Origin of the sequence: Paenibacillus sp. VMFN-D1 (genome assembly GCF_003386155.1) — a bacterium.
Classification (GTDB): domain Bacteria; phylum Bacillota; class Bacilli; order Paenibacillales; family Paenibacillaceae; genus Paenibacillus_AQ; species Paenibacillus_AQ favisporus.
The window spans coordinates 57,672-115,342 of record NZ_QRDU01000006.1 but is presented as its reverse complement, the minus strand read 5'-3'; the positions used below and the strand labels follow the sequence as shown (position 1 = coordinate 115,342).

At 54.5% G+C, this 57,671-nt stretch carries 46 protein-coding genes and 1 riboswitch (2 of these 47 cut by a window edge); of the genes, 14 read left to right on the top strand and 32 right to left on the bottom strand.

Annotated elements, in window-relative coordinates:
• A protein-coding gene (locus C7820_RS29165; RefSeq protein WP_116234042.1) for an NAD-dependent epimerase/dehydratase family protein crosses the window boundary here: on the bottom strand, positions 1 to 187 show its 5' end (the start). Its footprint begins 755 nt before the window's first position; 187 of the gene's 942 nt are visible here — the first part of the coding sequence; it begins with the start codon at positions 185 to 187; the stop codon falls past the left edge of the window.
• A 170-nt stretch (positions 188 to 357) separates the two neighbouring features.
• Between C7820_RS29165 and C7820_RS29160 the strand changes: the two genes are divergently transcribed.
• Positions 358 to 1,191, top strand: a complete 834-nt coding sequence (locus C7820_RS29160) for a helix-turn-helix transcriptional regulator (RefSeq protein WP_116234041.1) — start codon at positions 358 to 360, stop codon at positions 1,189 to 1,191.
• Between the two features lie 52 nt (positions 1,192 to 1,243).
• Here the strand turns inward: C7820_RS29160 and C7820_RS29155 are convergent, their stop codons facing one another.
• The 3 genes from C7820_RS29155 to C7820_RS29145 form a co-directional block, all read right to left on the bottom strand.
• Positions 1,244 to 3,586, bottom strand: a complete 2,343-nt coding sequence (locus C7820_RS29155; protein ID WP_181909232.1) for an S-layer homology domain-containing protein — start codon at positions 3,584 to 3,586, stop codon at positions 1,244 to 1,246.
• A gap of 234 nt (positions 3,587 to 3,820) precedes the next feature.
• Positions 3,821 to 5,164 (bottom strand): hemolysin family protein, encoded by a 1,344-nt coding sequence (locus tag C7820_RS29150; RefSeq protein WP_116234039.1) that lies wholly within the window; start codon positions 5,162 to 5,164, stop codon positions 3,821 to 3,823.
• Positions 5,165 to 5,795: 631 nt separating this feature from the next.
• Complete coding sequence (locus tag C7820_RS29145; protein ID WP_220376685.1) at positions 5,796 to 8,048, bottom strand: ATP-binding cassette domain-containing protein; 2,253 nt, start codon at positions 8,046 to 8,048, stop codon at positions 5,796 to 5,798.
• Positions 8,049 to 8,138: 90 nt separating this feature from the next.
• Here C7820_RS29145 and C7820_RS29140 point away from each other — a divergent pair, with 90 nt between their 5' ends.
• Positions 8,139 to 9,080: a helix-turn-helix transcriptional regulator gene (locus C7820_RS29140; protein WP_116234038.1), complete on the top strand. Its 942-nt coding sequence runs from the start codon at positions 8,139 to 8,141 to the stop codon at positions 9,078 to 9,080.
• Between the two features lie 155 nt (positions 9,081 to 9,235).
• Here the strand turns inward: C7820_RS29140 and C7820_RS29135 are convergent, their stop codons facing one another.
• The 4 genes from C7820_RS29135 to C7820_RS29120 all read right to left on the bottom strand — a co-directional run bounded on the left by C7820_RS29135 (position 9,236) and on the right by C7820_RS29120 (position 13,769).
• On the bottom strand, positions 9,236 to 9,685 hold the full coding sequence (locus C7820_RS29135; protein WP_116234037.1) for a VOC family protein: 450 nt from the start codon (positions 9,683 to 9,685) through the stop codon (positions 9,236 to 9,238).
• Positions 9,686 to 9,989: 304 nt separating this feature from the next.
• Positions 9,990 to 11,528, bottom strand: coding sequence for a gluconokinase (gene gntK, locus C7820_RS29130; protein ID WP_116234036.1), 1,539 nt, complete (start codon positions 11,526 to 11,528; stop codon positions 9,990 to 9,992).
• 35 nt (positions 11,529 to 11,563) lie between these two features.
• The gene (locus C7820_RS29125; RefSeq protein WP_116234035.1) at positions 11,564 to 12,925 is read right to left on the bottom strand and encodes a GntP family permease; all 1,362 of its coding nucleotides are present in this window, start codon (positions 12,923 to 12,925) and stop codon (positions 11,564 to 11,566) included.
• Between the two features lie 166 nt (positions 12,926 to 13,091).
• A complete protein-coding gene (locus C7820_RS29120; RefSeq protein WP_076173742.1) occupies positions 13,092 to 13,769 on the bottom strand; it encodes a GntR family transcriptional regulator in 678 nt (225 codons plus the stop codon).
• A 417-nt stretch (positions 13,770 to 14,186) separates the two neighbouring features.
• Here C7820_RS29120 and C7820_RS29110 point away from each other — a divergent pair, with 417 nt between their 5' ends.
• Positions 14,187 to 15,176, top strand: coding sequence for a hypothetical protein (locus C7820_RS29110; RefSeq protein WP_116234033.1), 990 nt, complete (start codon positions 14,187 to 14,189; stop codon positions 15,174 to 15,176).
• A 1-nt stretch (position 15,177) separates the two neighbouring features.
• Here C7820_RS29110 and C7820_RS29105 read toward each other — a convergent pair whose 3' ends face one another.
• The 10 genes from C7820_RS29105 to C7820_RS29060 form a co-directional block, all read right to left on the bottom strand.
• Positions 15,178 to 15,978: an ABC transporter ATP-binding protein gene (locus C7820_RS29105; RefSeq protein WP_116234032.1), complete on the bottom strand. Its 801-nt coding sequence runs from the start codon at positions 15,976 to 15,978 to the stop codon at positions 15,178 to 15,180.
• Positions 15,965 to 16,975, bottom strand: a complete 1,011-nt coding sequence (locus tag C7820_RS29100) for an ABC transporter ATP-binding protein (RefSeq protein ID WP_116234031.1) — start codon at positions 16,973 to 16,975, stop codon at positions 15,965 to 15,967. The genes C7820_RS29105 and C7820_RS29100 overlap by 14 nt, the downstream gene beginning before the upstream one ends.
• A gap of 4 nt (positions 16,976 to 16,979) precedes the next feature.
• Positions 16,980 to 17,816: an ABC transporter permease gene (locus tag C7820_RS29095; protein ID WP_089548533.1), complete on the bottom strand. Its 837-nt coding sequence runs from the start codon at positions 17,814 to 17,816 to the stop codon at positions 16,980 to 16,982.
• A 1-nt stretch (position 17,817) separates the two neighbouring features.
• A complete protein-coding gene (locus C7820_RS29090; protein WP_076173597.1) occupies positions 17,818 to 18,828 on the bottom strand; it encodes an ABC transporter permease in 1,011 nt (336 codons plus the stop codon).
• 111 nt (positions 18,829 to 18,939) lie between these two features.
• Positions 18,940 to 20,805 carry an ABC transporter substrate-binding protein gene (locus tag C7820_RS29085; RefSeq protein WP_116234030.1) on the bottom strand — a complete coding sequence of 622 codons (1,866 nt, stop codon included), beginning with the start codon at positions 20,803 to 20,805 and terminating at the stop codon, positions 18,940 to 18,942.
• A gap of 449 nt (positions 20,806 to 21,254) precedes the next feature.
• Positions 21,255 to 22,211 carry a DMT family transporter gene (locus C7820_RS29080; protein WP_116234029.1) on the bottom strand — a complete coding sequence of 319 codons (957 nt, stop codon included), beginning with the start codon at positions 22,209 to 22,211 and terminating at the stop codon, positions 21,255 to 21,257.
• Between the two features lie 127 nt (positions 22,212 to 22,338).
• Positions 22,339 to 22,500: riboswitch (FMN riboswitch) on the bottom strand.
• A 227-nt stretch (positions 22,501 to 22,727) separates the two neighbouring features.
• Positions 22,728 to 23,837 carry an S-layer homology domain-containing protein gene (locus tag C7820_RS29075; RefSeq protein WP_116234028.1) on the bottom strand — a complete coding sequence of 370 codons (1,110 nt, stop codon included), beginning with the start codon at positions 23,835 to 23,837 and terminating at the stop codon, positions 22,728 to 22,730.
• Between the two features lie 212 nt (positions 23,838 to 24,049).
• Positions 24,050 to 27,697 (bottom strand): DUF6359 domain-containing protein, encoded by a 3,648-nt coding sequence (locus C7820_RS29070; protein WP_116234027.1) that lies wholly within the window; start codon positions 27,695 to 27,697, stop codon positions 24,050 to 24,052.
• A 276-nt stretch (positions 27,698 to 27,973) separates the two neighbouring features.
• The gene (locus C7820_RS29065) at positions 27,974 to 28,522 is read right to left on the bottom strand and encodes a P-loop nucleotide/nucleoside kinase family protein (RefSeq protein WP_116234026.1); all 549 of its coding nucleotides are present in this window, start codon (positions 28,520 to 28,522) and stop codon (positions 27,974 to 27,976) included.
• A gap of 69 nt (positions 28,523 to 28,591) precedes the next feature.
• Complete coding sequence (locus tag C7820_RS29060) at positions 28,592 to 30,622, bottom strand: bifunctional 2',3'-cyclic-nucleotide 2'-phosphodiesterase/3'-nucleotidase (protein WP_258875563.1); 2,031 nt, start codon at positions 30,620 to 30,622, stop codon at positions 28,592 to 28,594.
• A gap of 307 nt (positions 30,623 to 30,929) precedes the next feature.
• Between C7820_RS29060 and C7820_RS29055 the strand changes: the two genes are divergently transcribed.
• The 6 genes from C7820_RS29055 to C7820_RS29030 all read left to right on the top strand — a co-directional run bounded on the left by C7820_RS29055 (position 30,930) and on the right by C7820_RS29030 (position 36,872).
• Positions 30,930 to 31,907, top strand: coding sequence for a phosphate/phosphite/phosphonate ABC transporter substrate-binding protein (locus tag C7820_RS29055; RefSeq protein WP_116234025.1), 978 nt, complete (start codon positions 30,930 to 30,932; stop codon positions 31,905 to 31,907).
• A gap of 115 nt (positions 31,908 to 32,022) precedes the next feature.
• Positions 32,023 to 32,793 carry a phosphonate ABC transporter ATP-binding protein gene (phnC, locus tag C7820_RS29050; protein WP_116234024.1) on the top strand — a complete coding sequence of 257 codons (771 nt, stop codon included), beginning with the start codon at positions 32,023 to 32,025 and terminating at the stop codon, positions 32,791 to 32,793.
• On the top strand, positions 32,790 to 33,605 hold the full coding sequence (phnE, locus tag C7820_RS29045) for a phosphonate ABC transporter, permease protein PhnE (protein WP_116234023.1): 816 nt from the start codon (positions 32,790 to 32,792) through the stop codon (positions 33,603 to 33,605). The genes phnC and phnE (C7820_RS29045) overlap by 4 nt, the downstream gene beginning before the upstream one ends.
• Positions 33,602 to 34,429 carry a phosphonate ABC transporter, permease protein PhnE gene (gene phnE / locus C7820_RS29040; protein ID WP_116234022.1) on the top strand — a complete coding sequence of 276 codons (828 nt, stop codon included), beginning with the start codon at positions 33,602 to 33,604 and terminating at the stop codon, positions 34,427 to 34,429. The genes phnE (C7820_RS29045) and phnE (C7820_RS29040) overlap by 4 nt, the downstream gene beginning before the upstream one ends.
• Positions 34,430 to 34,654: 225 nt before the next feature.
• Positions 34,655 to 36,388, top strand: coding sequence for a hypothetical protein (locus C7820_RS29035; protein WP_116234021.1), 1,734 nt, complete (start codon positions 34,655 to 34,657; stop codon positions 36,386 to 36,388).
• 214 nt (positions 36,389 to 36,602) lie between these two features.
• Positions 36,603 to 36,872: a hypothetical protein gene (locus C7820_RS29030; protein ID WP_089548543.1), complete on the top strand. Its 270-nt coding sequence runs from the start codon at positions 36,603 to 36,605 to the stop codon at positions 36,870 to 36,872.
• 144 nt (positions 36,873 to 37,016) lie between these two features.
• On the opposite strand, the gene speD is transcribed toward C7820_RS29030, so the two are convergent.
• From speD to C7820_RS29005, 5 genes are all read right to left on the bottom strand, one after another.
• Positions 37,017 to 37,823 carry an adenosylmethionine decarboxylase gene (speD, locus tag C7820_RS29025; RefSeq protein WP_116234020.1) on the bottom strand — a complete coding sequence of 269 codons (807 nt, stop codon included), beginning with the start codon at positions 37,821 to 37,823 and terminating at the stop codon, positions 37,017 to 37,019.
• A 173-nt stretch (positions 37,824 to 37,996) separates the two neighbouring features.
• On the bottom strand, positions 37,997 to 38,764 hold the full coding sequence (locus C7820_RS29020; RefSeq protein ID WP_116234019.1) for an ABC transporter permease: 768 nt from the start codon (positions 38,762 to 38,764) through the stop codon (positions 37,997 to 37,999).
• Positions 38,765 to 39,526 (bottom strand): ABC transporter ATP-binding protein, encoded by a 762-nt coding sequence (locus C7820_RS29015; RefSeq protein ID WP_116234018.1) that lies wholly within the window; start codon positions 39,524 to 39,526, stop codon positions 38,765 to 38,767.
• A 15-nt stretch (positions 39,527 to 39,541) separates the two neighbouring features.
• Entirely contained in the window at positions 39,542 to 40,405 is an 864-nt protein-coding gene (locus tag C7820_RS29010; RefSeq protein WP_116234017.1) for a pentapeptide repeat-containing protein, read from the bottom strand.
• A gap of 14 nt (positions 40,406 to 40,419) precedes the next feature.
• Positions 40,420 to 40,749 (bottom strand): PadR family transcriptional regulator, encoded by a 330-nt coding sequence (locus C7820_RS29005; protein ID WP_116234016.1) that lies wholly within the window; start codon positions 40,747 to 40,749, stop codon positions 40,420 to 40,422.
• Between the two features lie 440 nt (positions 40,750 to 41,189).
• Here C7820_RS29005 and C7820_RS29000 point away from each other — a divergent pair, with 440 nt between their 5' ends.
• The gene (locus tag C7820_RS29000) at positions 41,190 to 42,923 is read left to right on the top strand and encodes a PQQ-dependent sugar dehydrogenase (protein ID WP_116234015.1); all 1,734 of its coding nucleotides are present in this window, start codon (positions 41,190 to 41,192) and stop codon (positions 42,921 to 42,923) included.
• 9 nt (positions 42,924 to 42,932) lie between these two features.
• On the opposite strand, the gene C7820_RS28995 is transcribed toward C7820_RS29000, so the two are convergent.
• The 4 genes from C7820_RS28995 to C7820_RS28980 all read right to left on the bottom strand — a co-directional run bounded on the left by C7820_RS28995 (position 42,933) and on the right by C7820_RS28980 (position 48,121).
• On the bottom strand, positions 42,933 to 43,325 hold the full coding sequence (locus C7820_RS28995) for a YmaF family protein (protein WP_116234014.1): 393 nt from the start codon (positions 43,323 to 43,325) through the stop codon (positions 42,933 to 42,935).
• Positions 43,326 to 43,653: 328 nt separating this feature from the next.
• Complete coding sequence (gene hflX, locus C7820_RS28990) at positions 43,654 to 44,925, bottom strand: GTPase HflX (RefSeq protein WP_116234013.1); 1,272 nt, start codon at positions 44,923 to 44,925, stop codon at positions 43,654 to 43,656.
• 505 nt (positions 44,926 to 45,430) lie between these two features.
• Positions 45,431 to 47,029: a sensor domain-containing diguanylate cyclase gene (locus C7820_RS28985; protein ID WP_181909231.1), complete on the bottom strand. Its 1,599-nt coding sequence runs from the start codon at positions 47,027 to 47,029 to the stop codon at positions 45,431 to 45,433.
• A 300-nt stretch (positions 47,030 to 47,329) separates the two neighbouring features.
• Complete coding sequence (locus C7820_RS28980) at positions 47,330 to 48,121, bottom strand: TatD family hydrolase (protein ID WP_116234011.1); 792 nt, start codon at positions 48,119 to 48,121, stop codon at positions 47,330 to 47,332.
• A gap of 182 nt (positions 48,122 to 48,303) precedes the next feature.
• Between C7820_RS28980 and C7820_RS28975 the strand changes: the two genes are divergently transcribed.
• On the top strand, positions 48,304 to 48,987 hold the full coding sequence (locus tag C7820_RS28975; RefSeq protein ID WP_116234010.1) for a DUF6273 domain-containing protein: 684 nt from the start codon (positions 48,304 to 48,306) through the stop codon (positions 48,985 to 48,987).
• A gap of 23 nt (positions 48,988 to 49,010) precedes the next feature.
• The gene (locus tag C7820_RS28970) at positions 49,011 to 49,919 is read left to right on the top strand and encodes an RCC1 domain-containing protein (protein ID WP_116234009.1); all 909 of its coding nucleotides are present in this window, start codon (positions 49,011 to 49,013) and stop codon (positions 49,917 to 49,919) included.
• 155 nt (positions 49,920 to 50,074) lie between these two features.
• Here C7820_RS28970 and C7820_RS33605 read toward each other — a convergent pair whose 3' ends face one another.
• The 3 genes from C7820_RS33605 to C7820_RS28960 all read right to left on the bottom strand — a co-directional run bounded on the left by C7820_RS33605 (position 50,075) and on the right by C7820_RS28960 (position 54,420).
• Positions 50,075 to 50,245, bottom strand: a complete 171-nt coding sequence (locus C7820_RS33605; RefSeq protein ID WP_163881768.1) for a hypothetical protein — start codon at positions 50,243 to 50,245, stop codon at positions 50,075 to 50,077.
• Entirely contained in the window at positions 50,242 to 51,258 is a 1,017-nt protein-coding gene (locus C7820_RS28965) for a TIR domain-containing protein (protein ID WP_181909230.1), read from the bottom strand. Before C7820_RS28965 ends, C7820_RS33605 begins: the two co-directional genes overlap by 4 nt.
• Before the next feature lie 300 nt (positions 51,259 to 51,558).
• The gene (locus tag C7820_RS28960; RefSeq protein ID WP_116234007.1) at positions 51,559 to 54,420 is read right to left on the bottom strand and encodes a family 78 glycoside hydrolase catalytic domain; all 2,862 of its coding nucleotides are present in this window, start codon (positions 54,418 to 54,420) and stop codon (positions 51,559 to 51,561) included.
• 45 nt (positions 54,421 to 54,465) lie between these two features.
• Between C7820_RS28960 and C7820_RS28955 the strand changes: the two genes are divergently transcribed.
• On the top strand, positions 54,466 to 55,086 hold the full coding sequence (locus C7820_RS28955; RefSeq protein ID WP_181909229.1) for a GNAT family N-acetyltransferase: 621 nt from the start codon (positions 54,466 to 54,468) through the stop codon (positions 55,084 to 55,086).
• A 92-nt stretch (positions 55,087 to 55,178) separates the two neighbouring features.
• Here the strand turns inward: C7820_RS28955 and C7820_RS28950 are convergent, their stop codons facing one another.
• Entirely contained in the window at positions 55,179 to 55,772 is a 594-nt protein-coding gene (locus C7820_RS28950) for a nitroreductase family protein (RefSeq protein ID WP_105444983.1), read from the bottom strand.
• A gap of 237 nt (positions 55,773 to 56,009) precedes the next feature.
• Between C7820_RS28950 and C7820_RS28945 the strand changes: the two genes are divergently transcribed.
• Positions 56,010 to 57,455: an esterase-like activity of phytase family protein gene (locus C7820_RS28945; protein ID WP_116234005.1), complete on the top strand. Its 1,446-nt coding sequence runs from the start codon at positions 56,010 to 56,012 to the stop codon at positions 57,453 to 57,455.
• 105 nt (positions 57,456 to 57,560) lie between these two features.
• Here C7820_RS28945 and C7820_RS28940 read toward each other — a convergent pair whose 3' ends face one another.
• A protein-coding gene (locus tag C7820_RS28940) for a PAS domain S-box protein (protein WP_116234004.1) crosses the window boundary here: on the bottom strand, positions 57,561 to 57,671 show its 3' portion. Its footprint extends 1,815 nt past the window's final position; only the last 111 of its 1,926 coding nucleotides appear in the window; the start codon falls outside the window, past its right edge; it ends in the stop codon at positions 57,561 to 57,563.

The window sequence follows — 57,671 nt, the reverse complement described above, 5'->3', positions numbered from 1 at the left end:
CCAGCAGGGATTCTGGTTGAAGCACGTCCACCGTCTCGATAAACAGCCTTTTGTTCAAATAGGGGACAAGAAAAGACGGCAGACGATCCTCACGATAACGGGTAATGATAATGTCTTCGCCGAGATCAAGGAGCGCACGGGCGGCATGGAGGCCGATGAAACCCATCCCTCCGGTAATCATGATCATATGCTTGATTCCTCCTTACAGTCGTAAAACCGCCGGGCTCTATCCCGGATCGATACATCCAGCTAGGCATCCGGAAGGTCGTTCTCCAACATTATGAATCATTCAAAAAAGCACTGCCCTCCTGTGCGTAACGTACCATTGGCAGTGTCAGGATAAGGAGGTTTTGCTGCATGAATGAAGCATCGGGAGGGTTCACATTGGGCGCGTTTTTGCGCGCACGCCGGGAGCAGCTGCATCCATCGGATGTGGGTTTACCCTCACTGGGCAGGCGCCGGACCCCGGGACTCCGCCGCGAAGAAGTGGCTCAGCTCGCGCATATCGGTATATCATGGTATACCGCTCTCGAGCAGGGCAGGCAGACCAATCCGTCCAACCAGGTGCTGGACAGCCTGGCCCGGGCATTGAAGCTGAATGAATATGAGCGGCAGTATCTGTATCGACTTGTCAAAGCGCAGGATTCCGCGGGAACGAATAAAGCACCGCTCCTGCCAGCCGGGCTGGAGAGAACAGTCCGGTCCCTAGACCCGAATCCGGCGCTGGTCATAGACCGAAAATGGGATCTGCTCGTATGGAACCACGCCGCCGAGCTCGTATTCGATCTGCCCGTGTTCACGGACCATACCGCCAGGCCAAACTGGCTGATACGGTTCCTGACTGAATCCACCCTGCGCATGAGCGAAGCGGAGCGGGATGAGAAGGTGCAGGTCATGATTGCAAGATTCCGGGCGGATTGTGCCCGCTACCCGGGAGATCCCGATGTGCAGGCGCTTATCCAGGAGCTGCTGGAAACGAGTGAACCGTTCCGGTTCTACTGGGGCCGCCAGGACATCAGCCAGGCAGCGGATTGTTACAAACGGTGGGAGGTTGCCGGGATCGGCCTGCTGGAATTCGAGTATATCAACCTCCAGCCTTCGGGGAATCCGGATTTGCAGCTGATGGTGTATACGGCAAGTCCGGCCGCGTATGAGCGGCTGGGGGAGATGGTACGGGGAATAAGCAAATGAATATGGGCTATAAAAAGAGCACCCAAATGAGTTTGGGTGCTCTTAACTTTAATTAAGGTATAACCGGTGGGACAGAATCCTCCTGCCATTGGAATGTACGCGTTTCAACCTCGGAGTAGAAATTTCCTTGTTTGGCAACGACGTAGAACGTATATTCCCCGCTTTCCAAAGGAATCGAATCTATATTAATATTGTCCATACCACCGCTGGATATCTTTTTCCCGGAACCAAGTGTCGGTTGATCTAATCCTCCACGTAAAAGCACATCATCAATGCTTAAGTCTTTTGATTTATCTAATGTATAGAATATTTCCGTTTCCTTTATGGTGGGAATCTCCTCACCCGGGGACAAAACGGAATCATCTGGATAAATAACGACGGCATTAATTTTTGCACTGTTGTCTCCAACGTCTCTTTCAACATTTAGGAAATGGATATCTACTTTAAACCTCGTCTCCATCTCCGCCGTCTTCACTTCGGATAAAAGCCCCTCTCCATTCTCCGACACAACAAATACTTTGTACTTGGTCTTAGGGGAAAGGTTGCTCAGCGAAATGGTTGTTTTCGTGTTCACAGAGGTTGATGTTACATCCACGGTTCCACTAATCGATGCAGGGTGGGCTGCCTTATAGTTCTTTACCTCTTCAGCCGTCAGCTCAGCAGTCGCATCCGCCGACGGAATGACTGCGTAGTACAGCTTCTTGGCATTCTTCGTCATCGGCTGGACATTTACTGATTCGGAAGTCAAACCCGCAAGCCCAATCTCCTCCACTACTGCTGCGGGATTCTCCTCTACCGGCGGTTCAGGGTCGGGCGAAGGCGTGCTGGCCGGAGGCGAATATACCGGCGCAGGCTCTACGACAGGCTTCGGCTTCAGCGTAAGCGTGGATTGGAACGTACCTCCCGTACTGGCGGCGCTTAGCGTTGCCTTCACCTGAATTTCTGACGAAGTATCTGCGACGAGCCGGGCATAGGTTTGAGCCGAATTACCTGAAGATACCGATATGCCGCCAAACTTCAACTGACTTTTATCTGAAATGACGCTAATATATTTTGTTAGAGTTTCTAGGTCACGGATTTGGTCGCCATACTGATTGTATGCCGTAAAGTTCCAATACGCCTGCTCCCCGCTCATGAGCGAGTCGGTTGCTTTGCCCGAGGCGTCCGTAATCCCTTTCGATTCCAGCTTTGCTACGATCACCGGATCTCCGATGGAAAAGATGCGGGTCACTGCCACCCCTCCATTCGGTTCCATGATGGAAACGGTAAACCGGTCACCTCTTCTCATGGCTGAGTTGTTCATGTGGACCAGTACGGCGGGCTCCCCTTTGACGGTCGTCAAAACTTCGGAGGAAGAAATGTCAAAATCGTCGGCGGTCAGATTCATAGATTCACCAAATTGGTTTAACGGAGCAAAATGAACAGGAATCTCTTTGACCCAGGCAACCGTATCGCTGGGATCGGTAAATTTGATGCTGGTAAGCTTCTCCGTATGGGTAGATGTTGAACCCTGCGTATACTTCTCATCGATCGGCCCAGTTCCGGTCAATGTGATGTCATATGAGTCCTCTTCCAGCTTGCGGTCCAAGATGAGGGTCGCTTTTGTCCCGCTCCATTCCACCGCCTTAACGGTTACTTCGCCATACTTTTTACTGACGACTTTAAAGGACAGCTCTTCATTTGATCTGTAACGGCTGAGATTTACCTGAAGGCGGCTCGCCCCCGTCTGCTCAACGCCGTAGACTCGAAACGGTTGATTATTGCCATAGTGATATGTTCCGCTATTGGACAAACCGTCAATCAGGTCATCGCGGCTTGCAGAACCTTTAAAGTCGTTTACAGATCCATCCAGCAATTTAAGCTGAAGAGCCAAGGCTACATAATTTGCAGCCCAATCGGATACCGTATCACTCGAAACACCAGGCGTTGATTTGGCTTCCCCTTCTTTCCCCAATCCCCGGATCAGAAAAGCGGCCAGTTGCTCCTTCGTCACATTCCCTGCCGGATTATACATTCCGTCGGCGTTCCCCGTGGTAATCCCCGCCTGCTTGAGAGCTTCGATGTAAGGCAGTGCGTATCCGTTTCCCGGATCATCGGCCTTAACGTCCTTAAACGAGGATTTTGTTATGCTGGAATCGACCTTTAGATTCAAAATAAGCGCCAGCACCTTAGCGAACTGGGCCCGTGTAAGTGTGTCATTAAGTCCAAAACGGTCCTCGGAGACCCCCTGAAAAACGCCTGCCTGGATCAAGGTTTCCAGTTTTGCTTTGGTCGTGATGTCCACTCCCTGCAGATCGGTGAAATCATCAACGGTTTTGGCCAGTGCACCTGTCGGCAGAGCGGCAGCCATAAACACGCCAAGTGCCGTCACTACGGTTAAAGCTTTGCGTACCATGTTCGTTCCCCCAATTTTAATTGAAACGGTCATTTGAAAAATCAATTTTATTCGTTCGCGATACACGCGCCAAATTCCTTACATCCCACCCTCCTTACCATAAATATTCCGCAGAGCACGTGATACAACCACAAGAAAAGGGCCCACGGCTGTCCCGAAAGGCCCTCTTACGTTTGTCTTCGTCACTCCCAAGCTCACCACTCACCACTGTATAGAGCTCCTAAACTCAAACCGTTAGTCCTCCCCTGCTTCCGGCAGCTCCGGCTCGGGTTCGTGCTTAACGACCTCGATCTCCCGGATCATCGGCCCTTCCATGCGCCGAATGGCAAATTCGCAGTCGTCCTGCCGGATGACATCCCCCTCGGCAAGATCGAACTTTTGCGACAGCAGCCAGCCGCCGATCGTGTACACTTCATCCCCCGCCGGGATATTGGTCCCCAGCTTTTTGTTCACGTCATGGATGAGCGCTTGCGGCTGAAAACGGTAGCGGTTATCCTCCAGCTTCGTGATCAGCAGAGATCCCGCTGGCTGCGGGCCGCCGGAACCCGAAGGAATATCTCCCACAATCTCCTCCAGAATATCCTCCATCGTGACCAGACCCGACGTTCCCCCGTACTCGTCCATCAGCACCGCCATATTGATGCCCGCCTTCTGCATCTGAGCCAGCAGATCTCTCGCCTGAACGGTTTCTATCACCTGCAGAACCGGACGGATAAAAGGCGTGATCTTCTCGTCTTCGCCGGTTACGCGCCGGACGACTTGGTGCAGCATTTCTTTGACGTGGATAATCCCGGTTACGCGGTCCTTATCGCCATCTACCGCAACCGGCAGGTAATTGAACGTTTTGCTCTCGATGACATTCAGTACATCCCGTACCGTCGCATCGTGGGAGACGTAACGGATGGAAGTCCGCGGCACCATGATTTCCCGTGCGTCCCGTTCATCGAAATCAAAGACGTTGTTGAGATAGCGGTACTCGGTCGGCGTAATTTCGCCGCTGCGATACCCTTCGGTGAGCGCAAAACGGAGCTCAGCTTCGCTTAACGCGGCGTCTTCCTCCGATATGGGCTTAACCCCGAAGATGCCGGTAATGACGCGCGAGGAACGGCTCAATATCCAGTTGAAGGGATACGTGATTTTGTAAAAAATAATCAGCGGACGGGCGAAAAACAATGCCATCGGTTCAGCGATCTGGATCGCAAAGCTTTTCGGCACGAGTTCCCCGATCACGACTTCAAAGTAGGTCAGGATCAAAAAGGCGATAATGAACGACACGATGCTCTCCACCGACTCGGGTGTATGCATGAGCTCAAACAGCGGATGGATCATTCGCTCCACGGTGGATTCCCCCAGCCAGCCGAGAGCCATCGAGGTCAACGTCGTTCCGAGCTGGCAGGCGGACAGAAACTCGTCCAGGCGGGAAATGATATGTTTGACCGCGCGGGCATTTTTATTGCCTTCGGTCACCAATTGGTTAATGCGGGACACTCTGACCCGGATCACCGAATATTCGGAGGCGACGAAGAACGCGGTTAATGCGATGAGCAGAACAACGAATATGATTTTCACAATTTCCACAGCATTTCCTTACCCTGCGCCTTGGGCGGCGGTGAGCGGCCAGGATAAGGAGCACCTCCTTTATGTTTAACGGATGAATAATCTCTTGGAATGTATATACCCAATTTTGAGGGGAAACGCATGGACTTAGGATGGACGAGGCGGGGATGAATATACCTGGACTTCGACTTTTGGCGCGTGGGAGGAACGGGCATTGGGCTTCAGCCGCTGTTGAATTCGGTTGGGGTTGACCTGTGATGTGGAGATGCCTGGACTTCGACTTTTGGCGCGTGGGAGGAACGGGCATTGGGCTTCAGCCGCTGTTGAATTCGTGTTGTTTGGGATTTTATTAGGTGGTCACAACACGAATTCAAAGGCGGCACGTAAACTTTACGCCTCAATCCCCTTTTCCTCCGGGTGCAACTGTTACAGAAGAAACAGACCTAAAGAAAAAAGGACTATCAGCGTGCTTAGAAGAAGCCTGATCCTGTTCTATCGAAAGTTTCTTTTACATGAGGAAGCCTCTATCTCTGTGCTCATACTTCTTCAACAAAAAAAATCCCGACAATTCGTAGAATCGTCGGGATCCCCTTACACCGTAAATTTTCTCCGGTACATTTGAAACAAACGTCCTTTGAACCAATCATCCTCGCTAAAGCCCTAAATACCTTCCAGTGATCGAGGCGCTGCAATCGATGTTATCCTTCGGTATGCCTTCAAACATCACTTGGCCGCCTTCTTCTCCGGCCCCAGGGCCGAGGTCGATCATCCAGTCAGCCTGACGGATCACCTGCAAATTGTGCTCGATCACGATCAAGGTGCTGCCCCGCTCCACGAGGCGGTTCATGAGGCCGATCAGGAGCTCGACATCAGACATATGCAGTCCGGTGGTCGGCTCGTCCAGGACATACAGGGTCCCTTCTCCCTCCAGCTCCGCGGCCAGCTTGGCCCGCTGCAGTTCACCCCCTGATAACGTACTCAGAGGTTGTCCTAACGTCAAATAACCGAGGCCTACTTCCTTTAGTCGTTTGAGCGGCGTCTCAATTTCTTCTTCATGAAACACGTTGAGCGCATCCTCCACGGTCATGGCCAGAACGTCGCTGATGCTTTTCCCGCGGAACCGATAGGACAGTACCTGTTCTGTATAACGCTTTCCTTCGCAAGCTTCGCAGATGCTGGAGACCGTATCCATAAAGGCGAGATCGGTAGATATGATCCCCAAGCCCTTACAGTGGGGACAAGCCCCTTCGGAATTGAAGCTGAACAGCGAAGCGTTAACGCGGTTTTCCTTGGCGAACAAAGTTCGGATCGTGTCGAAGATGTCCGTATAGGTGGCCAAATTGGACCGGTTGGAGGCGTGGATCGCGCCTTGGTCAATGAAAATCGCCTCGGGGTAGTACCTCGGAAGAACCTGACGGATCAGCGTGCTTTTTCCGGATCCCGCTACTCCGGTAACAACGGTCATCACACCGGCCGGAATTCGAACGCTAACATCTTTGAGATTATTCATCGTCGCATGCTCGATGGCGAGCCAACCGCCAGGCTTCCTGACCTCCCTTTTGAAGTCGAGGTTACGGTTTAAGTACCCGGCAGTTAAGGTCGGGGATGACAGCAGCTCATGATAGCTCCCCTGAAATACGACCTCTCCACCGTAGGTTCCGGCACGCGGCCCCATTTCAACAATATAGTCAGCAATCTGGATCACATCCGGATCATGCTCGACAATTAGAACGGTGTTGCCTTTATCCCGCAGCTGCATAAGCAATCGGTTGATGGTGTTGACATCATGCGGATGGAGTCCAATGCTGGGCTCGTCAAAAATATACAGCAAATCGGATAAGCTGCTGCCGAGCTGACGCACCATCTTGATCCGCTGCGATTCACCGCCCGACAGGCTGGGCGTTTCGCGATTCATGCTTAAATAGCCAAGGCCTACCGCCAGCAAATTGCCAAGGCGCTTGACGATTTCGTCCGTCACCGTCTGTACTTCAGGCTCGCGGATGGAACGTATAAACCTGATAAGCTCGCTAACCTGCATAGCCGCACAGTCGGCAATGCTTTTTCCGTTAATTTTGCAGGACAACACGCGTGGGTTCAGGCGGCCGCCGCGGCATGAAGTGCACAGCTTCTCGCTTACGATGCGGTCGATCGCCTCCTGATATCTTTTCGCATCTCTCGAATCCTTATATAGATAAGTACGTTTAATGCGCGGAATGACCCCTTCATATAGAGACGTCGGCGGCCACCCCTCCGTTGGATTTGGCGGCTTGAACCCGCTTTTATGGAGCAGCGTATCCATCTCCTCATCCGTATAATCCTTCAGCTTTTTGTCGTTATCGAACAGGCCGGTACAGACATACCTTTTCCACCTGACGTCGCCGGGCATGAAGGTCGGGAACAGAATAGCCCCCTCGTTAAGCGATTTTTCCCTATCGATCAACCGGTCGACGTTGATGTCTTTCACTTTCCCTAAGCCTTCACAGTCCGGGCACATGCCCTGGGGGTTGTTAAAGGAAAACACGTCGGAATATCCAACGAAAGGAGTGCCGATCCGGGAAAACAACAGCCGCAGCAGCGCATAAATATCCGTGACGGTGCCGACGGTAGATCTCGCATTCCCGCCGATCCTTTTTTGATTCATGACGATCACCGCCGGCAAATGCTCAATGGCATCCACCTCCGGTTGCCCATAATGAGGGAGCCGGTTGCGGATGAAGCTGGAGTACGATTCGTTGAATTGCCGCTGTGACTCCGCTGCGATCGTATCGAAAACAAGCGCCGATTTGCCGGAGCCGGATACGCCTACAAATACCGTAATCTGCTTTTTGGGGATCGTCACATGAACTCCCTTCAGATTTTTTTCTCTTCCGCCGACGACGCGAATGTCATCTTCTTCTTTGATCATGTGGATTCCTCCTCTTGCGATTTGTATAAAATAGTATATGCTAAAACCATGCCATAAACTGTCATGGTTAAATGAAGAGGAGGAGCTTTTGTGAGCAAAGCCAAATTACTGTTTGATTTAATCCTGTATGTCAATGCCAAACGCAGTTTTACCGCACAGGATGTCGCGAATGAATTTGGCATTTCTGTCCGAACGGCGCACCGCTATCTTACGGATATTGCCGATATGGGCGTCCCGCTTTATACGGAACCAGGAAGAAGCGGTGGTTACCGGGTACTCCCCAACCGGACACTGCCGCCGATCATGTTTAATGAGGAAGAAGCGTTTGCTATCTTTTTTGCTTTTCAGGCATTGAAGTACTATCAATCGCTTCCTTTTGATATTCATATCGATTCCGTCTCCCGCAAGCTGTACGCAAGCCTGCCTGACGATACGAAAAGAAAAATAGACGGCCTGGATTCGGTAATCACCTTCTGGAATCAAAAAAGGACCGTCCCGTCTCCATTTCTAAAGGAAATCATCGAGGCTGCCGCCGCGCACCGGCTGCTTAAAATCGAATATGCGTCGAAGCTGAAAAATACAGTGAGGGAAGTGGCTCCGATCGGCATATACGCCAGCGAGGGCTTCTGGTACATGCCAGCGTTCGATCAGGCTCATGGCGAAATCCGGCTGTTCCGTACAGACCGGATCGTGTCCATGGAGCAAACGGAGCAAGCGTTTGAGCCACAGATGGAACTGTCGGACTGGCTCAATCGCAGCACGGCACTGACGCCGGAGTCGCCCGTCCGTTTATATGTAGAGCTGACCCGTGAAGGCTTGAGACAGTGCCGCAGCCAGCCATGGCTGGAGCCTTATATCGTGGAGGTTAGCCCGGATGAAGGTTACATTGAAAGTGTCATCGATCCGCGCGAGCTGGAATTCGTGACCGGCTACTTTTTTCAACTGGGTACTGCCGTTAAAGTCATCGAGCCGCGCGAGCTTGTAGACGGGATTCGTGAGCAGGCGCGGGAGATTCTCCGCCAGTATGCATGAGGCGATTTCACGCCTCAGAACAGGCTTTGTCAAGGTAAGCTGATACGGACCGAACCAAAAAAACTCCCCATACGGAGAGTTTCTTAATAAAGCATTGGTTTGTCCACTATTGCTGCTGCTAAACACCGCCCTGTCCATTGACACCTGGCTAGCAGTTATTTATACATCTCCCGAATCCGCTTGGCCTGCTCCTCGGGGGTCAAATCTTCAACATGGGTGGCAATCCACCAGATGTTTCCGAAGGGATCCTTAACCCCGCCGTACCTCTCACCGGCATGCTTCATATCGGCCGGAACCATCACCGATACGGCTCCATTCCGAATGGCCCGCTCATAGACACTGTCACAGTCGGCAACATACACGTACAGCGAAGCTGGAAAAGCACCAAAATCTGCATTGGGCTCACCGGCCATAATAACGGAATCCCCGAGTGCAATCTCAGCATGCATCACAGATCCATCCGGTCTGTCGAGTTTATACTTTAGTTTTCCATTGAACACCGATTCTATGAACTCAACCAAACGCTGCACCTGTTCCACCATTAAATAGGGATTTACTGTTTTCATTCCTTCGGGTTGATGATTCGTTGTATTCATCGACGCCATGAATGAAGTCCCTCCTTAGTTATAAAGTCGCTGTGGCCATTCCGGTAATATAACTGCGATTGCTTCAGGTCAGAGACAAGCCTGACTTGAATCGTTTTCCCCAACAGCTTCTTCGGTTCTGTCTGCATACCCATCGTTTGTTGGTCCATGGTTACACATCCCCTTGTGATCATTGTAAAGGCGGTATCATAATGGAAAATACCCCCATATCCAGATTAGCGAATATATGTTCTGATGTAAACTATATTTATTCAAAAAAAAGCCTGCACAGCAGTTTCAAACGCTGTACAGGCATTCTTTTGGATTAGAATAGGCTGCGCTGAAAATCGGCGATCGCCTTATATTCCTCTTCCAGGTTGCGTGAAATTTTAATAAAGATCGGCAGCAGCTGATGGTAAATCTGTGCGTTCTCCTTCACCGGCGTATGCTGATGCGTTGATCCGACCATGCCGGAGACGACGCTCAGCGAATCGACTTTGCCCATGGCATACAAGCCGAGCACAACGGCGCCCAGGCAGGAGCTCTCGAAGCTCTCCGGCACGACAACTTCCTGATCGAAGATGTCGGCCATCATTTGGCGCCACAGCGGGGAACGGGAAAATCCGCCGGTCGCGTGGATTTTGGCCGGACGCCCGATGCGTTCCTCCATCGCAAGCAGTACGGTATATAAGTTGAAAATGACGCCTTCAAGGACGGCGCGGATCATATGCTCCTTGCGGTGGTGCATCGTCAGGCCGAAGAACGATCCGCGGGCGTCGGGATTCCAGAGCGGTGCGCGCTCCCCGGTCAAATAAGGGTGGAACAGCAGACCGTCGGATCCCGGATTCACTTGTTCCGCAATCCGCGTCAGCAAGTCGTACGAATCGATACCGAGACGCTTGGCAGTCTCGATCTCGGATGCGGCAAGCTCGTCGTGTACCCATTGGAACAGCATGCCGCCATTGTTGACGGGACCGCCGATCACCCAAAGCTTCTCCGTCAGGGCGTAGCAGAAAATGCGGCCCTTCGGATCGGTCGCCGGATGATCGACCACGGTGCGGATCGCTCCGCTGGTACCGATGGTGGCGGCAACGACACCAGGCTCGATCGCATTCACGCCCAGATTGGACAGCACGCCGTCGCTCGCGCCCACGATAAACGGCGTGGATGGATCGAGCCCCATCTCGGCGGCAAACGTCTTATCCAGCCCATCCATGCGGTAAGTAGTCGGAACAAGCTCGGACAGCTGGCTTGGCGTAATGCCGGCAACCTGCAGCGCCTCCTCATCCCAATCCAGCTTGTTCAGGTTCATAAGACCCGTGCAGGAGGCTATCGAATGGTCGACGACGTACCGGTTGAACAACTTGGCGAATACGTACTCCTTAATGGAGATAAACTTGGACGTCTTTTCGAAAATGTCCGGATTGTCATGACGCAGCCACATCAATTTGGTCAGCGGGGACATCGGATGGATCGGCGTACCTGTGCGCAGATAAATTTCATGTCCGTTCATGTCGTTCTTCAACACTTCGGACCATTTCGCGCTGCGGTTATCCGCCCATGTAATGCAGTTCATCAGCGGCTTCCCGTCCTGGCCGACCGGAATGACGCTGTGCATGGCCGAGCTGAACGAGACGAACATCACCTGCTCCGGGCGGATTCCGCTTGTATCCATCACCTGCTTGACCGAATGGATCACGGCTGTAAATATCAGATCCGGATCCTGCTCGGCGATGGACGATGTCGGTGTCAGCAGCGGATAGCCTTCACTTCCCTTGGCCACAACCTTTCCGTTTTCTTCGAACAGAACGGCCTTGGTGCTCGTCGTTCCAATATCGATTCCGATCATCATATTACTGCTCATGTTTCAACCTTCTTTCTTCTTCACTAGACATATCCTTATACTACCAGACTGAGCACCAGGATGATAATCAATGCTACGACCGACAACAGCGTTTCCATGACGGTCCAGGATTTCAGCGTCTGCGGGACGGACATGTTAAAGAATTCCTTGACCATCCAGAAGCCGGCGTCGTTGACATGCGACAGGACGAGCGAGCCTGCTCCGGTCGCCAGCACGACGAGCTCGACATTGGCTGCCGGGTTCAAGGCAAGCACCGGTGCGACGATCCCCGCAGTCGTGGTCATGGCCACGGTGGCGGAACCGGTTGCAACACGGATGAGTGCGGCCACGAACCATGCAAACAAAATAATGTTGATGTGGGCCGAAGTTGCGATTTGGGCAATAGCGTCACCTACGCCACTGTTAATGAGCACCTGCTTGAACGCCCCGCCGCCGCCGATGATCAGAATGATCGTGGCTGTCGGTGCCAGACATTCGCTCGTAAACTTGGATATTTGTTCTTTCGTAAATCCTCTGGCGAAGCCTAGGGAGAAGAAAGAAAACACGACCGAAATCAGAAGCGCAATAATTTCGTTACCGATAAATTCGCAGAACAGCGTAAAGCCGCTCGAAGCATTCGGGTCAACGATCGAGGCGATCGAACCGATCAGCATCAGGATGACCGGCATCAGAATCGTCAGCAGCGTAATGCCGAAGCCTGGAAGCTTGCGCGTGCTGCTGCTGGAGAACTGCTCCGCCAGCTCAGCAGGCGGCTCGACCTGGATGCGTCTGCCGATCCATTTACCAAAGAGCGGTCCGGCCACGATCGCTGTCGGAATGCCGACAATCAGGGAGTACAAAATCGTTTTCCCCAAATTCGCCTGATAGGCATCAATCGCGATCATCGGTGCCGGGTGAGGCGGCACAAGTCCGTGTACGGTGGACAGACCGGCCAGAATCGGAATACCGATTTGCAGCAGTGACATTTTCGTTTTACGGGCGACCGTAAAAATAATCGGGATCAGCAGAATGACGCCGACCTCAAAAAATACCGGGATCCCTACAATAAAGCCGACGATCATCATCGCCCAGTGAACGCGTTTCTCCCCGAACCGGTTCACGAGGGTTGTGGCGATCTGCTCGGCGCCGCCGGATTCGGCCATCATTTTGCCCAGCATCGTGCCGAGACCGATGACGATCGCAATTGTTCCGAGCGTGCCGCCAAGCCCCTTGGTCACGGAATCGATAATATCCATCGATTTCATACCGGTCAGGAATCCGAGCAGCAGGGCGGACAACAGCAAGGTCACAAACGGATTCCACTTGAATTTGGCAATAAACACAATAAGAAATGCAATGGCGATCAGTGTCCACACAATGAGCGTCCAATTATGGCTCATACCGAATATACTGGACATGGGTTGTCCTCCTTTTGTTCGTACATGATGTTTTTCACATATGATACCCATTATTCCAAGCTTTGATTTTAAATACTTGCATACTTGTCGACAACATGAGGCGGAAGCTGCCCGCAAGCAGCCCCTTTTGGTTCATACAAAGGAATGAAAGGCCGGACGAAGCGCTTTAAAAATCCGTCAGGCTGCGGTGCAGCGTCTGGCGCGAATCGGCGAAATACTCCTGTACAAGCTTCTGGATTTCGTCCTCGTCGCCGGAGGCCAGACCGTCCATAATTTTCTGATGCTTGCCGATCACGGACCCGAGCTTCGCTTCCCCTTTGGAAAAGATCTCTTCCGTCGTAATCAGCATGACGGTCATCACGATCGGCCGGATGCTGTTCCATAAATGCAAAATGCGCTTATGGTCCGCTGCCGCAATAATCGCCTCGTGAAAGGACAAGTCCTGATACGAAAATTCGACGGCGTCCTGATGCTTTACCGCAAGCTCCATCCGGTCAACGATCCGGCGCAGCGTAACCAGCAGCTGATCCCGGTCCATCTTGGCCAGCCGCTGCTGAACGAAGCTCTCGATCAGGAAGCGGACATCGTACAATTCAACAATATCGGTCAGGCTCAGTCCCACGACGACGGCACCCATCCGTTCGAGCCGGATCAGCCCTTCGCTCGAGAGCGATTTCAAGGCTTCTCTGACGGGGGAACGGCTTGTCCCGAAATCGGCGGCCACCCGGTTCTCTGAAATAATTTCACCCGGCTTGATCCGGCCGCTGATAATCTGCAGCCTCAGCTCGGATGCAATCGACTCTCCCAAGGAAACACCCTGCAGCCAGGATGAAGGATAACGCAGCATGAGACAACTCTCCTAAATCAATGTATGTACAATGACGTACGCTACCGATTCTATCATACAACCGACCGCCGCATCCATGGTGAGGGACCAGCTCTCCGGAAGCCTGCCTCAGCCGCAGAACTCAACGCTCAACCGTTTGACCGGCAGCCGTGTGCCGCAATCCGATTTTTTCCTTTTTTCAAAAGAACCATGCAACAACGAAGAACCGGAATGCGTCTTTTACCACGAAGACCTATGGTTCTTCGAAAAAGAAACGCTTCCAGTTTGATTGTGCTTTGCTCTAACCTGCCTCTGCCTCCAAGTATACTTGTATACAACTTGTAATCGTCTTTATTTTAAAACAATCCATGCGATCTGTAAACCGCGTGGATGAAACATCCAGCACACCAAGCTTCGGAAAGGGAGTGATTGAATTTGAAAAAAATCGCCGGCATCCTGCTGCTGTCCATCTGTATCGCCACGGGCTGCGAAAGACACAAGCCTTCGGCGGATACCACACCACCGGCTGACCCAATGCCTTCCGGAACCGTGAATTCCACGGAAGGAATCAACGATAAACCTCCCGCCACGGCAGCTGATCCCCCTTCTTCCACCCCTGATGCCGGGAGCCCGCACCCTTCCAGCGGCCACGACGGCGAAGCCGAAACAGAAACTCCAGGGCAGCTGCAGTCTTCCCAGCTGATGTTCGGCTATTTGGACGCCGCCGGCAGCCGGATTCTTGCAGCCGACCCGGAAGGCAAGCAGCAAACACCGCGGGAGCAGTTTATACAAGCGGTCATCGCGCCGGGCGAGCTGGCCGACATCCGCTTCACGAAGCATCAGGCCCGGTCGGATCAGGATAGCGGAAGGCAGATCCGATACAATTTCGACCATGATGAAGGCGATTTGTTCCGCCTCTCTTCCCCGGTAACTCCAGCGGATCCGGACACAGGCGTCGTTCTCGCACAAAAAGACGCTTTTGCCGGGCATGAATTTCTGCAGGTGGAGCATGCGGAGGGAAGCCTGCCCAAAGAGGCAGCGGCCCGGATCAAGCAAGCCAAAGGCTGGAACATCCACAGCCAGGGGCTTATCGGACAAATCGCCCCTGACGTGCAGCTTGGTATCGTCCAGTACGACAAGGACGGCGGCAAGCCGCTGGCCAGCCTCGTGCTGATCACCCCGGATACGCTGCTGTTTCGCGATTTTGAAGGAACGGATGACCCGGGCTCCACCTGGCGCGTCGACGACGGCGGGCAGATGGACCCGCAGCTGTTCCACGTCTTATTTGTCACCCGTTCCGGGCCTGGGTATACACTTGGATATGAATGGTGGGGCTCGGAAGGATCGAACCTGGCGGTGCTGCAGCAGGACGGCGGCGCATTTCGCGTCGTGCAGGAAGGCGGCCGCTACACGGCGCCGATGTAACCTAGCCCAAGTCCCAGGCCGTATGGATTTTCGGCACGTCGCTGATGAGCTGCCTCGTGTAGGCATGCTGCGGGTTCAGAATAATGTCCTCGGCCGGTCCCCTCTCGACGATTTGGCCCTTCTCCATGATGTAGATCGTGTCGCTCACGTAATAGGCGAGCCCAACGTCGTGCGTGATGAAAATAATCGTCATCTCATTCTCATCCCTCAGCTTCAGCAGCATGTCGAGAATGGTGGACCGGGAGCAGGCGTCGACCATTGAGGTGGGCTCATCCGCGATCAGCACCTTCGGGTGAAGCATAAAAATCCGGGCGATCATGAGCCGCTGCATCTGCCCGCCGGACAGCTCAAACGGATACTTGTTGTACAGCTCCTCGAACTTCAGGTTGACGAAGGAGCAGGCCTCTTTCATTTTATTGAACTGTTCATCCTTGGTGAGCTTCAGCCCCTGCAGCCGGATGCAGCTGAGCAGCAGCTTCTCTACCCGCTGGAACAGGTTAAAGGACGAGAACGGATCCTGAAAAATCGCCTGTATGTCTTTCCAGTACTTTTTCCGGTCAGCATGGCGGCGCAGCACTCTCGGGTGTCCTTTGTAATCAATGCTGCCCCCCGACTCCTTTAAGAGACCCATGATGATTTTGGCAAGGGTGGTTTTGCCGCTGCCGCTCTCGCCGACGATGGAAATAATTTCGCCTTTATGAAAATCGAAGTCTACCTTATCGACCGCCGTCGTTTTGGCCGCCCCGTACCCGAATACTTTCGTAATGCCTCTGCCGCGGATCAACAGGTCACGACTGCTCATTCGCATACCACTCCTTCAGCGTTCCTGTGTCAAAATGGCACCGGTACTGGCGGCCGTCCACTTCCTGCACCGCCACATTGCTTTCCCTGCAAATATCCTGGGCGTAAGAGCACCGCTCGGCAAACCGGCAGCCGGCCGGCACATGCTTCAAATTCGGCGGCGTGCCCGGAATAGCCGCCAGCTTGTGCCCCTTCATCCCCTCCTCCGGAACGATGATCGAGCCCATCAGCTTCTTCGTATACGGATGAAGCGGATCAAAGATCATCTGATCGGCCGTGCCGCGCTCCACGATTTCTCCCGCGTACATGACCATAATGTCGTCGGTGACGTGGTACAAGAGCGGCAGCTCATGCGTGATGAATACCAGCGAGCGGATGAACTGCTTGTCGAGCAGGTCCTTCATCAGCTTGATGACCGCCTTCTGCGACGTCACGTCCAGCGCGGACGTCGGTTCGTCGGCGATCAGCACCTTCGGATTCAGAATGGTGGAAATCGCAATGACCGTCCGCTGTTTCATGCCCCCGGAGAGCTCATTCGGATACGAGCGCAGCACCTTCGGCGACAGGTTCAGCGTTTCAAAGCGCTCGACGGCCATGTCCCACACCTGCTTCTTGGTGAGCTCCGGCCGGTGCTCCTTCATGATATCCTCAATAAAGCGGATGATCCGCAGCGTCGGATTGAGGGCATTCATCGCCGCCTGGGGAATATACGCGATTTCCCGCCCGGAAATTTGCGTGCGCAGCTGCTCCTTGCTCAGCTTCATAATGTCGCGGCCGTGGATTTGGATCGAACCGCTGCCGTAATGGAGCGGCGGAAAATAAAATCCCATCAGGCTCAGCGCCAGCGTCGACTTGCCGCAGCCGGATTCGCCGGCGATGCCGAGCGTCTTCCCTTCTTCCAGCACGAAATCGACGCCGTCGACGGCAAACACTTTTTCCTTAAGCCGGGTTTTATAATAGGTTTTCAGTCCGCTAACTTCCAGAATGTTTGTAGTCATCGGCCTAGCTCCTTATTTTCGGATTAAAAATTTCGTCCATGCCCGTGTTCATCATATACAGCGAGAATGTGATCAGCGCGATGGACAGCGCCGCGGGGATAAACGCCCACCATGCCCCCGCCACCGGTGCCTCGAAGACGAGCGCCCAGTTCATGATAATGCCGAGGGAGATCGTGTTGTACGGCCCGAGCCCCAGCATCGAAATGGAGGCCTCCGACAGAATGCCGGACGCGGTCTGCAGCACAAACGCCATGACGACATAGGACGCGATGTAGGGCAAAATTTCAAAAACGATGATCCGGGGCGTGCTGTGTCCGGAAATTTTGGCGATATGGACATGATCCCGGTTGCGGAGCGAGCTGGTCTGTGCCCGGACGGCCCGGGCCGTCCACGGCCAGCTGGTGATGCCGATAATGATCGCCGTCACGAGCGAGCTGCGCGAATTGATGCTGACCGAGATGAGGATCAGAATAATAAACGACGGAATGACGATAAAAATGTTCGTGATCGACGTCAGCAAGTTATCCACGATGCCGCCGATGTAGCCGGAAGCAAGGCCGATAATGAGTCCGATGGCCGTCGCGAACACGCCTGCGATAAGACCGACCCGGATCGAGGTCTGGATGCCGTACATCAGCTCCAGGAACAGATCCCGCCCGAAATTGTCCGAACCGAGCCACAGCTGCGAACTCGGCGGCTGAAACGCCAGGGCGATCATCTCCAGCGGATCCTTTTTGTTGATCATCGGGAAGATGAGCACCAGCGCCAGCATAACGATGAATATTCCCGCCCCCAGCATGAATTTGGGGGACTTGATGAGAATGTTGAAGGAGTTTTTCATATTACTGGTCCTCCATTTGCGAGGCTTTGATCCGCGGATCGATAAAACCGTAAATGATATCAATCGTAAAGTTAGCCAGCAGAACAGAGAGCGCGATCAGCAGCGTACAGCCGGAAATGAGCGGGTAATCGAGCTGACGGATGGCCGTAAACAGCCAGGTGCCGATGCCCGGGTAGCTGAACACGATTTCGCAGATGAGCGAACCGCCCACCATCGTGCCGATGGACAAGGCCAATCCGGTAATTTGGGGAAGCATGGCGTTCCGGAACACGTATCTGGAGATGCGCGAATCGCGGATCCCGAGCAGCTTGCTGTACAGCACATAGTCGGCATTCAGCTCGTAAATGGACATCTCCCGCATCCCGATCGCCTGGCCGCCGATGGTGACAAGCACGATCGAGAGGAACGGCAGCGTATGATGGCGGATGACCGAGCCGATAAATTCGAAGCTGAGCTGCGGAATCATTTGAAAATCATACCCGCCGGACAGCGGGAACCACCCCAGCGTCAGGGCGAATACGTACAGCATGATGATGGCCAGCGTAAAAAAGGGGATCGAGTTCACGAACAAGGCTACCGGAAAAATCACCTTGTCGAACACCCCTTTTTTATATGCGGCCACGGCTCCGAGCACGTTGCCCAGAATCCAGCCTACCAGAATCGCCGGCAGCTGCAGGCCGATCGTCCACGGCACCGCTGAAGCGAGGATGTCCGTCACCTTTTTCGGATACAGGCCGAACGAGGTGCCAAGGTTGCCGGTAAACAGGTTTTGGACATAGATCAGAAACTGCTGCCAGAGCGGCTTGTCAACACCAAACTCCTGAATGAACGTCTCATAGACCCGTTTGATCGTATCGCTGTCCGTCATCCCTTTGGTCATCTGTGAGACGATCATGGCGACGGGGTTCCCCTCGATCATGCGCGGAAGAAAAAAATTCAGGGAAACGGCAATGACAAGCGTCACCAGGTACCAGAACAGCTTTTTTACGAAATATTTGGCATAGGCATTCAAGAAGGTCCCTCCCTTGATCTTTGGATCGGCGGTGGATGCGTCTTGGAAAAGAGGGCCCGCATGGCGCTCCGGCAGTGCCGGGAGCCTCCCATGCAGGCCGCTTCCTTGGGCTTAGTTGTGGATCTGGTACAGCGCCCGGATGCCCGCCCCGTCCATGGCGATTTGCGGAGGAATGTTGCTTCCGTCTCCGTCGACGGGGAAGCCTTTCCATACCGATTCATTGACCGTATGGAACACCCACGGACGGTACATGAGCGGAATGGACGGAATGTCGGTCAGCCAGATTTTCGTCAAATCCGTGTACAAGGTTTTGAGTTCAGCCTGATCGGTGACGCTCGGAATTTTGTCGATAATTTGGTCGGCTTTATCGTTTTTGTAACGGCCCCAGTTCCAGAACGCCATTTCGCCGAGCGGAGCCACTTCCTTGGAGTACATGATGTCATGCGCTCTGCTCCACGGCTGGCTCGGATTGACGCCGCCCGCAGGCGTGTTCATGATGATGTCGAACTTGCCGGTTTGCAGGTCGTTCGTCCATACCGGCGCTTCCGGGAACTTCGTGCGAATTTCGATGCCGATCGCTTTCGCGCTCTGGGCCACGATCTCCAGCGCCGCATTCCAGTCGGACCAGCCGTACGGGCATTCCACTTCAAATGGCCCGAGGCGGGTGCCGTTCAGCACGCGGATACCGTCCTTGCCCTTTTTGGCGCCGATGCTGTCGAGCAGCTCGTTGGCCGCCTTGACGTCGGTCGTCCACTGCAGCGATTTGATCGCTGCTTGATCGACGTATTTGGACTCCGCGTCGGTGTTCAGCGTCAGGGACGGCTGCATCGCGGCCGAGTAGCCGCTCATCGCGAGGTCGGAAATTTTCTTGTAGTCGATGCTCATCGCGATCGCGCGGCGGACGTCCGGGTTATCCAGCCCTTTTTTCGAGAAATTAAAGAAGATCGACGGCATGGAGCCCGGTACATAATAAGGTGCGTCTTTCAGATAGGTCTTGATCGGAGCGCCGTTCTTCCACATGTTCCATACCTGCGGGATGAACTGCTGGGATACATCCACCTGTCCGCTCTTGAAGGCCAAATCACCGGCGGCGTTATCCTTGTAGATGACGTGCGTAATATACTTCGGAGCAGGCAGCTTGCCGAAGAGCGACTTGCCCCAGTAATTGTCGTCGCGCACGATCGTGATTTTCTGGTCGTTGTAGAAGTAGATTTTGTAAGGGCCGGTGGCTACCGGATTGGCGTTGACTTCCTTGCGGATCGTCGCCAGATCGTTGTTCGACTTCTTCTCGATTTCTTCCCAGATATGCTTGGGCATCATCGGGATCAGCTCGATGCTGTCAAGCACCGTCAAGCGGTTCGGGTTGTCTTTGTTCAGCATGATCTTGACTGCATTCGGGCCGTCCGCTGTGACATCCGCAATGTACGCCCAGTAGTTGCTCCAGTTGATGTCGTATTTTTTGCCGAGCTGGTAGGTGTACACGACGTCATCGGACGTAAACGGCTTGCCGTCGCTCCATTTGGCGTCCTTATTCAGCTCGATATGCAATGTCATGTCGTCGGTCCACTCGTATTTGGTGCCGAGCAGCGGCTCCAGCTTGCCGTCCAGCTGATTGATCATAAACAGCGTCTCGTAGACCAGCTCTCTCGAGTTACCATAGTTGATCGGGAAGGCCGGATTGCCGCTCAGCAGGTTGAAGTTGGACGGCGGCCCCCATTGAATTCCGTTAACGTAAAGGGTTTCATTTCTCGGCGTTTCTTTGGCGTCTCCGCTCGTTGCCGGCTGGTTCGCCGCGGGCTCGGTCGTCGCGGGCTCCGTGGCTTTTTCTCCCTGATCGGCCGGCTTGGTTTCCCCTTGCGCCGGCGGCGTTGTCGTTCCCGTTGCGGAAGGCGGCTGCACGGTCTGGCAGCCCGCGATCATCACGGTCGCCGCCACGAAAAGGGCCATGAGCGGCTTGGAAGCTAATTTCAGCTTCATGTAAACTCCCCCATTTCCTCCAATTCACATCTACATAAATTGAGCTAAGACAGGGACAGCACTTCGCCTTTAGCTCATTTTATAAAGATGCAAGCGTGATGCAGATTTCACGTCTTCAGATCGGAAGGTTCGTGCCCCATGGATCCGAAGAAATCAAACCTCTTCATTCCGAGGAAACCGCATACCCCTTCACGAAAAAGTACGGAGCAGGCTGACGGACTCATACGGCTAAAACGTGTTCTGCAAGCGCTTTCCGTAAAATGTATGAGGGATCGCTTGGAAATGATGACTGATTTATTTTTTAAATGTGCTGAAAAAAAGTTACTGAAATCCTTCGCACGTTTGCCCTTCCCTTCCAAATAAAAAACGGCCCCTGCCACCAGCAGGAACCGCTTTTCCAAACTATATCAAATTGCGTCTTCAAATCCTGGACTGGCTGCTTGTAAGCTTTAAGCCGCGCTCTTGCGGGAAATCGCGAACAGCGCCGCCCAGATCAGGATAAATCCAAGTGCCTGCGTCAGCGTCACAGCCTGATGAAATACGATCCAGTTGATCAGCACGCTCACCATCGGGAAGCTCAGTTCCGCCAGCGTCGCCACCGATGCTTTCGTCGTCGTCAGCCCTTTATAGTACACCATCAAGCTGAACAGCCCCGGCAAAAGCGCCTGCCCCAGCATGTTGATCGACACCGCAGCCAGCGTTCCCCCGTCGGTATGCACCTGCCAAGGATCTCCCTGATTGATGGTAATCCCGATCAGCAAAGGCAGCGCCAGGATGAAACGCAGCGAAGTCACCGTCTCATACTCCATTTTTCCGACCATCAGACGACCCATGACTGTGGAACCGCCCCACAGTGCCGCGGCACCCAGCGAGAACAAGCTGCCGACCTTGACGAAATCATTCACATGCCCGAACGGAAACGTGAAGCCGAAGGTCAGCAAATACGTTCCGGCCAGCGCCACGATGAACAGCCAGGTGAAATGCTTCGGAAGCTTCTCACGCAGCAGCAGTTTGGCCATAAGAATGGCGAAGATCGGCTGCAGCTTCTGCAGCAGAACGACCGCGTTCAAGTTCCCGGAAGACAGACCCTGCGTAAACAGTATGGTTGCAATCGCCGAGCCGCCCCACGACAGGAAGAGCAGCGCGCCGATATGGCGCAGTTTCAGGCCTTTCAACTCGCTCCGATGTTTCCACAGCATTGGTGCGACGAACAGCACCAGCAAAATATGCTCGATGAGCACGATCTGCGTTGCCGTCATATGTTCTTTGAGCAAAATGATCCGGAACAGCGGATCCGCTCCCCACAATGCTGCACCCAGCACGACCAGCCAAAAGCCGGATTTGCTGCGTTCGGCCTTCCCGCTTGCCGCGGGCCGGACCTTGATATTACTGCTTACATTTTCCATACTCCAGTTCCCCTATCCCTGAATACGGAGTCAACATTGGAAAACCCCCGAGATCGACATCAATCGACACATCGGGGGTTGATCAAATAAGCTTGCGGAAATGTCAAAATTTCACACACGCCTATTCTTTGATCTTCTCCCATCCGGACTTTACCGTCGGCCCTGGATTTGCACCAGGTCAGTCGCCGCCTTACTGCTAAAGCTGCGAGTCGCGGGCTTGACGCCGTCTTCACCACAAGAAGAGACGCTCACCGCCGGTCAGGAATTTCACCTTACCCCGAAGATCCATATTCATTTATTTTTATTTTTTTCATGCAACTTACATTGTTTTCATCATTATAGCATAAATGTATCCAAAAGTGTTTCAGTTTTTTAATAGCTTTTTATTTCCATGGATTAAAAATTTGGATATGGGGCTGGAGATGGACAATTTTCGGGATATCCGCAGCCATTTAAAATGACAGACGGCAGGCATTGATGAGCCTGCAGCAAGCACTAACGGACTCGCGGCAGCACTTATCGCTGCTCAAGCACCGACAGGATCACGGCCACCGCTTCAGCCCGCGTTGCGTGAGCGTTCGGGGCGAACAGGCTGCCTGCTCTTCCATGCATGATTCCTTTCTCCACCGCTGATGCGATATACGGCTTGGCCCAGGCCGGAATTTGACCGCGGTCGGCAAAATTCAAACTTCCCGCACCGCCCGGTGTTCCGGTACCGAGCGCCCTGACGGTCATCGCCGCCATTTCGGCCCGGATAATGAGCCGGCTCGGCCCAAACGTTCCGTCGGCATAACCGTTCATGATGCCGTGCGACACCGCATCCTGGACCGAAGACAGCGCCCAGGCCGGAATCTTCTTCGCATCGGAAAAAGTCAGCGCCTGCGAGCCGGCCGCCTGCCCCATGGAGACCGCACGCATCATCATGCTGGCGAACTCCGCCCGGGTCACTTCCTTGCCCGGCTGAAACGTGCCGTCGGGATATCCGCTGACCCATCCCTGCTGGACCGCATTCAGAATCGGCTGCTCCGCCCAGTGGCCGCGAATATCCCGGAAAGTGCCCGGCGTTCCTTCCGCTTTGCCCGGCTGCACCGTGATTTCCGGCTTGACGGACATCTCGGATGAGCGGAGAGCGGAATCCACCAATTTGGCACTTTCCACGGCCACCCGGGACGATGCCGCCTGCAGCGCCGTAAACTCAATGACGGCGAGCTGAAGCTTGCCGTTATCTCCGGCTGTTTTTCCTACTTTGGTGTGGGCCAGGCGGATTTCGTTGTTTTTGACAATCGGTTCGACCGAAAAGCCGGATGTCCCCGTGGAAGCGGTGCGGTAAGCCAGCTTCGCCGGGTCAAAGCTGAGCGTCAGCTCATACGCATACAAGTCCTTCAGCTGCTCGCCGGTCACCGTGACCGTCACCTTGGAGCCATTGGAGGTTACTTCCAGTGACAAGTAAGGTGCTTCCGCAGCGGCGGTGGTTGCCGCAGCAGCCGAGGAGGCGGTGACAACCGGGGAGCTGCCAGCGGTTCGTACTTCTGAAACCGCAGCGTTTGCGGGGGTTCCTGATCCGATGAGTCCGACACAAATGGCTACGGCCCATGCGGCATAGCGGGTAGATTGTTTTCGTGGCATACGTCCAGCCCTCTTTCCATGAATTGAAAATCGCAGGAGCAGCCTGCACCGCTCCTGCGATTATATCCTTTTCTAAGCAATTTCTAATGTTCCATACGACCATATCCATTGGATGATATCCATCCCGATACGGCCACAATCCCCGCATGAATCATGCGGGACATGGTACTGCGTATGAGCCGGGCTTGAGGACCATCCGGTTCTCTATCCCATTACTTCGCGTACCAGCTGCCGATAATCATCTGCGCTACCGCAGCCAGCGAACGGATCGAAATTTCGCCTTCGCTGAACAGGTCCGCCGGAGCAACGCGGCTCCAGTTCGGGTCCGTCGACTGGATGCCGTAGTACTTGGCGAGGATGGACAAATCCTGCACCGTAATCTGCACCGCACCAGGCACTAGCGTGATCAGCTTTTTCTGGAAGGTGGTTACGGCGCTGCCGAGTGCAGCCGCAGCCGAATCCACCTGGTTTTGCGTCGCGGCAGTGTCCAAGTGGACCACATTCGCGGTTGTAATGGCCGCCTTCAGCTGGACTTTGGCCAATGCCGGATATTGGCCGACCTTATCCCCTGTGACGGCCCGGTCGTAGATGCTCTGCGCGGAGGCAATCGCCGAAGTGAGCGCCGACTTGTCGACCGGAACCGAAGGAACCGGGATGACGGCGTTCTTGAACGTGCTGACCGCCGCTTTCAGAGCGGTCAGCGCATCGTCGATCGCCTTCTGCGTTGCAGCGGCATCGTCCGCCACGCGTTTCGCGTCGCTGATCGCCGACAGCAGCGCGGTCTTCGCCGATGCCGGGTATTGCCCCGGCTCGGTGCCTGTGACGGCCTGATCCGCCAGCTTCTGCGCATCGCCGATGGCGGCAAGCAGCGCCGCCCGGTCAGCCGTGGCGATCTGGATCTGCAGCGCAGCGGAGTCCGTGTTCACCGGGCTCGAATTGCCGTCCGCCGAAATGTCAAAGGCGGACACCGACACGGCTGCGCTTCCGGAGACGCCGGCTTTCAGCGTGCCGCGGAGCTTCAGCAGCTCCCCGTCTTCCGAGACGGCGTTCTCCTGGCCGGTGCTGGCCATGATGATGCGGATCTCGCCTGATTCCGGCTTCACCCCGGTGGCCAGCACGCCAAAGCCGGTGCGCGAAGAGCTTACCGCGCCTTCGGCCAGTGCCAGCGTACCGTCCGTATTCGCCACGGTCGCAAATTCCAGCTTGGCCGGATCGTACTTGACGATCAGGTCCAGTGCCGTAAAGGCAAACGAGGGCTTGGTCATGCCTACGCCCAAGTCAACCTGCGCTCCCGCAGAAGCCGCTGCCGGACCGGACAACACGGCGGAGTTCGGCGCCTGCGTCTCTGCCGCTTCCACCGTGATGCTGACCTGGAGCGTATCGCTGCCGCCCTTTCCGTCCTGAACTTGGAAGGAAGCCGTGTAGCTGCCTTCCGCTGCCGGGGTCCATGTGAACTTGCCGGAAGTCGCTTCAAATGCCGCTCCCTCCGGCAGGGACACCGCCTCATAACTTAACGCGTCTCCGTCCTCATCGTTGGCGTACACCGAGAACGTCACTTGCTGCCCTGCTTTCACGGTCTGGGCAGGCACGTCGGCAAACGCCGGAGCGTGATTGCCTCCGGCAGCCCCAGCCGGACGGATGTCGCTCTCTTTCAGAAGCTTCAACTGGTAAGCGCCTTTAAAGATCGAAGAGATCCCGGTAATATCGACGGCCGTTCCTGCCGGATAGGCCTGCTTCAGCGCATCTGCGCTGATGCCCGTCCGGCTGTCGACACGGACATGGTTCGTCGTGCCGCCGCTGACGAGATCGAATTCCAGGGAGCCCGTGACGGTGGCGTAGTTTTGCACCGCCGCGTTTTTGATCGTGATCAGCTGCCCCTGATTGCTGTCATTGACCGCGGCCGCAGCCTGCGGAACCGGAGCCGGAATATCGGCCTGGGCGTCCAGCTTGGCCACCTGGACCTCGTTGGCCAGCTCGACCTCGGTGTTATAGGTCAGCTTTTGGGCGGTCAGCTTGACCTTATCCCCCACATGGTAGCCTGTCGCTTTGCTCGGATACACATAGACACCGCCGGTGCCGTCCTGCATGTAAAATCCCGAGCCGCCGAAAATCCCGGGCTCCGACGTGACGACGCCCTGCACCGTAACGTAATCGTTGTCCGCCGCTTTACGCGCTTCCGCGATGGTCGTCAAATCGGGTATGGTAACGACCGGCGGCGTACCGCCGGCTCCATAGGAACCGGCTTTGTACGTCGTCGGATCATACCATTTGTACCCTGCGGCCGGCGTCGTCCACGGCTCGGTTCCTGGAATTTCGGCCGATGTGGCCGGTTCTTCCAGCTTGCCGAGCAGCGGCGTCGGCGCATCAAGCGTAATGCCCTGATTTTCGAATGTTGCGTAATCTTCATGAACCGCCAGCCATTTTACCGTCTGGACGAGGAAGACGGCGTCCTGGGCTTCCCCCTTGAAGCCGTCATAAGTCGTTTTCTTGCCGCCGTTGTCCTCGCGGACGTATCCCGGCGTGGGGTCCTCAACCGGCGAGGAGTCGCCGATGAATGCAGCTTTTCCTTTTTCCAGCTTGGAAATGGCAGCGAACGGTCCTTCGGCGATGCCACCGTTTTTATAGACGCCTCCGTTCGGGAAGTTCGCCTTGTCGCTGTTTTCTACGGCATTGCCCCAGCCCGGCACATTTTCCGGGAGGTAGACAACGCCCTTGACCCGGGTCGGATCCAGAATCGTCAGCGTGGAGCCGCTGTGCATCTCCACATCATTAACGCCTGCAGTAATACCGAAAGACTGATCATATTTCACCGCGTCGGTTTTGGTAACGTCCCCAACCGAATTGAAGCGGAAGCGCACGCCGAAGTTCTGGCCAAGCCAGTCCGTGCTGGTCACGTCCTGCATCGCGCCCGATGCCGCTTCGGCGGTGGACATGCCCTTGGTCGGATTACCAAATGCGCCGCGCCGGTAGCCGTTCATCACTTCCGAGGAATCCCAGCGGTTCAGGTTCCGGTCGGAATTGTAGTGGTCGGAGATGAAAAATATACTGCCGCCTTCCTTGACATACGTCAGCATGGCAGCTTGCTCGGACGCCTTAAACGGGATGTTCGCTTCGCCGATAATAAAAACGTCGTATTGCTTCAGCTTGCTCAGCGTAATGGCCGGCGTGTCAAAAGCGTGTGAGTCCATCGGCAGCGTTCTTTGCAGCGCATCCACTTGGAAGCCCGCTTCCCTCAGCCCGTCGGCAAAGTCCGAAAATGCGCCGTCAATGACCCAGTCCGAAGCTCCGGCCGTCTGACCGTGCGTTTCGTCGAACAGCACCTTTTTCCCCGTGCCATCCGGCAGCGTCGTCGGAACGCCGATATTTTCGCTGCCCGGATCCGCCGGGTTCGGCGTGCCTCCGCCTGGATTTTCTCCAGACTCCCCGTCCAGGGACATCGCTGTCGGGCTTTTGATTCCAGCCATGCCGCTGTACGCGGCCAATTGCCCGGTAACGGTCAGTTTTTTCCCCACGTTGTCGGGGTTCGTCTTCAGTCCGTACTGGGAGCGGTAGGAAGCCGAGATCTGGACATCGATCATGTTACTCTGTGTCTTCTCCCCGGGTGTATCGGCAATCAACACGTTAAAATCGTCCTGAAAGCCCGAATAAATCGGTTTGGAATTGTACATCTCACCGACGATGTAGCCTTCAACGGTCGCGGTTTCTCCGCTGTTGTTTTTGGCAAGAGCTTCGGCCACCGTGAGCGGAACCGCAGCCGCAGCCTGTGCGGGCATGTATCCCAAGGCGGCGGACAGCAGCAGCAGCCATGCCAGAAATAGACCTGTGAGCTTTTTCCTGCGGACGAAATACGGGTTGTCCATCTTGCGAACTCCTCCTTTACATTCCGGCAATTATGATTGCGGCTTCCTCAGGTTAACATCCCTTTATTATGGCTTATTGCGGATTATGTAAAATATGGGACAGCTGTGCAAATGCACCTTGTTTGTTAGGGAAACCCTTCTCTACCTTGGATTTTATATGAGGGAGCGGAAGGGCCGGCAGTGCCGCAGTCCCCATTTTGACACAAAAAAAAGAGAGACCTTTAGGCTTATGCCTGGGACTCTCCCCTCAACAGTGATGTCATACCGTGCCGTTATTTAACGAATCTTGGCTTCTGCTATGCCGGACATGATCTTGTCCACCGTCTCCCCCGGCGTCAAGCTGGAGGAATCCAGCCACAAACCGAGCCGGGGCGTTTCATCATGCAGTACGTGGTTTAAGGCGTCCACCGTCCAGGCCCCGTAGCCCTTTTTGGCCCGCTGCGCTTCCCGCCGCTCCACTTCCTCTGGGCTGGGACACAGCACCACCAAATATACCGGGCGGCTCTGCAGGAAGGACAAAAAATCTTCCAGCACCCGGCCGACGATGACGTCCTGCACCACGACCGTAAACCCGGACCCGGCGTACGTATCCGCCGCCTGCGCGGCAAGCCGGTAGCGAAGCAGCAGTTGGCCCAGCTCCTCTTCGGAAGCGTCCGGCTCGACCTCCTTCCGGTCGTTCACGATCATTCTCCGGAACAGGTCGCCGCGAAGATGCACGGACTTGCCCGTCCGCTCGGCGAGCTGCTGCGCTACCGTCGATTTGCCGCTGGCCATAATGCCGGTAATTACGATGACAGCAGGCTGCTGAATGGAATGAGCTGCCATGTACGATCCCCTCCTTGAATGCCGGTTATTCTATCATTATATATTGGGCATTCCGGATCGTCAGGGGATTTATCCCTTTAAACCAATCTTTCCCGGATTCCGGGTCTCCGCCTCCCGCTCCGGCGATTGCCGCCCCAGATCCAGGCTGAAAATGCTGAAGCCTTGATCGTTCTGCCGCCCGGTATATCGGATGTGTGGATAATCTCCGGCATATTTCACTGCGTCAGGCGATGTCGTAAATGTGACGTTCACAGGCCCTTCCACCGGTGTGAAGCGCCAGCCCGGCTCCGCCTCAGCCGGAATTTCGCCGCATGCCGTAATATAGTCAATCAGCACCTGGCGGCATTCATCCTCGGAATCGATGACCAGCTCCATCTCCCGGATCCCGGGAAAATTGCCGCCGCCAAAGACCCGGTAGTTGCTCGAAATCACGATGAACTCCTGATCCGGATCCAGGGGAGCCCCTTCGTAACACAGATGAACGATCCTGCTGGCATCCGGGTCGTTCAGGCTGCCGTCCAGCTTATATTTGGCCGGCTGCGTTACGTCGACCTCGTACGTGATGCCGCTGATCACGTCGAAATTAAACACGGAAAACTGCGGGTTCAGCAGCGGCTGTTCCTCCGAGGACAGCGGATCGATGCGATTGTACGCTCCTGCGGTCATTTCCAGCCACTCCTTGACGGCCCGGCCGGAAATCCGCACCCCTTTGATCATATTGTCATACAGATACAGCTCTGTCGCGCTTTTAATCGCAATCGGCCCGGCCGGAATATCCGCATATTCCTTAGGTCCGTTGCGCCCCGCTTTAAACGGCGAGCCCACGGACAATACCGGCAGCTGCTGCAGCTCCGGCATGGAAGCTGCAATCATCCGCCGGGCGTACCACGTCTGGGCATGGTTGACGAGCTGAACGGAGGCGTCATCCTGCACCAGGGAAAAATAGCTGTGCAGCGGGGCGTGAATGGTGCCGATCGGCTCATTGGCATAGGCGACGGTCGCCTCATGGTCCTGCCGGAGGAGCTCGGCGATTTCTGCGTCCCGAAGCGGCATGTCGCGTGCCGCATTCTCCTCTTTTTCCAAACGGCGGACCATTGATGTCCCCTGCACGACCTGCCATCTCCCCTGCCGAAATTGAAGGGACAGGTCGATCACGCCCAAATGCCCCCCGCCGAACCCGGCCTGTACGGCCGGAATGCCGTGAATCGTACCTTTTTCCAGATGGATGTCCGGCAGGAGTTCACCGCTCTCATCCTTGAAGGATGCATCCAGCAGATGCCTATCCGCAGGAAACACATGATGCGTATGGGAAAAGGTCAGCGCATCAATGCCAGGCACCAAACTGAGCGGATATACCGCGTTCTCGGCATTGCCGTCCGTCAGCGCCACCTTGCCGTCGAAGCCCGTATGAGCCAGCGCCACGACCAGATCCGCGCCTTCCTCCTTCATCTTGGGAACCCATTCCAGCGCCGACAGCAGGATGTCCTTCACCTTCACCCGGCCTTCAAGGTTCGCCTGGTCCCAGTCCATGATCTGCGGCGGCACGAAGCCGATGAGCCCGATCCGGATATCGTGGGCCTGCCCGGCATTGTCCAGGCATCTTTTATCCAAAATGACATACGGCTTATACCTGTTCCGGCCGCATTCCTCAGGCTCAAGGCCTAGACCCTCATCGAAATATACGTTGGCGTTGACATACGGAAAATCCGCTCCGGCAATGACGTCGTCCAGCATGTCGAGTCCGTAGTTGAATTCATGGTTGCCCAAAGTTGCCGCGTCATAACCCATCGCATTCATGACCCGGATTGCGGGGTGAACGTACGGCCTTTGCCCTTGCTTCATGGTGGCATAATTTTTAGCGGCATACGTTCCGAGCGGTGTCCCCTGAATCAAGTCTCCGTTATCCACGAGCAGTGTGTTCGGCACCTCATTCCGCGCGCTTGCAATCAAGGCGGCTGTCCGCACCAGCCCGATGGAGGGATCCGGTTGATCCCGGTAATAATCGTAATCCATCAGGCAGGCATGCACGTCCGTCGTCGACAGAATCCGCAGGCTGACCGTTGTATTGTTATCGGGGATCATCCCGTTCACTATATTCATCGATGTCTCCTCTCCTCCCGACCGGCTTGAAACAAGCCGGCACTTCCTGTTTTCCAGTATAACGGAAAAACATTAATTCCACGTAAACGCCCTTTCGGACCTGTTTCTACTTATTGGAAGTAGACCTTTCGCCTTAGAGGCACGCCGGCTCCTCCGTTCCGAAGTACTAAATTTTTACATTCGTTTACAAAAGACATCTTCTCCGTTAACCCTTGTCCCCCGGAACGTGTGATAAGCTCTTTCCTGTCAGACGGGGTTAAACCCGCTTCTGGCCAAATAGATGAATCAAGTGGAGAGGGGATCATCCATGTTTAAAAAAGTACTATCCATCAGCATGACCTTGGCCCTGGCTGCCGGATTAGCGGCATGCGGGTCTAAAACCAGCGGCAGTGACTCGGGCAGCACGGCCGCCTCATCGGCCTCGGGTACGGCGGAAGCGGCTGCTACGGCTTATGTGCCCAAAGAACTGAACGTGCAGTTCGTTCCATCCCAAAACGCCGACACCCTGGAAGCCAAAACGAAGCCGCTGGAAAAGCTCCTCGGCGACCGTCTCGGCATTCCGGTTCATGTCACGGTTTCCCCGGACTATAACACGATCGTGGAAGCGATGGCTTCCAAGCAGGTGGACGTTGGCTTCCTGCCGCCGAACGCTTACGTGCTGGCCCACGACAAAAAGAAAGCCGCCGACCTGCTGCTTCAGGCGCAGCGCTACGGCATTAAAGACGATACCGGCGAAGACACCACGGAAAAGGTCGATTTCTACAAAGCGATGATCATTGTGAAAAAGGACTCGCCGATCCAAAGCCTTCAGGACTTGAAGGGCAAAAAGATCGGATGGCAGGACGTCACTTCTTCTGCCGGCTATGTATTCCCTGCGGCTGAGCTGAAGAAGGAAGGCATCGATCCGGACAAGGATGTCCAGGGCGTGACGATCAAAGGGCATGATGCCGCCATTATGGCGCTCCTGAACGGTCAGGTTGATGCTGTGGCGGTATTCCAGGATGCGCGCAACACGGTGAAAAAGGACGTTCCGGACGTCTTCGAAAAGACCCGCGTCCTTCACTATACGGCCAAAATCCCGAACGATACGGTCAGCGTGCGCAACGACATGGACCAAAGCTGGAGAGACAAAATCAGCCAGGCGTTCATCGACATTACGAACGATGCGGAAGGCGCACAAATCATCAAAGACATTTACACGCATGTCGGCTATGCCAAAGGCGATGACAAAAACTTCGATCCGGTTCGCGAATACGCCGAAGCCGTCGGGCAGGAAATCAAGTAAATTCAAGCCTTTCATTTCAATGTAGATACAATGAACCGGGCAGCACCGTCCAATGGCTTCATGGCGGTGTTGTTTTCCCGTTTTATCCGAAAATACGACAGAAAGTTGGAATCTCATGATTGAATTCGATCACGTCTCCAAAGTGTATCCCAACGGAACGGTCGGGCTTCGCGACATTAATCTGACCATCAAGGAAGGAGAGCTTGTCGTCATCGTCGGCCTGTCCGGTGCCGGCAAGTCCACCTTTTTGCGCAGCATTAACCGGCTGAACGAAATTTCCTCCGGGGAAATCCGCGTCGGCGGACAGTCCGTCACCCGCGCGGCCGGCCGTCAGCTTCGGCTGATCCGCCGCGACATCGGCATGGTGTTCCAAAACTTCAATCTGATCAAGCGCCAGAACGTGCTCAGCAACGTGCTGTCCGGCCGGGTCGGCTACCATTCGACGCTGCGGACGATGCTCGGCTGGTTTCCAAAGCCGGACGTCGCCATCGCGCTCGAGGCTCTGAACCGCGTCAACATCCGTGAAAAAGCCTACGTCCGCGCCGACCAGCTGTCCGGCGGCCAGCAGCAGCGCGTCTCGATCGCCCGCGCGCTCGCGCAGGAGGCCCAGGTCATTCTCGCGGACGAGCCCGTCGCCTCGCTGGACCCGCTCACTACCCGCCAGGTCATGGACGACCTGAAGCGGATCAACCGCGAGATGAACATTACGACCGTGATCAACCTTCATTTTATCGACCTGGCCCGGGAGTATGCGACCCGGATCATCGGGCTGCGCGCCGGCGAGGTCGTTTTCGACGGTACCCCGGAGGAGGCAACTGACGAGGCGCTGGCTGAAATTTATGGGCGGCCGGTCCTCAAAGACGAGCTGCTGGGAGGCGTGTCATGAAGGCGGCGCCTCAGGCAGGGCCGCTGCAGCCGGCCTCCCTTCCCGGGATGGCGCCGCCGCCGAAATACAAGCGGTACGCGGGGTGGATCGTCCTGATCGCAATCCTCATCGCCTGCTCGATCCGCACCGAGGTCACCCCCTACCAGCTCATCACCGGCCTGCCGCAGATGGGCGGCCTCCTGGCGGAAATGTTCCCGCCGGATTGGAGCTATCTGCCCACCATATGGGCCCCGATGATGGAAACCGTGCAGATTGCCGTGCTCGGCACCTCCCTCGGCGGGCTGCTGGCGATTCCGGTGGCGCTGCTGTCCGCGTCCAACCTGCGCGTCAGCCGCTTCGTCTCGCTGCCGGTACGGATGATGCTGAACCTCGTCCGCACCATTCCGGACCTGCTGTTCGCGGCCATATTCGTCGCCGTGTTCGGCATCGGTCCGTTTGCAGGGATGCTGGCGCTCGTCTTTTTCTCCTTCGGCATTATCGCCAAGCTGACGTTCGAAGCCATCGAAGCGATCGACCCGGGGCCGCTGGAGGCGATGTCGGCCGTCGGCGGAAACCGGCTGCAGATCATCCGGTATGCCGTTATCCCGCAGGCACTGCCCTATTTTATGTCGTATCTGCTGTATACGTTTGAGGTGAACGTGCGCGCAGCCGCCGTGCTCGGGCTTGTCGGGGCGGGCGGTATCGGCCTCCTGCTCGACCGCTCCCTCGGCTTGTTCCGGTACGACCGCGCCTGCATCATCATCCTGCTGACCCTCGTCATCGTTCTGATCATCGATTACGGCAGCGCGCTGATTCGGAGGAGATTATTATGAACCGTAACACATCTTTGCCGCCGTCTGGCACGCCAGTGTCAGCCGGCTCGGCACTTCGCTCACGCATCCGTTTCGGACTGGTCACGCTGGTGGTGATTGCCGTCTACTGGTGGTCCATACAGGGGATGCACTTTGAAGGGATTCAAGGGACGGCGGGCACCGTCTCCAAGTCCATCCTGACCGGCTTCCTGCATCCGGATTGGTCTTTTGTGTATATTCCGGACGGAGAGGATCTGCTGCGCGGGCTGCTCGATACGCTCGTCATCTCCGTCCTCGGCACCGTCGTCGCTGCCGTCGTCTGCATTCCGTTCGCTTTCTGGGCCTCCAGCAATATGAGCCGCGGTCTCGCGCTGTCCGGCAGCGGCAAGCTGGTTCTGAGCGTCATCCGGGTGTTCCCGGAGATCATCGTGGCGATCCTGTTCATCAAGGCCGTTGGTCCCGGCTCCTTTGCCGGCGTTCTTGCCCTGGGCATCCACTCCGTGGGCATGCTGGGCAAGCTCTACTCGGAGACGATCGAGAGCATCGACCGCGGGCCGCAGGAGGCCCTGATCGCGTCCGGTGCGAACCGGCTGCAGGTGCTTCGGTATGCGGTGCTGCCGCAGGTCATCCCGCAGTTCCTTTCCTACTCGCTGTACCGGTTCGAGATCAACATCCGCTCCGCCACGACCCTCGGTCTGGTCGGTGCCGGAGGCATCGGGACCCCGCTGATTTTCGCGCTGCAGGTACGCAACTGGAACCGGGTGGGCATCATTTTGCTGGGAATCATCGTCCTGGTCATCCTGACGGATCTCATTTCGGGATGGGTGCGGAGAAAAATTATCTAAACAGGATCGCTGAATAACAGGTAAGAATGGCCACAATAACTGCATTTTTGCAGCTATTTTCTGTTTCCAAGGTAGATTTTGAACTTCCGATGCAGCTGTTGCCAGCTAACTTGAAAATAAGACAAACCTCATATGCAGAATGGTTACAGCGCACCTGTTGGGCCGCCAGCTCCTAACGCACAATAGAATTTGATGATATTACCAATGCTAAAGGAGTGTTGCAGATTGACGACAGCCTTGCGCAAACCGGCGATGATGTTGATGGCTTTGGTGACAGGAATTTGTCTATGGGGGAGCCAGACGGCTACAAGTTATGCGGGCATGAGCTCTTCTCAGCTAGAAGCGGAATGGACCCAATTGTACGGGGATCCCGCGAACTACAATACGCCGGATCATGTGGCACCGACGGCCGATGGCGGCTTTGTCATGCTCAGCGACCTCACGAGCCGTACCTTTGGTCCCACCCGTCTTCATGTGATCAAAACGGATGCAAGCGGCGGCACCGAGTGGGAGACGGACTTTTTCGACGAACATTACGTCACGGAAGCGTATCACGGGTACGACATTCAACAGACCCGGGACGGAGGATATATCATTGGTGCAGGCCTTGATGACCGTTCCGATGGCGGGCCTCTATATCGCGCTTACCTCCTTAAGTTGTCATCCACGGGACAAGTGGAATGGAGCCGGGCCTACAGCACCGTCTTCGAAAATCCGGTCAACAGCGTCCAAGAAACGAGCGACGACGGTTTTATCGTGACGTCCTCCACCTATAACCGCTCCGATACGGCTCCTGCCTACGTCTTCAAAACGGACAAAGACGGCCATCTGCAATGGGACCATACATTTCGTTACAGCGGGGGCGGACCGACCGATTTTAGGGATGGTCAAGCTTTCAACGCTGCCGCCGAGACTTCGGACGGCGGTTTTTGGGTGGTAGGCAGATACTATGATTCCTCTACATACTATCCTTTGTTGGTCAAATATAATGCTTCCGGAAAACTGATATCCAAACGCATGAAAGAGACTTCGGACTGGGGGAGGCTGGATTACAAGCAGATCATGCCCTCGGCCGATGGGAAGGGCTATATTATGCTGAATGCCGAAGGTCTCTGGGAAATCGACCGTTCCGGAAATACGCTGTGGAACCTGAGATTAACCGATTCCTCGCGGGAATTGGACGATATTTCGTTCTTGCAAATGAACCGGGTAGACGATGGTTATCTGGTCTTCGGCAAGGATCAAACGAGCGATGACCATGTGATCCTGAAGCTTAACGCCGAAGGGAAAACCGTGGATGTCCTTCGCCAGGAGATCCCCGGGTATACGGGAAATTTCAATCATGCAGCCCTTCTTCAAGACGGCGGGTTTGTATATTTAAACAGTATCGAGTCCTCCGCTTATCTTCAGCTCACGAAGTTTAAGCTCGTATCTCAAGGCGAGCAGCCCGGCGAAGGTGAATTTTTCCTGGATGACAGCGAGTATTCCGTAACGGTAAACGACATGATTGATATCGTCGCTTTGTTGAAAAAACCGGACGGCACCGTCCTTCCGGTGACCAAAGAGACCCGGTTTTCAATCGAAAACCCTGAGATCGCATCAATTGACGAAGAGGGTAATATTATCGGGCTGGCACCGGGCCTGACGAGTATTAAGGCCGAATATAACGGACAGACAGCTGCCGCCTCCCTTCTGGTCGTCAAACCTTACGTCCCCAAACCGGTTAACCGCATAAGTGAAGAGACCGGTCCAGCCGAGTCGGATTCGACCGATCCGGGTTCCGTTGTTCCGGGCAGCACGGATCCTGAACCGTCCAATCCGGTCCCGGCCGATTCGGGTGATACCGCCTCAGGCTCGTCCGATTCAGACACGTCCAATCCTGGAAGCGCTGATCCTGACTCGTCCGAGCCAAGCACGCCCGATCCGGCAGGTGCCGAGCCTGGCACATCTCAGCCATAAGTGGTTTAATCCGCATCACGGCAACGAGATCGCTCCCTTGTGTACAATCATGAATTTCTCAACGGGCACTCTTTTACTAAAAAAGACTGGATCCACGTGGCTTTCCCACAGATTCAGTCTTTTTTACGATCCGGCTGAAGATGCTTTTCCATCCCCCGTATGTTACAATAATGGAAATTAAATGTAATTTTAAACAAAAAAGGAGCTGACCCCCATGGACCCCAACCGAACCCGTTCCGCCAGTCCGCAAGGAAAGCCCGCAGTTCACGAAACGCAGCCCGCGAGCGAAACCGCTGCGACCCTTGATCATGAAAGTTATGTTGATGAGCAGCTCAGAAACATACAAACCATCGAAGGCGGCGGCCCGCCCAAAAAGGTCAATATGGACCAGCTCCCCGCCCCAATCCGGTACTTCGGCTACTTTTTTATGTCCGGCATCGCCCTGTTTGCGGTGATCTCCATCTTGATCAGCATTTTCAAATAACTGCCGCCAGCAAAATAAAAAGCGCCGTACCCCTATATGTGAGCACAGCGCCTTATTGCCAGCGTAGTTAGGCTTTTATTCTCTTTCATGAATTCATCGCCTTATCGAATTTACTTCATCACTTCCGCACCAGGTTCATCTGCCTCACACCAAATTTTTGCCGTAATAAATCTCGTCCATTTCCAGTGTAATCCGCTCCGTGATTTCTTCCTGCTCGCTCTCGCTCAGCGTATCCTTCGTATAGCCGAACAAGTAATTGTCCAGGTCAAATTCCCGCAGCTTGCATTTCGTATGAAAGATATGCTCCTGATACACGTTCACATCGATCATGTCGTACATATCCTTCACCTCATCCGGGATATAGTTCTGGATCGAATTGATATCGTGGTCGATGAACAGCTTATGGCCGTTAATATCACGTGTAAATCCGCGAACCCGGTAGTCGATGGTCATAATATCCGTGTCAAAAGAATGAATGAGATAGTTCAGCGCCTTCAGCGGCGAAATCTCCCCGCAGGTCGATACGTCGATATCGGCCCGGAAGGTGCTGATGCCCTCGTCCGGATGGAACTCCGGATACGTATGAACCGTAATATGGCTTTTATCCAAGGCCATGACGACTGAATCCGGCAGGGGCCCGGGCGATTCGGAATAGGATTCCTGCGGAACCTCCACCACCGGCCCTTCGGAGACGAGAATCGTCACGCTCGCCCCCTGCGGCACGTAATCCTGTTTGGCTATATTCAGCACGTGAGCCCCGATAATATCCGACACCGTCTTCAGAATCGTCGTCAGACGCTCCGCATTATACTGCTCATCGATGTATTCCAGGTAAGCCTCGCGCTCTTCTTTGGTCCGCGTAAAGCAGATATCGTACATATTAAAGCTGAGCGACTTCGTCAGGTTGTTAAACCCATGCAGCTTAACGTGCTGCTCCGGTATTTCCTTCATTGCACATTCACCCCGCTGTCTTCATGTCCACTGCCTAATATTCCCTGATCATGGTGCATTATCCGTCTAGAACGGCAGCTTTTGTTTATTTACACTTTTTACCCCAAATAGGGCGGGGACAAACAAAGCCGGGAGGTAGGCAGCAGCTTGAGATAAGCGAGGGTTTACGGATATCACACCCGTTTCTTATACGCCCTCATTGCAAAAACATATGCCACGAGCATGATTCCGACGCACCATGCAAGAGCGACCCAGATATCATTGCCCACAGGCTGACCTGACAGCAGCGAACGGATCGCTTCCACAATCGAGGTCACCGGCTGGTTGTCGGCAAAGGCGCGAACGACCCGGGGCATCGAATCGGTCGGCACAAACGCGGAGCTGATAAACGGCAGGAAGATAATCGGGTAGGAAAAGGCGCTTGCCCCATCTACGGATTTGGCGGACAACCCGGCTATCGCCGCGACCCACGTTAACGCCAGTGTAAACAGCATCAGTATGCCGGCTACGGCAAGCCATGGCAGCAGACCGGCCGGCGAACGAAAGCCCATTAAGAGCGCAACGAGTATGATAACGACCACCGATATGGCATTGGACACCAGCGAGCTGATCACATGTCCCCACAGCATGGTGGAACGGGCAATCGGCATGGAGTGGAACCGCTCGAATATCCCCCGCTGCACATCGATGAACAGGCGATAAGCCGTATAAGAAATTCCGCTTGCAATGGCAATCAGCAAAATGCCTGGCAGCAAATAATTTACATAGTTATCCGTGCCGGTTTGAATGGCGCCTCCGAACACGTAAACGAACAGCAGCATAAATGCGATCGGCATGATCGTGACCGTGATGATGGTGTCCCAGCTGCGGAAAATATGGCGCATGGAACGTCCCAGCATCACACCCATATCGCTGAAGTAATGCTTCTTTACCGCTTCCATTTACTTTTCCTCCTTTTTGCCAACGATGGCAAGAAATATTTCTTCCAATGAAGGCTGTTTTTCAACGTACTCCACCTTTGCAGGCGGGAACAGCTTTTTCAGCTCCGCGAGCGTGCCGCCCGCGATAATCTTGCCCTCATGCAGAATGGCGATTCGATCGGCAAGCTGTTCGGCTTCCTCCAGGTACTGCGTGGTCAGGAATACGGTCGTGCCGCCGCCCGACAGCTCCTTGACGATCTTCCATACCTCGATGCGCGCCTCGGGATCAAGCCCGGTCGTCGGCTCATCAAGGAAAATGATCTGCGGTTTTCCGATCAGGCTCATGGCGAGGTCGAGCCTGCGGCGCATCCCTCCCGAATAAGCAGATACTCTCCGGTTCGCGGCATCCGTTAAGCCGAAGCGCATAAGCAGATCGCGGGCGACCACACGCGGAGCTGCCAGATGCCGCAGCTTGGCGATCATAATGAGATTTTCCTGCCCGGTCAAATTTTCGTCCACGGCGGCAAACTGACCGGTCAAACTGATCGACTGCCGTACATGGTCCGGCTTTGAGGCGACATCGAATCCGTTGACGGTGGCGGTTCCGCCGTCAGGCTTAAGCAGCGTGGTAAGGATTTTTACGGTTGTCGTCTTGCCCGCCCCGTTGGAGCCGAGCAGGGCGAAAATGCTTCCCTGATCCACCTCAAAATCCACACCTTTTAGAACTTGCTGCTGCTTGTAGGATTTTTGCAGTCCTTTGACTTGAATCGACTTGTTTGGCATATCTTCTCCTCCTTTTCAGATCACCGTAACTTTTGACAAATCGGCATCCATACCCTTGAGTGCGGCAAAGGTCAACTTATCCATCGTCGCCCCGTCAAAGCAGATCGTTTTAATGGCGCGGTAATATTTCTTGGACAACAACGACCCTTGAAAAGACACATTTTTGAGCGTAGCGCCCTTGAACGAAACTTCCTTCAATCCGGCTCTGTCGAACTTGACGCCAATGAAGATTTGACCATCGAAACGCTGCCCTGTCAGATCGGAAGATGTGAAGTCCACTCCGTCGAATACACAATTCTCAAAGACGGTTTTGGTAAGAGCGGTCATCGTCAGGTTGACATCGGTCAGGTGAACGCCTGTGAATGTGGCTCCGGCCAGCCACGACTTGCTGAAGTTCGTTCGTACAAGAGTGGATTGGTTAAAGCTTGCATTGGCAAGGTCCAGGGTGGTCAGGTTGCAGTCGGTCAGGTTGGCGCCGTCGAAACGGGCATCCTTCACATCGCTGCTCTTAAATGAACTGCCGGTCAAGTCCGCATTCGTGAAGTCGGAGCCTCGGAGCGTGCTTGATGTGAATTTCCCCTTATGTGCGGTAACGCCCGCAAAGTCGCTTTCGGCCAAGCTGCTCGCGCTGAGGTTGGTCTGCACCTGCCGCTCCAGCGAACGGGAAAGGTTTGCCACCTCCAGTACGGTCTGCTCAATGTCCCCGATACTGTCGATGGTCATCTCCAAAGCCGTTTCATCGTCCTTGCCCTCGGCTTTCAGCTCACGGAACCGCTCCTGCAGATCGGAGTGCAGGTCGGCCTTTAATTCGCTGACGCTTCTCACCCCTTCGTATGCAGCAAAAACCTCGTTCAGATAGTTCGTCAATTTCTCGTTCATCCCATCATCTCTCCTTATACTAAGTTTTCAAGCACGCGCTTGGCGTACTTCCAGTTGCGTTTATTGCGTTCATAAGTTGCCTTGCCCTTCTCGGTCATCCGAAAATACTTGCGCCGTCCGCCCTGCGTTGCACCGCCCCAATACCACTCGATATTACCGTCACCTTCAAGCCGCCGTACGCTGGAGTACATCGTGGCTTCCTTTAATTCATACTCACCGCCCGAACGCTCGACAATCAGCTTGACAATTTCATAACCGTAGCGGTCGGCTTCGGATAAGAGTCGTAAAATCATCGTGTCGGTATGGCCTCGCAGCAGGTCGGATGTGATTTTGTTGTCTTTCATGTAATCACCTCCATATCTGCATGATACGATATACTACTGTGACTGTCAAGGTAATTTGTTAATAAAACTACTTTGCCGAAAATACAGGTGCTTGAAGAATACGAAATGGCGTACATTCAGCAAAAACAAACTCGGTTTAACGGTTTTTTTTGCGGTTCAATGGTTCCCCCCTGCTGAAAACAGAAAACAGCGGCAATCTAAGACTGCACTTCCAGTCCTAGTCCACCGCTGTTTTTAGCATCAGCCCTTGAAGAGAGCCTGCTGCAAAATGGGCTGCCGTCCGACAAATTATTTTCCGGGAAATGACCCATTTTTTCATTCAGTCATGACCCTTCTATTGAAATCCGGGATGGAATATACATAACAAGCCTTAGTCTGGGAAATCTAGCGACATCCTGGACACCACTTTCCTTTTGGAGGATCGAGGAGGAGTGTATCAAATGAACGAATATGTACCGCAGGGAATGGTTCAAAAGCAGTATCACTGGGAATGGGTCAATTATTTTCTGTACCGGCATCTTCAAGAGAATAATCCATTTCCCAAACTGAAGGCACCGCTAAACGATTTGCTGAACAAGCAGGAACAGCAATTGGATGCATTGAGAAAGCTCGCAGCTTCACTTGGGATATCCAGTCCTTCTGCAACGGTGAATATAAGGTATAATCCGCTTCTGGACTGTATTAAAGAACTCCATCAGCGGGAGTATGAATTGTTACAGGAGTACATCAGCTATCACGAATACTTTTTGCCGGTTTCCTCGTATCCATTGGGCATTGAAGACTTGATGAAGTCTCAGCTGGCGCAGGTCAATACGCTTACAGAATTAAAAGCGGCTTTTGGTCAGCTTTTCAAACCCCAGCACGAAGCGCAAAAGCCTGATTACATATTGGAAAAGGGGTACCGGTTAACACGGATCGCCACAGGACTCACGTTTCCGACCGTTATGACATTTGACCCGCAAGGAGCGGTCTATGTTGCCGAAGCCGGGTTTGCTTACGGGACTGAACCGGGAATGGGCCGTGTGCTGCGCCTGGAATCGGATGGCTCCTTTACAGAAATCGCCTCAGGATTTGGAGGTCCTGTGACAGGCATTGCCTGGCATCATGGGGATTTGTATGTGGCTGCAGGAAATCTGGGGGAAAAGCCGGCAGACGGATGCGGGGAAATTATTCGATTATCGCCGGACGGTACACGGAAAACGATTGTTAGCGGGCTGCGCACATGCGGGGACCATTTTACCGGAGATATTCTGTTCGGCCCTGACGGCAAACTGTACTTTTCTGTTGGTACCGCCACGAATTCGGCTGTTGTAGGGCTGGATAATATGCTGATCCTGAAGCATCACCCGCATTTTCATGATGTGCCGGCCAGAGACTTGGAATTGATCGGCACCAATTTTATTACCCGGGATCCGCTATCCGATCAACCAGGGGCAGCAGTAACCGGGGCATACCATGCCTTTGGCGTTCCGAGCAAAGCGGGTGACATCGTACAAGGTCGATTGTTGGCTAACGGGGTCATCTACTGCTGTAATCCTGACGGAAGCCACCTACAGATCGTCGCAGACGGCTTCCGGAATACGTTCGGTTTAAGATTTTCCCCAATGAACGGGAAACTGATCGTAACGGACCATGGCGCGGATCCGCGGGGGAGCCGGCAAATTAGACTGGATTGGGATAAGATTTGGGAAGTCACCCCAGGGGGATGGTACGGATTTCCGGAGCTGTTTAGCGGTTTGCCCGTAACCCTCCCCCACTTTCATGCCGCGGAACAAGCAAAGCCTGCCTTTCTTATCCGCAACCATCCTCCGCTTACCGCGCAACCGCTGGCCCGTCTGCAGCCGCATAGCGCTTCCATGAAATTTGATATTTGTGCAAACGCTGATTTCGGCAGTCCAGGGGAGCTGTATGTCGCCCAGTTTGGGGAATCCGGTTTTGAAAAAACCGAGGAACTTCCTGGGTTCAAAGTAGTTAAAGTCAACCTGGATACCGGGCAAATTTCCAACTTTCTGACCAATCCGCTTGGCGAATCCACGAAACAAGGGCCGATCCGGCCCATTGATGTCAAATTTAATGCGGAAGGAAATGAGCTGTACCTTGTCGATTTTGGTCTGATGGGTAAGCATAACCCGACACCTGGAACCGGCAGCCTGTGGAAGATCGTGAAAATATAACGGATCGGCTTAATCCTCCTCCTCGTTTCCTGTTCTGCCTCCGTACCGATGCGAGTGCGGGATTCTGCCGTTAACGGTGGTATAACCCGCAAAATCGTGATAATGCCCGCCTCCCGGCAAAGGAATGGCCGGTCCTGTCGTCCCTTGAATATAATGAACATGCTGATCATTAAAAGATGTTTCCACATGATAACGGTGGACATGGGGAACGCCGCTGGGGGCCGGTTCCGTTGTTCCGGCGTAGTGATGATAGTGTCCTACGTCAAACGAGGTATTACCGGAAATCGGATGAACATGGACTCTGACCGGCCTTCCATCCCACGAAGTAATAAGCAGGCTGTGATGATGCTCGGAACCGGAACCTTCAGCATGAAACAGCAAACCTGTGATTGGGATTTCCAAATTGACGAACCTCCTATGATTCAAGTTATCGGTTTGATCAAGCAAAAAACATCGGCTTCATCATACGCAGAAATCATATGGCGTTAGCCTGTTCCAATATGCAGAAATATGGTTCACGGTTAAAAATCTTACAAACGGTTGAAGCATTCAGCCATGACGGTCAGTCATCCGATAGTTAGGCAGCAAAAAAAAACCTGCCGTTCACGACCTCAGCTTGTCGTGAATCGGCAGGTTTTTTGTAGATGATAGAATTCATAAATTTTCAGCGGAGCTGAACCAACGCTTTCTGTCTCTGGCGAACGTACGCCGATACACGTTTAATTCAGCATTATTCTATAACGTATTCGCGATATTTCTCAAAGTCCTGAAGCCGGCATTCCAGCGAGAGCCGTGTACCTTCATTTTCATACTCGGTGGCGTGGATGCTGGCATGCTCATTCAAATACGAAACCACCTGGCCCCGGTCATACGGGATCAGCATTTCGCAGGTAACGTAATCCTTGAACACAGAACTGCGGATCAGATTCACCAGCTCAGTCATCCCGATTCTCGGCTTGGCTGCCAGATAGACGCTTTTCTCCTTGACCTCTGGAATGTCCACGCCCGCCAGATCGCATTTGTTATAAGCAAAGATGGTGGGAATGTCCGTAACGCCGATGTCCTTCAGCGTGTTCTCCGTAATTCGGATCAGCTGCTCATACTTCGGGTTCGAGTAATCCACGACATGGATGAGCAGGTCCGCCTCGGACACTTCCTCCAGCGTCGAGCGGAACGCTTTGACGAGATGATGGGGCAGCTTGCTGACAAACCCGACCGTGTCGGTGAGCAGAAAAGATTTATGATCCTCCAACTGTATGCTCCGCACAGACGTTTCCAGCGTGGCGAACAGCATATCCTTCTCGAATACCGCTTTCTCGCCGGTCGGTCCGGCCGCAGAATAGGCCTCCAGCATGGCATTCATGATGGTCGATTTGCCCGCATTGGTATAGCCAACCAGCGACACGACCGGAAGCTCGTTTTTCTTCCGCTGCTTCCGCTGTGTCTGCCGCTGAAACACCAGCGATTCCAGCTCCTTGTTCAAGGCGCTGATCTTCTCCTCGATCCGGCGGCGGTCCAGCTCCAGCCGGGTTTCGCCCGAGCCGCGGTTGTGCATGCCGACGCCGCCGCCCTGCCGTCCGAGGGACTCGCGCAGGCCCACGAGGCGCGGCAGCATATACTGCAGCTGAGCAACCTCCACTTGAAGCTGGGCTTCCCGCGTTTTGGCCCTTTTTTCAAAAATATCCAAAATCAGAATCGTCCGGTCGATCACCTTGCACTCCAGATCCGCTTCCAGGTTGCGGAGCTGCGACGGCGAGAGCTCGTCGTTGAAAATGATCAGATTCGCCTCGAGGCCCCGGAATAAGCTGCCCAGCTCCTCGACTTTCCCGGTACCGATGTAATGGGATTTGTTGACGCGCTCCATATTTTGCGTCAGCTGCCCGACGACCTCCACCTCGCAGGCTTCGGCCAAATTGCCGAGCTCCTCCATGGAGTATTCGAAATCGGGCTGGTTGTTCAGGTTCACGCCGACCAGTATCGCTTTTTGTTGAATGGGTTCCATATATTTTACCTCCGGATTAGCTTGAATTGTTCGATGAAACGAAAAAACCGCAGGCTGTACCCTGTGGTTTAAAGCGAACGGATATATCAGCACTGGAAAAGAAGAACCCCCTTGCTCGATGACAGCTGCCCGTCAAGCTTAAGGTGTCCTAAGCATTCTCCAATCAGGCTGGTTTTATGTTATTGCATGAGGAACGCCCTACGGCTGCTGAAGACAGCAAAAAGAGGGCGGATCGCCCTCCCTCGCATACACCCGGCATAACTCAAATAATGAGCACACTCGGCACGTATATTTCGGGTTCCAAAAGATATGCAGACCAATCCCGTTCGCTCCGCACAGGGGCAGAGCCTTTGAGCACTATTCAGTTAGCGGCACAAAGTGAAAAAACGGAATTTGATGTAGTACATATCTTATTCGAACCCTCCGATCATTATAGGTATCCCCATGTTAACACAACAGCGCGGCGGATACAATTCCCAATTTCCAAATAGATGGAACTTTTTCGTTACTTCCCCGTCTGTGCACGCCTAACCTCTGCTTCCCCCGATTGCGTGACGCGGTTGCGCCCGCCCGTCTTGGACCGGTACAGCGCCTCGTCCGCTTTCAGGATCAAATCGCGCGGTGAGCGTCCATGCTCGGGATATGCCGCTACGCCGGCCGAGATCGTCACCGGCACTCCAATCGGGTTCACGGTTCTTTCCATCTCTTTTCTTAAGCGTTCGGCCACCACGCCGGCTTCCCTCGGCCCGCTGCGCTGCACCAGAATCCCAAATTCCTCGCCCCCATAGCGGAAGCACAAATCCCCTTCCAAGGACACGTTTCGCATCAGCTGGGCCAAGTGCTTCAGCACCTGATCGCCGAGAACATGCCCATAGGTATCGTTGACTCCCTTGAAATGGTCAATGTCTATTAAAATGACCGCAAAGGGCACATGGTACTCGGTCCACTGCTGCAGCACCGTATCCAGCGTCCTCCGGTTGGCCAGCCCGGTCAGCTCGTCGACGCCCGCCTCGTTCCGAAGCTGGGTCAAATCCTGATTCATGTGCTGGAACGCGATTTTGACGCTTTGCGACAGCAGCCTGACCTCATAATAAGCCGATTTAATGTCGGGAACGTTCTGCGGGCGTGCCGAGCCAAGCGTGGCCTGGTCGGAAAATTGAGCCAGCGTATTGAGCGGTTTGGCAATGCGGCTGGCCACCCACCATCCCAAAATGAGGATCAGCAGCAGGAATGGAAGGGAGGCGAGAAGCACCCTTTTGATCAAATCATGAAGCGGCTTGTCAATGACCGACGTCGGCGTCTGGGAAATAATCCCCCACGAGCTGCTCGGTTCATAAGCGTAACCCGCAAAGAATTGGCCCCCTTCGGAGTTCGTCACCCGCTGCGATCCGCTTTTTTTCAACAGGACGTTCTTCACGACCGGATTGCTGATGACCGATTTGCCGATTCGCTGCTTGTCCGGATGAAAAATGATAGCCCCGTTCTTTTCCACTACGTAAACGTAAGACCCGTTGCCGAAAAAGTGCTCCTTCAGCATCGTGCTGAGCACGTTTTTATCTTCAAGATAAATGGTTCCGCCGACAAACCCTTGATAAGCGCCGGATGCATCGACGATTGGTGCCGAAATGAGGATAATGTACCTCCCTGTCGTCGCCCGGTAGGGGTTCGAAATAAAAGGCGCTTTCAAGGAGACCGCCATTTTGCTCTGGGCCGAGGTCAGCTGATCCCCGACTTCAATGCCGATCGTGTGCGGACTGAGCGCCCTGACGATGCGGTTGGCGTCTGCAACGACTATAGAGTTGAAATACTGCGTATTCTCCTGAAACAGATCGTCAAAGAGCTGGGCGTCCATCTCCTGGCTCCGCCCGGATATTTTGGCAATCGCATTGATATTTTGCTGCATCGTAACGAGAAGCTCGTTCGTATTGGAAGCCAGCTTTTTGGCATACTGCTCGTTATTCTGAAGATAATTGCCAATTAAGGAGGCGCGGTTGACTTGAACGGCTGAAGTGATGCTGGTCAGCATCGTAAGCAGGATCGCAATAATGACAAGCAGGCTGATCGTAAACCGGAGCGTAAAACCTTTTTGGATCAAATATTTCAACGTTATATCCACCTTGAGTCTAAAAATAGAAAAAGATGTCGCATCGTGACGCTTTACATTATACATGAACGCCGGAAGTGCATCTATAGCGTGTTGTGCCATCTGCCGTAATAAGAAAAACGTCTATCGACGTACTTTCAAAGAAGACAGACCGCGTCTAGAGGAAGTTTTTCTTGCGAGATCAGGAAGCAGAAGCTCCGAAACTTATACTTTCTGATCTCTTAAAAAAGGGCAGCCTGGTCGGCTGCCCGCTGCGGCTGTCCTGGGATGTCCAGAGTTAGAGCGGCGTTATGCCGCGTCTTAAATTCCGAAAAAGCGCCGGGTCGTCCTTACCGTGGCTGCGGCCAGCGCCTCAGGCTCTTCCCCTCTGCAGTCGGCGATGACCCCGAGAATGTGCGCCAGGAAAGCGGGCTCGTTCCGTCCGCCCTTTGGCTTCGGCCGCAGATCACGCGGTGCCAGATAAGGCGCATCGGTCTCGATCATCAGGCGGTCCAGCGGGATGTCCCGGACGAGCTCACGCAAATGCCCGCCCCGCCGTTCGTCGCAAATCCAGCCGGTGATGCCGATGTGCAGCCCCATCTCAAGGTAGGCGTACAGCTCTTCTGCGCTGCCCGTAAAACAATGCACGATCGCGCGCTGAATCAATGCCGGGTGGTCTTTCAGCATCGCGGCAAAGTCGGCACTCGCGTCCCGTTCATGCAGAAACAACGGCATGTCCAGCTCTTCCGCCAGACGCAGCTGCTCCTCAAACCAGCGGCGCTGCACGTCCCGCGGGGAAAAATCCCGGTTGTAGTCCAGCCCGCATTCGCCGATCGCCACCACCTCAGGCAGCCCGGCCAGCCGCCGCAGCCGCTCCGCCGTATCCGGTCCGCAGTCCTTGGCGTCATGCGGATGAACGCCTGCCGTCGAGAACAGCCTGCCGGGATACGACTTTGCGTAGTGCGCCGCCTCCTCGCTGCTCTCCACAGACGTCCCGGTTATGATCAGCTGCTCTACGCCAGCCTCAGCGGCCCGGGCCAACACCTCCTCCCGGTCCCGGTCGAACGATGAATTCATCAGGTTAACGCCGATATCAATGATCGGTAAAGTCATGGCTGCCAAGTCCTTTCGTTATCTATCTTAAGGCATCTACCTTAAAGTCAAACCATAAAGTACGGCACCAATATTATAGGGGACAACGATCCTCTGCACAAGGATTCCTGGTATTTCAAATGAAATCTTGCATGAATGTTATATGATCGAAGTTGAAATGAAAAGCGGGGGAGGAAAACTTCATGGAAAAGGATCATTCAGCTGTGACGTACCGGAACGTAAAGCCCGGCGAGTTCATTATGTTCGGCACGTATCCGCAGTCTGCAGACGGTCAAGAACTGGCGATACAATGGCGTGTTCTTCATCATTCAGGAAGCGAGCTGTTTGTTTTGAGTGAGTATATTTTGGACTGCAAGAGGTATCATGGCAAGAGCGCGAATATGGGGTGGCGTGAATCCACGGAAAGGACTTGGCGTGACTCCGATTTGCGCGAGTGGCTGAACGATGAATTCTATAACACCGCATTTAGCGGCGCCGAAAAGCAATTCATCAAGACGGCTCATTGTACGGACAACGGAGAAGGCTGCCCGGACACGGAGGACAAGGTCTTTCTGCTTAGCGTTGCCGAGTTAGAGAATTTATCCGGGGTTCACGGCAAGGATGTGAGGCGTGCGGTTGGAACCGATTTTGCCAAGACGAAAAAGCCCGATGGATGCAGCTTATATGTATATGACAAATCGAACAAAGACAACTATATCCTCAAGGACGGCGAAGAAGCCGGCTGCTCCTGGTGGTGGCTGCGAACCCAAGGCAACAAGCCTTCACGCGCATATTTTGTAGGGACAGGCTGCAGTATTCGCAGCTATGGGAATAACAGCATAAGCGGTTATGGCGTGCGTCCTGCTATAAAAATAAATCTTTCCTAAGTCTTGTTTTCAAGGAGGTAGACATGGATTGCATGACATCGAAAGAAGCGGCGTTAAAGGTGAAACAGTGGCCTAGGCAAACTATAGCGGCGGGTCCTCGTCACACCGTTGGTCTGAAATCTGATGGCACGGTGGTGGCTGCAGGCGATAACAAATACGGCCAATGTGATGTAAGCGGCTGGCGTGATCTGGTCGCGGTTGCGGCCGGTAATGTTCATATGGCGGCGAACACAGGTAATGCCCATACCGTCGGTCTGAAGTCGGACGGTACGGTGGTCGCGGCGGGTTGGAATAAGCATGGCCAATGCAGCGTAGACGGTTGGCGCGATATCGCAGCGGTAGCGGCAGGCTGGCGCCGTACCGTCGGCCTTCGATCGGATGGCACGGTGGTGGCCGTGGGCCGAAACCATGAAGGCCAATGCGACGTCGGCGGCTGGCGTGATATCGCTGCGGTCGCGGCGGGTGACTGGCATACCGTGGGTCTTACATTGGACGGCACGGTGACGGCCGTAGGCAATCATCGGTATGGCCAATGTAATGTTAGCAGCTGGAGCGGCATCATCGCGGCAGCCGCGGGGTACCTTCATACCGTCGGGATTCACTCGGATGGTACGGTGGCGGCTGTGGGTCTGAATAAGCATGGCCAATGCGATGTCAGCGGGTGGAGCGGAATGGTGGCGATTGCGGCGGGCAGTTATCATACCGTCGGCCTCAAATCGGACGGCACGGTAGTGGCTGTGGGTCACAACGAATATAGCCAGTGCGATGTCAGCGGCTGGCGTGATATGGTGGCCGTCGCGGCGGGTTGTACGCATACCGTTGGCCTGAAATCGGATGGCACGGTGGTGGCTGTGGGTCACAACGAATATGGCCAGTGCGATGTCAGCGGCTGGCGCGGCATCCAAGTGCCCGGCACTTCGTTATCAATATGAATAACTCGACATTCCACGCGAAAACATGAGCCGGACTTCAAAATTAGGCAAGGGGTGCGCGACATCGAATCAGGCGGGTGACACCGCCCGGAGTATCCGATCCCGCCCGATCATATAAAAAAGACCGCATCCTGACGGAGTGCGGTCTAGCGTCATTATTTGTATACGGGTTTGCCGTATTCCGCCTTCTTCTCGAACAGAACGGTATACGTTTCGTCTGGGCCGTCAACGGACGGGGCTACCACTTTCTTCAGCCCGCTCAGAGGCAGGATCGCCGTACTCCTAAGACCATATTTGCGAAAAGTGGGTCTGTGTCGTTGACTCATGACGATTCCCCTCCTAATAAATCATGAATTGAATCCAGTAACGCTTTATTGAGATAACATATCTCCTCAAAAATCTGCTCCGTGACCTGGACGGAACCCCTCAGGTGGATCGTGAACACGTATCTTCTCGCTAAAGGATAACACAAGATATATTCCTTCACAACCGATTTGCGATTTCGTTGACTAAATGTCACATTTCCGCTGGCGTGAACGTCCACCACATGGATCGGTTTTTCTCCCGGTCTCAGGTTGACATTGGCATCCAAAGAATATTCATAGCCGATTTCGCCAACCCCGTCGCTGCCGACCTGCTTTATTGTACGGTCCCCGGCTTTGAAAAGTGCTGTGCCGCTGACCGTATACGGCGTGGAAATAAACGACAGCCGCAGCGCCCGGCAGATCCGGTTGTAAATATCCGTATCGAGTGCAGGCTTATGATTCAATTCTTCAAAAAAGCCGATAATCTTCAGCAGCCTGTCCCTCTCCTCTTCGGATTCACGGAGCAGATCGTAAGGATCGCTCTGTTTGCTGCCCCAATGCTCGATCATGCTGCCGATTTTACTGCACGAGACGCCCACGGCCGCATTCCAGTTGCGCGGGTTCATCTGATAGGTGAGCGTGGTCATGCCGAACAGATCCGAAGGCGTCTTAAAGCCTTCAATCCGCTCCTCCTCCTCATCCTCCTGCTCAGGAATATGCGACGGAACGAGAAAAAATACCCGTTCTCTTCCCAGTTTACTCCAAAACAAGCCCATCTCAAACACCGTATTATCTCTGGCTGTATAATATAACTTACCCCGCACGAGCGTCACGTCATCAGGGTGGAACACAAAAACCGCAAAATCGCTACCCTGGATCTGGGCTTCCAAGTCCTCCATCGTATAACGGTTGGCGTGAAACACTCCTCTATGCCAAGGAGTCACGACCGCGTAGTGCTCCAGTTCCTCCTGCACCGCATTCACGATCGGAATGGCTTCCCTGGATGAGCCGATGAAAACGAAAGGTTTGTCCATAACTCCCTCCAGAACATCCATAATCTACCTATTATCAGTATATCATAGCATGGTAGATTCAATGACTGTTACTTTTCGCGCTTACGAAAGTCTGCCCATGATTTCAAAGTTTGCTATGTATGCCTGACAAAACTTGTCTATATAAAAAGGTTACAAAAAGTAAAGGACTGCGGACAGCCCTGCTGAACCGCAGCCTTCGTGTACAAGCCAAGTACCGGGAACGGACGACCTGCCTCACCGGCAGCATCCGCCGTATTAGGTACGTCTCCACCATAATCGATTGAACGCTATCCTTTTCCGCTATACGAGCTCAACCTCACCCTGCATTCCTTCCGGAAAACGCACCTCGACCTCCACATCGGCCGGAGACTCTACGCGCAGCGTCATCCGGTTGTCCGAAACGTTCCAGCGGACGCGGATTTCGCCGCCGGCCGGCAGCGGAACGATGCCGCTGGCCCAGGTTAGTCCGCACGGCTGGGGAGCGACCGCCACCTTGCTCCATCCGTCCTCCAGCCGTTTTACGCCGAGAATGCATTCGCCCAGAAAATATCCCGGGGCCGCGGACCAGGCATGGCAATGGCTCCGGGTGAGCTGGTTCGGATTGGCCCGGTTTTCGCTGAAGTTCGGGTACATCTCCCAGCAGGTGGTGGCGTCGTTATCGATCATCTGCCCGTAATGGGCCCGAATGTCGGCAAGCAGCAGCTCGAACTGGCCGGCCTCCTCCAGCGCCTCGTAATAGAAGAAGGACATGAACGGGCTGCCAATCTGCACGAAATCCGCGGGAGGAAACTTCAAATAGGCTTCCATCAGCGCTTTTCTGCCGCCGGAAGCGGCCCCGCACAGGTAGGCGACCACCTGGGTCTGCATGCTGAAGGTATCGGAACGGCGGCCGTCCGCATGGATGCAGTCCAGATAGGCGTGTCGTTCATCGGACCACAGATGCCGGTTAATGGCTTCCGTCAGCCGACTGGATGCTTCCTCATATGCGGCGGCGGTTCCTTCCTGCCCGGCCGCCGCCGCAATGGCTGCCGCATCGCGCAGCGCCTTGGCCAAGAACAGGTTCTGATGGGTCACAATGCCTTCGCGTGGCTGGTCGATCGGGGCCCAGTCCAGGAAGTTCCAGCCCTTCATCTCCAGCAGTCCGTCCCCGTTCAGATGTTCCAGGTAGGCCTCCATGGTCAGCTGAACCGCCGGCCAGATTTCCGCAGCAAACGCCGTGTCGTTCGTATGGGAAATAAATTCGCGGCAGGCGATGGCCCAGAAGAAGGTCCAGTTCGGGATCACGCTGTTCCAGGCGCTCGGCACCTGGTTCACATACAGCGGCGTCATGTCCGCCGATCCCGGAACCAGCCGCAGGCAGCGTTTGACGATGTCGGTCACGCCGAACACATAATAATTGACGAGCGCCTCATTGCGGCTGTCCCCGACCCAGAACACCTGCTCATAGGAAGGGCAGTCGATGAACGTGTCTTCCATGCACAGCCGGGTCGTGTGGCGGCTGATGTCCCAAATATCGTTCAGCCGGGCATCCGAGCAGCGGAACGCGCCGATCTCGGCGGCGGGATACGTGCTCTGCCGGATGTATACTTCGTGAAGCTTCACCGGACCACGCTGTTCGCGGATGGTCAGAATCAGGTACCGGAAGCCGCGGCGGACGGGCGACAGGTAGGACTGGCGGCCGGACCGGCATATATAACGGAACGTATTTTCGAGACCGTACGTATGCTGCCGGTAATCGTCCTTGATGTATTCGACCCCGTACACATCAATGACCGTTCCTTCCGGCGCGTCCAGTTCGAGGCCGATAAACCCGGAACGCTCCTTGCCCAGATCAATCACGATCTCGCAGTCACCATCGGGGAACGGCTCGAGCTGTGCGAAGTTCTGCGTCGGCAGCACCGCAAACTGAAGCTCCTGCGGCACCCGGTGTTTTTCGCTCAGCGTCCGCCACACGCTGGCCCCGAATACATCCACGGCCGAATACAGCTGTCTCGACACGGGCTGCATCCAGCGTTCATAGCCCTGAAGCTCCTGCTCGGTCCGAATCGTCTTCAGCCGTAAATAGTCCGGATCGTCCCTGCGGAGCTCCCGGCCCTCCTTGTAATCGATATACTCAACCGCATCGAAGGGGCCGACGGCCGTAAACGGATTGCCCTCCTCATTTAGTGCCGCGTGAAGTGGAGCCCGCAGCGTAAACGCCGCCTCGCTGTCCACTCCGATGTGGAACACCGAGCCATGGTCGCCCGACGTAATGTCCATCAGCAGTAGATGACTCCCGCTGCCCAAGGTCAGCGTGTAGTATGTTTCCGGCTGATCCACATGCGCCGGGGTGCAGCGGATGCCGTCGACGTACAGATCGTCGGCCCGCGTTCCGGTCGGAAAGCCGATGGCTACTTCGCCATCCTCTTCCATGACCAGTACCGCAGCCAATAGGCCGGTAAAGCCTACCGGATTGGCGTGTGTGATGCTGTCTTTCACCATCTGGTTTCGCAGGTCGATGGCGGCCGTGAACCTTGGTGCCTTGACGCGTGCCAAAGACATCACCTTGGACGGGTACTTCTTCTCCTCCGTCAGGAACGGGATGTCCCTTGGAATGAGCCGCGTCCACGGCTGCGTGCCTGCCGGGCCAATTTCCAACGCTGCACTCCAGGAGGCGTCGTCGTATCCCGGCCGGTTCCATGCCTCATCCCACAGCCTGGCGTCGTACACTTCGGCAAATCCCTGCTGACAAGACATCCGCGGGGAAGTGCTGTCCTGGGCCGCCAGCTTGGACGTTCTCCAGGTCCGGTCTGTGGCGGCGATCACCTCGTCACCGGACTCCACCTGGGCGATCAGTCCCCCGCGCCCGGCGAGATAATAGAAATTGGCCAGTCCAAAATGAAGGACAAGCACCGCAATCGTATTGTCAGCCCCCGGACGCAGCAGGTGCCCGATGCTGTATGTATCATACATCTGCTCCTTCGGCCAGGAGCGCGTCGTTCCTCTGCCGGCAAGGTAACCGTTTACAAAAAGAACGTAGCGCGAGTCTGCGGTGATGCTGAGCGATACGGGCCGTCCCGGGTCCCCCTCATAGGCAAAGGTCTTGCGGAAGCATCTCCATTCATTCCGGGGACTCGGCTCTCCCTCTCCCCAAATCCACAGCGCCTTCCAATGCTTATCCATTATAAGCCTCCTCTCTGCCCTTAGCTTTGTACAATCACCGCCCTGTTGTCAAGTAAAGCGGTGAAATTCCATTCAAGGAATTTAGTCACTGAGTGCAGAAATGGAAAACACGACATTTGTGGCTGCACGCTCAGAATTGGCGGTTGTGTTATTGATGGTAAGGAGGAGGAAGAATTGAGGCTAGAAATCAGGAATATAACGGATGGCAAATGGGACGATTTCTTTTCCATTCTTAGAGAAGCTTCGTTATGGTTACAAATCGAAGGCAAGGCGATGTGGGATCCCCATCAATTAACCCCTGAACATATACTGAAAAGCTGCTCCACCGAACAATGCTATATTGGTTATCAAAATTATGAAGCAGCGGCCGCGATGATCCTTCAGGAAGAGGATCCAATATTTTGGCCGGATTCCAAAAACGACAGCCTGTTTATTCACAAATTGGCGGTAAGAAGGAAAAATGCGGGGAAAGGCTTTTCTCACGAGATGATCGAATGGGCGAAAACGCGGACAAAAGAGCTGGATAAAACCTATTTAAGGCTCGACTGTGCCGCGGACAGACCCAAGTTGTGCAGCTTTTATGAAAAACAGGGATTTAGAAAGGTGGACGAACGAATGATGTTTGGAGTCTATCCAACCGCATTTTACGAAATATGCTCCCCCTGACGGGTTATCTTCCCGTTTCACGAAAAAAAAGCCAGCGCTTGCCGCGCAGGCTCTTCTTCCGCATAAGAGCAGCCGCGTTATTCAGCCACCCTCTATTTCTTTAATGCATCCGCCCGGTCCACCCAGACAGTCAAGTCCTGGTAAGGCGTGCGTTTGCCTTGAGGCGCCTGTCCTTCAGCCGGAACGCCCAGATAAATAAAGCCGAGTACCTTGTCGTTCGGGCCAAGACCGAAATGCTCGTTCATCTTGGCGTGGTATGTCGGCTCGCCGGTTCTCCAGATCGCTCCGAGGCCCAGGGCATGCGCTTCCAGCAGCATATTCTGGATCGCCGCGAACACCGCTCCGTATTCCTCCAGTTCAATCACCTTGGGGTGATCCTTCGGCGTGACCGCCACAGCGATGACAACCGGAGCGCGCATCGGCTTCTGCCGGGCCGATTCCGCCGCCGCTTCGGCTTCCGGAGATCCCGGTCCGCCCGCCTGCTCCACAGCGACTTCAGCCAATGCGTTGCCGAGCAGATCCCGTCCTTCCCCGCGAAGGACGAAGAAGCGCCATGGCTCGGTCATCCGGTGGTTCGGCGCCCAGGTGCCCGCCTCCAGGATTTGTTCAATGGAAGCGGCAGGCACTTCCTCCTGCGTCACTTTCCCGATGCTCCGTCTGGAGCGGATCGCTTCCGATACGTTCATATCTCATTCCCCACTCTCTTTAAGAATGCTTATTCAAGTCCTGTGTACTATTGTAGCAAAAAACGGACCGCGATTTCTAACCCGGCGATTCCACCGGGCTCCTCCAAGCTGTGTGAAGACAGAGCTTCACCCCTTTTACCCTGCGGTGACGTTCCGATAATGATCCGTTAACACTGCAAGCGTACACTGAAGCAGACAAGCTGTTTATACATATCCTTCGGGAAGGGGTTCATCACTATGACAAAAAAATGGTTCGTTTCCGCCCTCGCGGCCTTGTCCGTGGGGGGCACAGCCCTGATTCAAAGCGCATCGGCAGCACCGGCGGATGTGAAGTATTCCGTTAATGGACAGTCGTTTACACCGTCCGTCCCTGCCGTTGAGCAGCAGGATCACCTGTATTTTCCGATCCGCGACCTCGGCAACCTGCTCGGCAAGTATGTCGACTGGGACGAAGTTCGCCAAACGGCTTCTTTTACGGACAAGCCCAAGCTGACCGGTAAATACACGTTGGATCATGCGGATTTGGCGGAGGGCATCAAATTTGGCATCGGCTCCTCGCTGGCGCATATCCCCGGCGACCCGGATAACGTCTTCTATACGACGGCTGACCGCGGCCCGAACGGGGAAATCGACGTAAACGGCGAGACCCGCCGGACGTTCCCGCTGCCGAACTATACGCCGACCATCTATAAAATCCAGCTGGATCAAGGGAAAATCACCGTCCTGGAGACCATTCCGCTCAAAATCAACGGCACAGATGCCGTGACGGGCAGCAGCAAGATTACAGGACTGCCGAACCTGAAATCCCGGGACGAGGTCCCTTATGAGACGACCGCCCAGAAAGTCATCTCTTACGATCCTTATGGACTTGATGTCGAAGGGCTTGCCTACAATCCACAAGACGATACGTTCTGGATCTCCGACGAGTACGGCCCGTACCTTGTACAGGTAAAACGCGACGGTACGCTGGTGCAGCGCCTGGCTCCCAAAGGGATCAGCTCCGAGCTGAACACGGCAGCGCTGCCGCTGAAGGATACGCTGCCTGCCGTTTATTTGGATCGCCGCCAGAACCGCGGTGCGGAAGCGGTCGGAATTACGCCGGACGGGAAGTGGATGTTTATGGCTATGCAGAGCCCGCTGCGGAATCCCGACAAGAGCGTCGATAATTCCCGGGCGCTCCGCATTTTGAAGATCGATCTGGCCACTCTCAAGCCGGTAGCCGAATACGCCTATCTTACTGAAGACGCTGGCCAGTTCAAGGACCTGAAGCAATCCGATATCGTCATATCTGATCTTAACGTCATCGATGAGAACAACCTGCTGATCGACGAACGCGACAAAAATGCCGGCGATGCCGCCCAGCTCAAACGGATTTATGCCATCAACCTGACCGATGCAACCAACATTCTCGGCAAGTATGACGAGGCGGGACCCAGCGGCAAAACGCTGGAGCAGATGAGCCCAGCCGAGCTTCGCCAAGCCGGCATTATGACGCCGCTGAAGCGGACCGTGCTCGATGCGGTGGAATTCAACTATCCGAACGAGAAAATCGAAGGCATCTCGCTGGTGAACGGACATACGCTGGTCATCGTGAACGACAATGACTTTGGCGTCACCAATCCGGATGCCAAGGAAAACGGCACGGACCTGTGGACCTTCGAGCTTCCCTACGATTTAAAATAAAGCGCAAATCTATAAAAGACCGGCCATGGAGATTTCCTCCGTGGCCGGTCTTTTTGGGTTCCGCGAAAAGCCGTTTAGAATTGGCGGTCAATCTTCGCCCTGCTGTTACCGCCGGCTGCCAACCTTTCGCTTGACCTGCTCCAATACAGCAAGAACAGGCTGGCTTTTGACGGGCTTGCTGATGTATTCGTCCATCCCTGCCCCGAGGCAGATATC

What these genes read in the sequence shown, in the direction of transcription:
- C7820_RS29160 (WP_116234041.1), top strand. Translation starts at nt 358, where the DNA reads ATGAATGAAGCATCGGGAGGGTTCACATTGGGCGCGTTTTTGCGCGCA.
- C7820_RS29155 (WP_181909232.1), bottom strand. Translation starts at nt 3,586, where the DNA reads ATGGTACGCAAAGCTTTAACCGTAGTGACGGCACTTGGCGTGTTTATG.
- C7820_RS29145 (WP_220376685.1), bottom strand. Translation starts at nt 8,048, where the DNA reads ATGATCAAAGAAGAAGATGACATTCGCGTCGTCGGCGGAAGAGAAAAA.
- C7820_RS29135 (WP_116234037.1), bottom strand. Translation starts at nt 9,685, where the DNA reads ATGGCGTCGATGAATACAACGAATCATCAACCCGAAGGAATGAAAACA.
- gntK (WP_116234036.1), bottom strand. Translation starts at nt 11,528, where the DNA reads ATGAGCAGTAATATGATGATCGGAATCGATATTGGAACGACGAGCACC.
- C7820_RS29125 (WP_116234035.1), bottom strand. Translation starts at nt 12,925, where the DNA reads ATGTCCAGTATATTCGGTATGAGCCATAATTGGACGCTCATTGTGTGG.
- C7820_RS29105 (WP_116234032.1), bottom strand. Translation starts at nt 15,978, where the DNA reads ATGAGCAGTCGTGACCTGTTGATCCGCGGCAGAGGCATTACGAAAGTA.
- C7820_RS29100 (WP_116234031.1), bottom strand. Translation starts at nt 16,975, where the DNA reads ATGACTACAAACATTCTGGAAGTTAGCGGACTGAAAACCTATTATAAA.
- C7820_RS29095 (WP_089548533.1), bottom strand. Translation starts at nt 17,816, where the DNA reads ATGAAAAACTCCTTCAACATTCTCATCAAGTCCCCCAAATTCATGCTG.
- C7820_RS29085 (WP_116234030.1), bottom strand. Translation starts at nt 20,805, where the DNA reads ATGAAGCTGAAATTAGCTTCCAAGCCGCTCATGGCCCTTTTCGTGGCG.
- C7820_RS29080 (WP_116234029.1), bottom strand. Translation starts at nt 22,211, where the DNA reads ATGGAAAATGTAAGCAGTAATATCAAGGTCCGGCCCGCGGCAAGCGGG.
- C7820_RS29075 (WP_116234028.1), bottom strand. Translation starts at nt 23,837, where the DNA reads ATGCCACGAAAACAATCTACCCGCTATGCCGCATGGGCCGTAGCCATT.
- C7820_RS29070 (WP_116234027.1), bottom strand. Translation starts at nt 27,697, where the DNA reads ATGGACAACCCGTATTTCGTCCGCAGGAAAAAGCTCACAGGTCTATTT.
- C7820_RS29065 (WP_116234026.1), bottom strand. Translation starts at nt 28,522, where the DNA reads ATGGCAGCTCATTCCATTCAGCAGCCTGCTGTCATCGTAATTACCGGC.
- C7820_RS29060 (WP_258875563.1), bottom strand. Translation starts at nt 30,622, where the DNA reads ATGAATATAGTGAACGGGATGATCCCCGATAACAATACAACGGTCAGC.
- C7820_RS29055 (WP_116234025.1), top strand. Translation starts at nt 30,930, where the DNA reads ATGTTTAAAAAAGTACTATCCATCAGCATGACCTTGGCCCTGGCTGCC.
- phnC (WP_116234024.1), top strand. Translation starts at nt 32,023, where the DNA reads ATGATTGAATTCGATCACGTCTCCAAAGTGTATCCCAACGGAACGGTC.
- phnE (WP_116234023.1), top strand. Translation starts at nt 32,790, where the DNA reads ATGAAGGCGGCGCCTCAGGCAGGGCCGCTGCAGCCGGCCTCCCTTCCC.
- phnE (WP_116234022.1), top strand. Translation starts at nt 33,602, where the DNA reads ATGAACCGTAACACATCTTTGCCGCCGTCTGGCACGCCAGTGTCAGCC.
- C7820_RS29030 (WP_089548543.1), top strand. Translation starts at nt 36,603, where the DNA reads ATGGACCCCAACCGAACCCGTTCCGCCAGTCCGCAAGGAAAGCCCGCA.
- speD (WP_116234020.1), bottom strand. Translation starts at nt 37,823, where the DNA reads ATGAAGGAAATACCGGAGCAGCACGTTAAGCTGCATGGGTTTAACAAC.
- C7820_RS29020 (WP_116234019.1), bottom strand. Translation starts at nt 38,764, where the DNA reads ATGGAAGCGGTAAAGAAGCATTACTTCAGCGATATGGGTGTGATGCTG.
- C7820_RS29015 (WP_116234018.1), bottom strand. Translation starts at nt 39,526, where the DNA reads ATGCCAAACAAGTCGATTCAAGTCAAAGGACTGCAAAAATCCTACAAG.
- C7820_RS29010 (WP_116234017.1), bottom strand. Translation starts at nt 40,405, where the DNA reads ATGAACGAGAAATTGACGAACTATCTGAACGAGGTTTTTGCTGCATAC.
- C7820_RS29005 (WP_116234016.1), bottom strand. Translation starts at nt 40,749, where the DNA reads ATGAAAGACAACAAAATCACATCCGACCTGCTGCGAGGCCATACCGAC.
- C7820_RS29000 (WP_116234015.1), top strand. Translation starts at nt 41,190, where the DNA reads ATGAACGAATATGTACCGCAGGGAATGGTTCAAAAGCAGTATCACTGG.
- hflX (WP_116234013.1), bottom strand. Translation starts at nt 44,925, where the DNA reads ATGGAACCCATTCAACAAAAAGCGATACTGGTCGGCGTGAACCTGAAC.
- C7820_RS28980 (WP_116234011.1), bottom strand. Translation starts at nt 48,121, where the DNA reads ATGACTTTACCGATCATTGATATCGGCGTTAACCTGATGAATTCATCG.
- C7820_RS28975 (WP_116234010.1), top strand. Translation starts at nt 48,304, where the DNA reads ATGGAAAAGGATCATTCAGCTGTGACGTACCGGAACGTAAAGCCCGGC.
- C7820_RS28970 (WP_116234009.1), top strand. Translation starts at nt 49,011, where the DNA reads ATGGATTGCATGACATCGAAAGAAGCGGCGTTAAAGGTGAAACAGTGG.
- C7820_RS33605 (WP_163881768.1), bottom strand. Translation starts at nt 50,245, where the DNA reads ATGAGTCAACGACACAGACCCACTTTTCGCAAATATGGTCTTAGGAGT.
- C7820_RS28965 (WP_181909230.1), bottom strand. Translation starts at nt 51,258, where the DNA reads ATGGACAAACCTTTCGTTTTCATCGGCTCATCCAGGGAAGCCATTCCG.
- C7820_RS28960 (WP_116234007.1), bottom strand. Translation starts at nt 54,420, where the DNA reads ATGGATAAGCATTGGAAGGCGCTGTGGATTTGGGGAGAGGGAGAGCCG.
- C7820_RS28950 (WP_105444983.1), bottom strand. Translation starts at nt 55,772, where the DNA reads ATGAACGTATCGGAAGCGATCCGCTCCAGACGGAGCATCGGGAAAGTG.
- C7820_RS28945 (WP_116234005.1), top strand. Translation starts at nt 56,010, where the DNA reads ATGACAAAAAAATGGTTCGTTTCCGCCCTCGCGGCCTTGTCCGTGGGG.